General features: G+C 43.0%; 41 protein-coding genes and 2 pseudogenes. 25 read left to right on the forward strand and 18 right to left on the reverse strand.

Features of this window, described 5'->3' with window-relative positions:
• Positions 1 to 214: 214 nt before the first annotated feature.
• From HWQ38_RS37410 to HWQ38_RS37420, 3 genes and pseudogenes are all read right to left on the reverse strand, one after another.
• On the reverse strand, positions 215 to 565 hold the full coding sequence (locus tag HWQ38_RS37410) for a DUF952 domain-containing protein (protein WP_292804746.1): 351 nt from the start codon (positions 563 to 565) through the stop codon (positions 215 to 217).
• Between the two features lie 123 nt (positions 566 to 688).
• Positions 689 to 1255: pseudogene (locus HWQ38_RS37415) on the reverse strand (HAD family hydrolase); the annotation flags it as partial.
• Between the two features lie 87 nt (positions 1256 to 1342).
• Positions 1343 to 2857, reverse strand: a complete 1515-nt coding sequence (locus HWQ38_RS37420) for a thioredoxin-like domain-containing protein (protein ID WP_292804640.1) — start codon at positions 2855 to 2857, stop codon at positions 1343 to 1345.
• A gap of 265 nt (positions 2858 to 3122) precedes the next feature.
• On the opposite strand from HWQ38_RS37420, the gene HWQ38_RS37425 reads away from it, so the two are divergent.
• Both HWQ38_RS37425 and glsA read left to right on the forward strand, forming a co-directional pair.
• Positions 3123 to 3893: an SIMPL domain-containing protein gene (locus tag HWQ38_RS37425; RefSeq protein ID WP_292804643.1), complete on the forward strand. Its 771-nt coding sequence runs from the start codon at positions 3123 to 3125 to the stop codon at positions 3891 to 3893.
• Between the two features lie 41 nt (positions 3894 to 3934).
• The gene (gene glsA, locus HWQ38_RS37430) at positions 3935 to 4849 is read left to right on the forward strand and encodes a glutaminase A (protein WP_292804646.1); all 915 of its coding nucleotides are present in this window, start codon (positions 3935 to 3937) and stop codon (positions 4847 to 4849) included.
• Here glsA and HWQ38_RS37435 read toward each other — a convergent pair.
• Positions 4814 to 6280: a hypothetical protein gene (locus HWQ38_RS37435; protein WP_292804649.1), complete on the reverse strand. Its 1467-nt coding sequence runs from the start codon at positions 6278 to 6280 to the stop codon at positions 4814 to 4816. The two genes, glsA and HWQ38_RS37435, sit on opposite strands and share 36 nt — an antisense overlap.
• 538 nt (positions 6281 to 6818) lie before the next feature.
• Between HWQ38_RS37435 and psaA the strand changes: the two genes are divergently transcribed.
• From psaA to HWQ38_RS37455, 4 genes are all read left to right on the forward strand, one after another.
• On the forward strand, positions 6819 to 9077 hold the full coding sequence (gene psaA, locus HWQ38_RS37440; RefSeq protein ID WP_292804652.1) for a photosystem I core protein PsaA: 2259 nt from the start codon (positions 6819 to 6821) through the stop codon (positions 9075 to 9077).
• A gap of 144 nt (positions 9078 to 9221) precedes the next feature.
• On the forward strand, positions 9222 to 11453 hold the full coding sequence (gene psaB / locus HWQ38_RS37445; protein WP_292804654.1) for a photosystem I core protein PsaB: 2232 nt from the start codon (positions 9222 to 9224) through the stop codon (positions 11451 to 11453).
• A gap of 148 nt (positions 11454 to 11601) precedes the next feature.
• Complete coding sequence (locus tag HWQ38_RS37450) at positions 11602 to 12462, forward strand: DUF262 domain-containing protein (protein WP_292804657.1); 861 nt, start codon at positions 11602 to 11604, stop codon at positions 12460 to 12462.
• A complete protein-coding gene (locus tag HWQ38_RS37455; protein WP_292804660.1) occupies positions 12463 to 13443 on the forward strand; it encodes an HNH endonuclease family protein in 981 nt (326 codons plus the stop codon). It begins immediately after the preceding gene.
• Positions 13444 to 13799: 356 nt separating this feature from the next.
• Here HWQ38_RS37455 and HWQ38_RS37460 read toward each other — a convergent pair whose 3' ends face one another.
• Positions 13800 to 14846, reverse strand: coding sequence for a DUF1611 domain-containing protein (locus tag HWQ38_RS37460; protein ID WP_292804662.1), 1047 nt, complete (start codon positions 14844 to 14846; stop codon positions 13800 to 13802).
• Positions 14830 to 15882, reverse strand: a complete 1053-nt coding sequence (locus tag HWQ38_RS37465) for a dipeptide epimerase (RefSeq protein ID WP_292804664.1) — start codon at positions 15880 to 15882, stop codon at positions 14830 to 14832. Before HWQ38_RS37465 ends, HWQ38_RS37460 begins: the two co-directional genes overlap by 17 nt.
• Before the next feature lie 139 nt (positions 15883 to 16021).
• Between HWQ38_RS37465 and HWQ38_RS37470 the strand changes: the two genes are divergently transcribed.
• From HWQ38_RS37470 to HWQ38_RS37485, 4 genes are all read left to right on the forward strand, one after another.
• Positions 16022 to 16576 (forward strand): NUDIX hydrolase, encoded by a 555-nt coding sequence (locus HWQ38_RS37470; protein WP_292804667.1) that lies wholly within the window; start codon positions 16022 to 16024, stop codon positions 16574 to 16576.
• A gap of 17 nt (positions 16577 to 16593) precedes the next feature.
• Positions 16594 to 17928, forward strand: coding sequence for a toll/interleukin-1 receptor domain-containing protein (locus HWQ38_RS37475; protein ID WP_292804670.1), 1335 nt, complete (start codon positions 16594 to 16596; stop codon positions 17926 to 17928).
• 473 nt (positions 17929 to 18401) lie between these two features.
• A complete protein-coding gene (locus HWQ38_RS37480) occupies positions 18402 to 19280 on the forward strand; it encodes a DUF2382 domain-containing protein (RefSeq protein WP_292804672.1) in 879 nt (292 codons plus the stop codon).
• Between the two features lie 230 nt (positions 19281 to 19510).
• On the forward strand, positions 19511 to 19915 hold the full coding sequence (locus HWQ38_RS37485) for a thiol-disulfide oxidoreductase DCC family protein (RefSeq protein ID WP_292804675.1): 405 nt from the start codon (positions 19511 to 19513) through the stop codon (positions 19913 to 19915).
• Positions 19916 to 19922: 7 nt separating this feature from the next.
• Here HWQ38_RS37485 and HWQ38_RS37490 read toward each other — a convergent pair whose 3' ends face one another.
• Entirely contained in the window at positions 19923 to 20063 is a 141-nt protein-coding gene (locus tag HWQ38_RS37490; protein WP_292804678.1) for a hypothetical protein, read from the reverse strand.
• A 165-nt stretch (positions 20064 to 20228) separates the two neighbouring features.
• Between HWQ38_RS37490 and treZ the strand changes: the two genes are divergently transcribed.
• From treZ to HWQ38_RS37515, 5 genes are all read left to right on the forward strand, one after another.
• Positions 20229 to 22076 carry a malto-oligosyltrehalose trehalohydrolase gene (treZ, locus tag HWQ38_RS37495; RefSeq protein WP_292804749.1) on the forward strand — a complete coding sequence of 616 codons (1848 nt, stop codon included), beginning with the start codon at positions 20229 to 20231 and terminating at the stop codon, positions 22074 to 22076.
• Between the two features lie 208 nt (positions 22077 to 22284).
• Entirely contained in the window at positions 22285 to 25083 is a 2799-nt protein-coding gene (treY, locus tag HWQ38_RS37500; RefSeq protein WP_292804681.1) for a malto-oligosyltrehalose synthase, read from the forward strand.
• 99 nt (positions 25084 to 25182) lie between these two features.
• A complete protein-coding gene (locus HWQ38_RS37505; protein ID WP_292804684.1) occupies positions 25183 to 26700 on the forward strand; it encodes a trehalase family glycosidase in 1518 nt (505 codons plus the stop codon).
• A 115-nt stretch (positions 26701 to 26815) separates the two neighbouring features.
• Complete coding sequence (locus HWQ38_RS37510) at positions 26816 to 27436, forward strand: Uma2 family endonuclease (protein WP_292804687.1); 621 nt, start codon at positions 26816 to 26818, stop codon at positions 27434 to 27436.
• Between the two features lie 43 nt (positions 27437 to 27479).
• Positions 27480 to 28127 (forward strand): DUF938 domain-containing protein, encoded by a 648-nt coding sequence (locus tag HWQ38_RS37515; protein ID WP_292804690.1) that lies wholly within the window; start codon positions 27480 to 27482, stop codon positions 28125 to 28127.
• A gap of 126 nt (positions 28128 to 28253) precedes the next feature.
• Here the strand turns inward: HWQ38_RS37515 and HWQ38_RS37520 are convergent, their stop codons facing one another.
• Positions 28254 to 29138: a ParA family protein gene (locus HWQ38_RS37520; protein ID WP_292804693.1), complete on the reverse strand. Its 885-nt coding sequence runs from the start codon at positions 29136 to 29138 to the stop codon at positions 28254 to 28256.
• Between the two features lie 376 nt (positions 29139 to 29514).
• Between HWQ38_RS37520 and speY the strand changes: the two genes are divergently transcribed.
• Positions 29515 to 30690, forward strand: a complete 1176-nt coding sequence (gene speY / locus HWQ38_RS37525) for a deoxyhypusine synthase (RefSeq protein WP_292804696.1) — start codon at positions 29515 to 29517, stop codon at positions 30688 to 30690.
• 188 nt (positions 30691 to 30878) lie between these two features.
• Here the strand turns inward: speY and HWQ38_RS37530 are convergent, their stop codons facing one another.
• The 5 genes and pseudogenes from HWQ38_RS37530 to HWQ38_RS37550 form a co-directional block, all read right to left on the reverse strand.
• Entirely contained in the window at positions 30879 to 31316 is a 438-nt protein-coding gene (locus HWQ38_RS37530; RefSeq protein WP_292804699.1) for a hypothetical protein, read from the reverse strand.
• A 180-nt stretch (positions 31317 to 31496) separates the two neighbouring features.
• Positions 31497 to 31634 (reverse strand): annotated as a pseudogene (locus HWQ38_RS37535) (serine/threonine protein kinase); the annotation flags it as partial.
• A 118-nt stretch (positions 31635 to 31752) separates the two neighbouring features.
• Complete coding sequence (locus HWQ38_RS37540) at positions 31753 to 32883, reverse strand: CO2 hydration protein (RefSeq protein WP_292804703.1); 1131 nt, start codon at positions 32881 to 32883, stop codon at positions 31753 to 31755.
• 107 nt (positions 32884 to 32990) lie between these two features.
• On the reverse strand, positions 32991 to 34496 hold the full coding sequence (locus tag HWQ38_RS37545) for an NADH-quinone oxidoreductase subunit M (protein WP_292804706.1): 1506 nt from the start codon (positions 34494 to 34496) through the stop codon (positions 32991 to 32993).
• Between the two features lie 226 nt (positions 34497 to 34722).
• The gene (locus tag HWQ38_RS37550) at positions 34723 to 36579 is read right to left on the reverse strand and encodes an NAD(P)H-quinone oxidoreductase subunit F (protein ID WP_292804709.1); all 1857 of its coding nucleotides are present in this window, start codon (positions 36577 to 36579) and stop codon (positions 34723 to 34725) included.
• Between the two features lie 652 nt (positions 36580 to 37231).
• On the opposite strand from HWQ38_RS37550, the gene HWQ38_RS37555 reads away from it, so the two are divergent.
• The 8 genes from HWQ38_RS37555 (at position 37232) to HWQ38_RS37590 (ending at position 45263) form a co-directional block, all read left to right on the forward strand.
• Positions 37232 to 37540 (forward strand): carbon dioxide-concentrating mechanism protein CcmK, encoded by a 309-nt coding sequence (locus HWQ38_RS37555; protein WP_190891121.1) that lies wholly within the window; start codon positions 37232 to 37234, stop codon positions 37538 to 37540.
• Positions 37541 to 37631: 91 nt separating this feature from the next.
• The gene (locus tag HWQ38_RS37560) at positions 37632 to 37976 is read left to right on the forward strand and encodes a carbon dioxide-concentrating mechanism protein CcmK (protein ID WP_196515968.1); all 345 of its coding nucleotides are present in this window, start codon (positions 37632 to 37634) and stop codon (positions 37974 to 37976) included.
• A gap of 6 nt (positions 37977 to 37982) precedes the next feature.
• Complete coding sequence (locus HWQ38_RS37565; RefSeq protein WP_292772714.1) at positions 37983 to 38285, forward strand: EutN/CcmL family microcompartment protein; 303 nt, start codon at positions 37983 to 37985, stop codon at positions 38283 to 38285.
• Between the two features lie 90 nt (positions 38286 to 38375).
• Complete coding sequence (locus tag HWQ38_RS37570) at positions 38376 to 40376, forward strand: ribulose bisphosphate carboxylase small subunit (RefSeq protein ID WP_292804715.1); 2001 nt, start codon at positions 38376 to 38378, stop codon at positions 40374 to 40376.
• Between the two features lie 180 nt (positions 40377 to 40556).
• Positions 40557 to 41339: a transferase gene (locus tag HWQ38_RS37575; protein WP_292804718.1), complete on the forward strand. Its 783-nt coding sequence runs from the start codon at positions 40557 to 40559 to the stop codon at positions 41337 to 41339.
• 48 nt (positions 41340 to 41387) lie between these two features.
• Entirely contained in the window at positions 41388 to 42176 is a 789-nt protein-coding gene (locus tag HWQ38_RS37580) for a BMC domain-containing protein (protein WP_292804721.1), read from the forward strand.
• Positions 42177 to 42413: 237 nt separating this feature from the next.
• Positions 42414 to 43382: a LysR family transcriptional regulator gene (locus HWQ38_RS37585; protein ID WP_292804724.1), complete on the forward strand. Its 969-nt coding sequence runs from the start codon at positions 42414 to 42416 to the stop codon at positions 43380 to 43382.
• 252 nt (positions 43383 to 43634) lie between these two features.
• A complete protein-coding gene (locus HWQ38_RS37590; protein WP_292804727.1) occupies positions 43635 to 45263 on the forward strand; it encodes a mucoidy inhibitor MuiA family protein in 1629 nt (542 codons plus the stop codon).
• 371 nt (positions 45264 to 45634) lie between these two features.
• On the opposite strand, the gene HWQ38_RS37595 is transcribed toward HWQ38_RS37590, so the two are convergent.
• The 3 genes from HWQ38_RS37595 to HWQ38_RS37605 form a co-directional block, all read right to left on the reverse strand.
• Positions 45635 to 45835 (reverse strand): hypothetical protein, encoded by a 201-nt coding sequence (locus HWQ38_RS37595; protein ID WP_292804730.1) that lies wholly within the window; start codon positions 45833 to 45835, stop codon positions 45635 to 45637.
• Positions 45836 to 45917: 82 nt separating this feature from the next.
• A complete protein-coding gene (locus HWQ38_RS37600) occupies positions 45918 to 46472 on the reverse strand; it encodes a phosphate-starvation-inducible PsiE family protein (protein ID WP_292804733.1) in 555 nt (184 codons plus the stop codon).
• Positions 46473 to 46555: 83 nt separating this feature from the next.
• Positions 46556 to 47479: a tetratricopeptide repeat protein gene (locus HWQ38_RS37605; protein WP_292804736.1), complete on the reverse strand. Its 924-nt coding sequence runs from the start codon at positions 47477 to 47479 to the stop codon at positions 46556 to 46558.
• 315 nt (positions 47480 to 47794) lie between these two features.
• Between HWQ38_RS37605 and HWQ38_RS37610 the strand changes: the two genes are divergently transcribed.
• Positions 47795 to 49828, forward strand: a complete 2034-nt coding sequence (locus HWQ38_RS37610) for an elongation factor G (protein ID WP_292804738.1) — start codon at positions 47795 to 47797, stop codon at positions 49826 to 49828.
• Between the two features lie 84 nt (positions 49829 to 49912).
• On the opposite strand, the gene HWQ38_RS37615 is transcribed toward HWQ38_RS37610, so the two are convergent.
• Both HWQ38_RS37615 and HWQ38_RS37620 read right to left on the reverse strand, forming a co-directional pair.
• Positions 49913 to 50116: a type II toxin-antitoxin system HicA family toxin gene (locus tag HWQ38_RS37615; protein WP_292804740.1), complete on the reverse strand. Its 204-nt coding sequence runs from the start codon at positions 50114 to 50116 to the stop codon at positions 49913 to 49915.
• A complete protein-coding gene (locus tag HWQ38_RS37620) occupies positions 50113 to 50313 on the reverse strand; it encodes a type II toxin-antitoxin system HicB family antitoxin (protein ID WP_292804743.1) in 201 nt (66 codons plus the stop codon). The genes HWQ38_RS37615 and HWQ38_RS37620 overlap by 4 nt, the downstream gene beginning before the upstream one ends.
• Between the last annotated feature and the right edge of the window lie 364 nt (positions 50314 to 50677).

Here is a 50677-nt window from a genome sequence, read left to right on the forward strand (position 1 = left end):
GTTTCTTTCATTTATTGCGGGAGCGTTAATCGCGCCCGTTGGGCGCTCACATCTTCCAGTATTATTCTTTGCCCTGGTGGAACTCGAATTTGTCTGAGTTGAAGAGTAACCATAGAATGTTAGTTGTTAAATAATTTCAATTTTTACTCAAATTTGAGATGAGCGATCGCATTAATTCTCTCCTCCTCTGTGTCCTCTGCGCCTCTGCGGTTAGTCATTCTAAATTTATAACTTCTTGCGGCAACTCAAAAAACCCATCTTCCCCAGCTTCAAAATCAATCACCTGATACACAGCATCAATATTTAACTCACCATAAATATGAGGAAATAATTCACCTATTTCAGCAGGTTCATAGCGAATTTCAGCTTGGATTTGAGCAGAATCAATAAAAAGTATTACCAATTCTTTTTGATTATCAAAAAATGTATTTGCAACTTTGAGTATTTGCGCTGATTTTGAACAATGTATAAAACCTTCAATGTCTAAGGAATCAGCGCGATATGTTCCGATATTTTTTGCTTGTTCCCATTGTTGACGTTTAGCAATGTGGAGAATGGTGTTCATAGAAAATCTAGGAATTTCTGCGGATTGTAATATTTTCAGGAAATCTTTTAAATTTGTAAAATCTTTAATTACTTTTGTTGCGCCTACATTTGTTAATTTATTATCACCTATTCCAATAAAAGCAATACTCAACCGATGGGCTGCTTTTACATCCCAAACACCATCACCGACAAAAACAACTTTTTGAAATTTTTCAACTTGATAAAGATTCTCCGCTTTAATAATAGCTGTCTTAAGAATATCTTCTCGTGAAAGTGCATCATTAGCTGAAGCCAACAGAATGCTTTCCATTTGGAACTTAGCTTTTTGAAGTTTTAGTTTAGCAGATTCACGCCAACCACCAGTTGCGATCGCAACACACCAATCAGAATCTAGGTGTAATTTAGCTAATACATTTGCAGAACCAGGAATTTCGCTGAATAAATCTTGGTTGTTAATAAATGCTTCCTGGAGTAAACTAACAAAACGTGCTTTGATTCTGACTAACTCTTCATCTGAAGGAAGACGTTCTAATTTTTCTTTGAAAATTTGCTGAGTAATTCCAGAATCTGTAGTGTATGAGTATTCAGACCAATTTGTATTTATACCAAAAATGCCAAACTCCAATGCAAAAGCGCGTACAAAACAATCTTCATCAATTTTATAGGTATTTGTTAGTGTACCATCAATATCAAAAATTACTAACTGCATACAAGCGATCGCTCTACAATATTATTCTTTAAAATATCACGTCCAGATGCAGAGTTTTTCTTTGCACCTCCGCATGAGATTATCATTTTATAAATTCGGCGGAATACAAACATCTGGCGCACACAACCCAATAAACTCTAGCGTTGTCACCTCAAAAGTATCCAAATCTACGCGGCGGATGGCGTGGTTATTAGTGTCAGCAATATATAAATATGAACTTATAGCACTAAGTCCCGAAGGTTCAAAAAAGCGGCTATTCTTACCTTGACCATTTTGTAAACCAGCAGAACCATCTCCCAGAACTGTTTGACAATTCCCACTGGAACTAACTAATTTAATTTTATGGTTATAGGTATCTGCTACCCACAGAAAATTCTCGGCGTATTCTACTCCCAAACAATGTTGTAAACGCACATCTTCACCTTGTCCATCTACATCACCAAAACCAAATAAACCCCCACTACCGCAAACAGTTCGCACTTGGTACGGTTCGACAATTCCCACACCACGAATTGAACTAACTTCACTGTCAGCAATATATAATTCTTGCCCATTATTAGTAATACCACTAGGTTGAGCAAAGGCAGATTCAATAAGTGAACCATCAATACACGCTTCTGCACCAGTACCAGCATAAGTTTTGATGATGCCAGTTTCTAAGTCCATTTGCCAAATTTGATGCGGTCCAGCCATTCCAATAAACAGGGTATTTCCCACTTTCACTAAATCCCAAGGGGAATTCAGCGCGGTTTCTAAACCAGCACCGCCATGAGGACGGATATTGCGACTTTGTTCACCAGTTCCCGCGATCGCTTCTACTACTTGGCGCTTCAAATCAACTCGCCGCAGGGTATGATTGTCTGTATCAGCAACATAAAGAATCTGATTTTCGGCATCATAAGCCATTCCCTGCGGTGCAAAAAATTGCGCTTCGTTAAAAGCACCATCGGTTAAGCCGGATTTTCCAGTACCAATTAAATGTAGAATTTCTCCGTCGAAGCTACTCATAACTAGGCGGTGATGTCCAGAATCAGCAATGAATAAACCCGTTGGAGTAGCTAAAACTTTACCAGGAAAAGCTAGGCGTGAAATTAATGGTTGGCGCTGTTTTTCTAAAGTCAAGCTGATTTCTTGAAAATTAATTGTGCCTTTCTCTCGGTGTTGCTGAATTAACTTTTGAATCAACTCGTCTAAAGTGTCACGGTTTCCTTCACCAGAAATCTGGCCAATCACGTAACCTTCTGGATCAATAATTATTAACGTCGGCCAAGCACGCACAGCATACTCTTCCCAAATCCGAAAACCGCTATCAACTACAACTGGATGTTCAATGTCGTAGCGCAAGATAGCTTGGCGAATATTTTCTGTTTCCTTTTCGTTGTCAAATTTGGCAGAATGTACGCCGATAATGGTAAGACTATCTTTATATTTTTGTTCTAAATATTTCAGGTTTGGCAGAATATGCAGACAATTGATACAGCAGTATGTCCAAAAGTCTAAAATTACGACTCTACCTTTGAATTGTTTGAGAGACAAGGGTTTATCGGTATTGAACCAAGAGTAATTTTGCGGTAATTCTGGTGCTCTAACACGGGGAATCATAGATAATTCGTAATTCGTAATGACGCTCGTTCGTCTTTGGCGTCTCCCCTTGGGAGAAGACTCGCTAACGCTACGCTAACGTAATTTGTAATTAAGACGCACAAAAGAAGCTTTGATATGGGCGGTTTTCTATCGCTTATCTTCAAGGCTGATTGATTTAAATGATCCAATAAGGGGATTTTTTCAGTTTCCAAAACTGTAACGTTAGCAGTTATCAATTGCCTAAGTATCATATTGGAAATGCCCAAAAATTTTTGCTCCAGTTATGTCTTACTATTATTTGGCAAGTTTGAAAGTTAATTTTGGTAAAACCTTACCACAGATGCTATCTGCTTTATGTTTGTTGAGTTTGGTAGGTTGTCAAGCGGCTCAAAGCAGAGTTGAGCCAAATACATCATTTCAATCTCAAACACTTGTGGTTTCTGGGCGAGGGATGGTGGATATTCCCAAAACAAATGCGCGAGTCAGTTTAGGCGTTCAGGTGCAGGGTGAAACTTCTGGATTTGTCCAACAGGAACTTGCTAAACGATCGCAAGCAGTTGTTAACTTGTTAAAAGCGCGTCAAGATGTCAGTAAATTAGAAACCACCAGTATCAGTCTAAATCCCCGCTACAGCCAAAAAGATGGTAACCAAATAATTGGCTATTATGCAACTAATCTTGTCCGCTTCCAAATTTCCCCAGAAAAAATTGGTACGTTGTTGGATGAAGCGATTAAAACAGGAGCTACACGAATTGATGGTGTAACATTCGTAGCATCTGATGAGGCGATCGCTGCTGCACAAAAACAGGCGATCGATGCAGCCTCAAAAGATGCTCGCTCTCAAGTCGATGCAGGTCTTAGTGCTTTGCAACTCAAGCAACAGCAAATTGTTAGCATTCAAATTAACGGCGCTCGTCCACCTATACCAGAAATGACTGACTTAATACAGAGAGCGGCTCCAATGAATTTAGCCAACACGGCTGTTGTTGCTGGAGAACAAAGAATAGAAGCTTTTGTAACGTTGCAAGTTCGCTATCAATCCGCTCAACAGTAACCGCTTTATTAAACTAGAAATGGTTTTAGCGGATACTACTTTTGAAAAGACTTGATAGATTAATTACCACAGAGTTATCAGCTTGGGTGCAACAAGCGAAAGCCCAAGCTGAACACGGAAAAGTTATCGATCGCATTCCCCAATTAGCTTTAGCTTATCCTGGTTGGTTTGCAGTTCACATCTGCTGTAAATCTGGTAAAACCATCAGTTTTGGGGATACAGCTTGTGTTTTCTCGCTAATGAGCGTGATTAAGCCATTTTCTCTACTTTATCTGCTAGAACATCTAGGCACAGAAACAGTTTTTGGATGGGTTGGGGTGGAACCATCGGATGCACCCTTCAATTCTTTAGAACAATTAGTTAGCGATCGCGGACGCCCCCGCAACCCGATGATTAATAGTGGCGCAATTACCCTGTCTGATAAATTACCAGGCAAGGACGCTAATCAACGCACTTTTTTATTTTGTCAATGGCTCAACCAATTAGCAGGTTGCCAATTAAGGTTAGATCAGGTAATGCTGGCTTCAGTGCGATTAACACGCTCAACAGCTAATCAAGCGATCGCTAATTATCTCGCCCAAGCCGGTCATCTGAAAAATATTGAAACAGCCCTTGACACCTACGAGCAAATATGCTGTCTATCTGGGCAAGTTGAAGATTTAGCCTTGTTAGGAAAACTCCTAGCTTGTGAAAATGGCTTTTTGTTAGCACAAAATCGCCAGATTGTCAACGCTGTGATGTTAACTTGTGGACTCTATGAAGCTTCTGCCCAGTTTGCAGTTAGAGTTGGTCTACCGATGAAATCAGGGATTGGTGGTGGACTTGTAGCAATAGTACCAAGTGAGGGAGCGATCGCTTGTTACAGTCCTGGGTTGGATAATATCGGAAATCCTGTAGGAGCGATCGCATTTGTTGAGACTTTAGCGCAAGAGTTGCAGTTGAGCGTCTTTAGTTAATTCTGGTTTTTCGCGATCGGGATCTGTTGTTTTCGGTAACGGCGTTGATTCAGGAGTTGGCGTAATTATTTCTGATTCTGGAGACTGAATAATCTCTGGCAGCGTCGGTGGCAAACTCGGAGATGGTGCAACTGGTGTCTGAGGAGTGGGGACTTTACCCGCCCGACGGTTAAAAAATCCACCTAATCTAGGTTTTGTTGACTGAGGTATAACTTTTTCAGGTAACGGCGTTGATTCAGGAGTTGGGGTCACTGTTGGCTGTGGTTCTGCTATCGGAGACTGAATAATCTCTGGCAGTGTCGGTGGCAAAGTGGGAGATGGTACAGCCGTTGGAACTTCCAATTTTGGTTTTTCTGGCTGTGTTTGGGATTCTTTTGGAATTTCAGTTTCAGGAATCGGCTCTTTTTCTACCTTCGGTTGGATTTCGGGTGTTTTTTCAACAGACGGCGTGGGTGTAGGTGTGAATTTATAATTCTGATCTACAACGGGGCGCACCTCATCTGCTGTAAGTTCTCCTCTGAGAATTCTCGACAAAGTATCTTTACCCTTTGGCTGGTAGTCAATCAGTCTGACTGTGGTATTAAAGGCATTTTTGAAAGGATTTCCTTGATTATCGAGAAATTCCAGCTTTACCCAGTTTTGTCCGGGACGGAAGCCTTTGAGATAAACTGCTTGCCAGCGATCGAAAATAAAGCTTTCACCATTAATTGTAGAGCGGATGCGCCAATCACTGAATTTGTCGTCGGTATTTTCCTTGCCGACGAGGTGCAGGGGCGCGTTAGTTAGGTAAAAGTCCAGTAAGATTGGTTCTGCTCCGTAGCTGCCTTGAGGATGGCTATAAGTTAGCAGGGGTAATTTGGGATCTGGGTTGTTGTCGTCGGTTTTGGTGAAGACGTGAAATGTTGTCTGGGCATAAGCGCCTTCATTTTTGAAGCTTTCATCCCAAGGACGGGAGGCAAAGACGCGCAGGGTATGAGTACCTGGAGACAAGTCTGGCAAAACCAAGGGCTGATTCAGGTCGTAAACAGGTATATAAGGTTGATTATCCAGAATTACCTGGAGATGGGGACCCAGTTGTAATTGTGGGTCTTTAAATATTGGTAGATCCTTAACCTGAAAACTGGCTGTGACTTTGTTGCCTGGGAAAACTTCATCAGGTTGTGGAGTAACAATTGTCACTTGTGGCTGATAAGCTTCCAAAATTGTCCGCAGTTCTTGGATTACAGATGGTGGGGAGATTTCCGAAAATTGCTTTGAAATTTGAGAAATCTTGGGAGAGTTTTCGCTATGGCCAGTAGATACTTCCTGGCTATCGGCTTTCTCGCCACAACTAGTCAAGCTTAATACGAGCATTAATATCATTACCCACTTGAGAATCGGAAACCTCTCAGGGAGAAGCTTCTCTAACACCCTTTTCTGCCACGAGTTCATGTGTTGCACCCAGTAATCGTCTTCGACAATTGACTAGATTATTTTGGCTCAAACTGTCCATAGGGAACCATAGCCCAAAAGGTGAAATCTGCCTCACGTCCCATAAGTTTTTCTGTCTATTTCAGGAAATTTTAAAATAAGTCATACTTATTACAACTTTTTACTTATAACAATTGAAATATGACACAAATATTCACGGGTAATACCAGTAAAAGCTAGAACATCGCTTACATACAGCCAAATCATAAGTTTTAAGAATTGTTATCCTTTGTAAATAAAATGGAAAATCTATTGACTTTTGGACAAATAGTTTTAAGTTAAAAGCCAGATTAGGCAGCAATTCCAGCCAAATTTGAGCAAGTTTGAATTATTGTTAAAATATCTCCAACAATGTACAAGTGAAGACTCTATAATTCAACGAGAAACAACTATCCACATCGGGTCTTGATCGCGGCTTCAGCAAAATTCTGGAGTATGCGGTAATGGTTCATTTTGTGGTATTAATGATTCCTCATTCCTGATCAAGAGAGGAGGTCGAATGACAATAAGTCCTCCGGAGCGAGAGGAAAAAAAGGCAAGAGTAATCGTCGATAACGACCCCGTACCTACCTCATTTGAGAGATGGGCACAACCTGGGCATTATGACAAAACCTTAGCCAGAGGTCCCAAAACCACCGCATGGATTTGGAACCTGCACGCACTCGCCCATGATTTTGATACACATACAAGCGATTTAGAAGATATCTCCCGGAAGATATTCTCAGCCCACTTCGGTCACTTAGCTGTAGTGATGATTTGGTTGAGCGGGATGATTTTCCACGGGGCAAAGTTTTCTAACTACGAAGCTTGGTTAAGCGACCCGTTGAACGTTAAGCCTAGTGCCCAGGTCGTTTGGCCTATTGTGGGACAAGACATTTTAAACGGTGATGTTGGTGGTGGATTCCACGGGATTCAAATCACCTCAGGTCTGTTCCAGGTATGGCGTGGCTGGGGGATTACAAACTCCTTCCAGCTTTACGTAACTGCGATCGGTGGCTTGGTATTAGCAGGCTTATTCCTATTTGCCGGCTGGTTCCACTACCACAAACGCGCTCCCAAACTGGAATGGTTCCAGAATGTGGAGTCGATGCTGAATCACCACTTGCAAGTATTGCTAGGTTGTGGTTCCTTGGGATGGGCAGGTCACTTAATCCACGTATCCGCACCGACCAACAAGCTTTTGGATGCAGGCGTTGCTCTCAAAGACATACCCTTGCCCCACGAGTTCATCTTGAACAAAGACTTGTTGACCGAACTGTACCCTGGCTTTGCTGCTGGTTTAGCACCTTTCTTCACCTTGAACTGGGGTCAGTATGCTGACTTCCTGACCTTCAAGGGCGGTCTGAACCCGGTAACAGGCGGCTTGTGGTTGACTGATATTTCCCATCACCATTTAGCGATCGCAGTTCTGTTTATCGTTGCTGGTCATCAGTACCGTACCAACTGGGGTATTGGTCACAGCATTAAAGAGATCCTCGAAAACCATAAAGGTCCTTTCACCGGTGAAGGTCACAAAGGTCTCTACGAAAACCTGACCACATCTTGGCACGCTCAGTTGGCTACTAACCTGGCCTTCTTGGGTTCGCTGACGATCATCATCGCGCATCACATGTACGCGATGCCCCCCTATCCATATTTGGCAACTGACTACGCTACGCAGTTGTGCATCTTCACCCACCACATGTGGATTGGTGCATTCTGTATAGTCGGTGGTGCGGCTCACGCTGCCATATTCATGATCCGGGATTACGATCCGGTTGTAAACCAAAACAACTTACTTGATCGCGTACTTCGTCACCGCGATGCGATTATTTCTCACCTGAATTGGGTGTGTATTTTCCTTGGCTTCCATAGCTTTGGACTATATATACACAACGACACAATGCGTGCATTGGGCCGTCCCCAAGACATGTTCTCTGATACGGCAATTCAGTTGCAGCCAGTGTTTGCCCAGTGGGTACAAAACATCCATACCTTAGCTCCTGGTGGCACTGCTCCCAATGCCCTAGAACCCGTTAGTTATGCTTTCGGCGGTGGGATTTTGGCAGTAGGCGGTAAAGTAGCGATGATGCCCATTGCTTTGGGTACGGCGGATTTCTTAATCCACCATATTCACGCATTCCAAATACACGTTACTGTCCTAATTCTGCTCAAAGGTGTGCTATACGCCCGTAGCTCTCGTCTGATTCCAGACAAGGCAAACCTGGGCTTCCGCTTCCCCTGCGACGGTCCTGGTCGTGGCGGTACCTGTCAAGTGTCTGGTTGGGATCATGTGTTCCTCGGACTTTTCTGGATGTACAACACAATATCGATCGCAATTTTCCACTTCAGCTGGAAGATGCAATCAGATGTTTGGGGAACAGTAGATTCCGCCGGAAATGTGACTCACATCACTGGTGGTAACTTTGCCCAAAGCGCCATCACCATCAACGGTTGGTTGCGAGACTTCTTGTGGGCACAAGCTACACAAGTCATCAATTCCTATGGCAGTGCGCTATCTGCCTATGGTCTACTCTTCTTAGGCGCTCACTTTGTCTGGGCATTCAGCTTGATGTTCCTGTTCAGTGGTCGCGGCTACTGGCAAGAACTGATTGAGTCCATTGTTTGGGCACATAACAAACTGAAAGTAGCACCAGCAATTCAGCCTCGCGCTCTGAGCATTATTCAGGGTCGGGCTGTAGGGGTAGCTCACTACCTCTTGGGAGGAATTGCCACAACTTGGGCGTTCTTCCATGCACATATCCTTTCAGTAGGGTAGAAATCAGCTTCCTAAAAGTTAGGAGTTAGGAGTTAGGAGTTAGGGGTTAAGAATAAAAATTTAAAACTCATAACTTTCAACTTATAACTCCTAACTATCCCAGCTGGTACTTGATGGCTAAAGGTCAGAGGATTTGTTTAACCTATGGCGACAAAATTTCCCAAATTTAGCCAGGATCTCGCACAGGACCCGACGACTCGTCGGATATGGTATGCGATCGCTACAGGCAACGATTTTGAAACCCATGATGGCATGACGGAAGAAAATCTTTACCAAAAGATTTTCGCAACTCACTTCGGTCACTTGGCAATCATCTTCCTGTGGGCATCCAGCCTCCTGTTCCACGTAGCCTGGCAAGGTAACTTTGAACAGTGGATTAAAGATCCCCTTCATATCCGTCCCATCGCCCATGCGATTTGGGACCCCCACTTCGGTAAACCAGCGATCGAAGCTTTTACCCAAGCTGGCGCTAGCAATCCGGTAAACATTACCTACTCTGGTCTCTACCATTGGTGGTATACCATCGGAATGCGGACGAACGGTGAACTGTACAACGGTTCAGTGTTCTTGCTGTTATTCGCAGCTGTATTCTTGTTTGCTGGCTGGCTGCACTTGCAACCCAAGTACCGTCCAAGCTTGGCATGGTTTAAGAGCGCTGAACATCGCCTAAACCACCACCTAGCAGGTTTGTTTGGTGTTAGTTCTTTAGCTTGGGCAGGTCACTTAATTCACGTTGCTATCCCCGAAGCTCGCGGACAGCACGTAGGTTGGGATAACTTCCTAAGTACCCCACCCCACCCAGCCGGTTTGACACCATTCTTTACAGGCAACTGGGCTGTTTACGCTCAAAACCCAGACACTCCTGGACATATCTTCAGCACATCCGAAGGTGCAGGAACTGCAATTCTGACTTTCTTGGGTGGCTTCCATCCTCAGACAGAAGCTTTGTGGCTGACTGACATAGCTCATCACCACCTAGCGATCGCAGTTATCTTCATCATTGCTGGTCACCAATACCGGACTAACTTCGGAATTGGTCACAGCATCAAAGACATGCTGAACTCCAAAGCTGGGTTAGTTCCCGGTACTAAGAGTGAAGGTCAGTTTAACCTGCCTCACCAAGGGTTGTACGACACCTACAACAACTCCCTGCACTTCCAGTTGGGTATTCACCTAGCTGCTCTGGGAACCATCACCTCTCTGGTAGCGCAGCACATGTACGCCATGCCTTCCTACGCATTTATTGCGAAGGACTACACAACTCAGGCAGCGTTGTACACGCATCACCAGTATATTGCTGGATTCCTGATACTTGGTGCTTTTGCTCACGGAGCAATATTCTGGGTACGTGATTACGACCCAGAACAAAATAAGGGCAACGTGCTTGAGCGCGTACTTCAGCACAAAGAAGCGATTATTTCCCACCTTAGCTGGGTATCCCTTTTCTTGGGCTTCCACACCCTGAGTTTATATGTCCACAACGACGTAGTGGTTGCTTTCGGCACTCCTGAAAAGCAAATCCTAATTGAGCCAGTGTTTGCTCAATTCGTCCAAGCTGCTAACGGTAAAGTACTGTACGGTTTAGACACCTTGCTATCTAACCCAGATAGTATTGCTTACACAGCATGGCCCAACTACGCTAACGTTTGGTTGCCAGGCTGGTTAGATGCCATCAATGCTGGTACTAACTCCCTGTTCTTGACAATTGGCCCTGGTGACTTCTTGGTACACCATGCGATCGCTTTAGGTCTGCACACCACCACCTTGATCTTGGTCAAAGGTGCTTTGGATGCCCGTGGTTCTAAGCTGATGCCCGATAAAAAGGACTTCGGCTATGCCTTCCCTTGCGATGGTCCCGGTCGTGGCGGTACTTGCGACATCTCAGCATGGGATTCCTTCTACCTCGCTACATTCTGGATGCTCAATACCCTTGGTTGGGTTACTTTCTACTGGCATTGGAAGCATCTAGGTATTTGGCAAGGCAACGTAGCTCAGTTCAATGAGAACTCTACATATCTCATGGGCTGGTTCCGCGATTACCTCTGGGCTAACTCTGCTCAGTTGATTAACGGTTACAACCCCTACGGTGTGAATAACCTGTCTGTCTGGGCTTGGATGTTCTTGTTTGGACACCTAGTTTGGGCTACTGGTTTCATGTTCTTAATCTCCTGGAGAGGTTACTGGCAAGAGTTGATTGAAACCCTTGTTTGGGCACACGAACGCACTCCTCTAGCTAACCTAGTTCGCTGGAAAGATAAGCCCGTGGCTCTGTCCATTGTTCAAGGTCGTGTAGTTGGTCTAGCTCACTTCACTGTTGGCTACATCGTGACTTACGCCGCCTTCTTGATTGCTTCTACTGCTGGTAAGTTCGGTTAACTCGGCTGCTAGTTTTGTAGATAAGTAATAAAAATCCCCTGCCGCAAGGTGGGGGATTTTTATTACTAAGTCTCATAAATGACTACACACAACATTTGGTCTAGTTCGTTACATTAATAAAAGAAGATACGAGCTTTGTATAAACATTATGACTATGCAGCCTGAAAGTACATCATTAGGAGATTTGTTTTGCCGTCGAATTCCTTTTAAAGTACCAAAATATCAAAGAGCTTTTGATTGGGAGCAAGAAGAAATTGATGATTTTATTAAAGATTTACTGGTGCTATATAATGCAAGAAAAATTAATCCTAGTCAGCCAAGAAAACATTTCTTTGGTGGCTTAGTAAGCATAAAACAGCATATACCCAACAGTTATACAGGAAATCTTTATGATTTGGTTGATGGCCAGCAAAGGCTAGCAACTTTCACAATGACAATTGCTTCCCTTGTTAAGGCATTCGAGTCACTTGCTAATGAAGCTAAAGTTGAAAAAGATACAGAAATCTCGCAAGCAGCTCAATCTTATGCGAGTACAACAAGAGATGAATATTTAGAATACAAAGAAGTAATAAATAACCAATTACAGCCGCGTCTTCGCCTTACTCTCTCAAAAGCCGATAATGTCTTTTTTGAAGACTTGATAAATGGTCGCAGTCCTAAAGGCTCACGAGATTCTCATAAAAAATTGCAATTTGCATGGGATTCTATTAGAACAAATCTTATTGCTAAAATCCTGAATGATATTAGTAAATCTAGCGTCTCTGATAAACTTAATTCTCTTCTACAATTACGAAAATCTGTTATAGAGGACTGTTATGTAATTTATATCGTTAGTGAGGATAGAAGTGAAGCTTACAGGTTATTTGCCGTACTAAATGATAGAGGCAGAGAGTTGAGTGATGGAAATAAGCTTCGTTCAGATACTCTTGAATTACTAGAAAAACACGAGAGAGAACAAATACTTGCAGAAGATAACTGGGACACAATACTTAGCTATCCAGCAACATAAGTGGAGCAATTCTTTAGAAATTACTATGCATCTCATCAGGGTAAGGGTGCAGCCAAGAGAAATTTAGCAGATACATTTCGAGATGATATATTTAAGTTTCCACCCGGAATTCTTTTAGAGATTGCTGAAACTGAAGAAGCTAAAAAACTATCTGATACTATTTGTGATATAAAAAATGAGCAACAAGTTTTTATAGAAATATCAGAACGGCGGTGGCCTTATCGAGATGCGACTGCCTCTGATTGGCAACAGGAAAGACTACAACGGTTAATAAAAGTATTAAGGCATACACTTTGTATACCACTTTTACTTAGTGGATACCATTGTCTTTCGGAAAGGGAATTTATAGAAATTATAGACATTCTAGAACGCTTTGCTTTTCGCTACATTACTATTGTAGGAGGGCACGCTGAAAAAATATCTACAATATATTATGACCATGCAAAGTTGATTAGACAAGCACCGCAAGAATATAAAATTCCTACCTTAAGAAATGAATTAAAAGCAGTACAGGAAAAGTATGCTCCTGATGAAACTTTTGAATCTCTATTAATACAAAAATTAAGTTATCAAGATAATTCTTCCAAAAAGATAATTATTAGACACTTTTTAACTACATTAGAGGATCATTTTGAATGGTACTCTAATGGTGCTAATGGTAAAGCAAAACCAAATGAAATAAGTATTTTTGATCTAAGCAAAGTTACCATAGAGCATATATATCCGCACAATGCTAGCAGTGCTTCGGTAATGGAAGACCTTGAATTGTTGAAGAATGACATTGGGAATCTATCTTTTTGGCCGGGACGTAACAATAATAGTGCAGGTAATAAGTCATTTGCTGAGAAGAAAAGTCTTTACGAACAGTCAAATGTAACACTCAATCGAGAACTAGCAAAATTTCCGGACTGGGATGAGCAAAACTTCCAACAAAGAAGAAATAAATTACTAAAGATGGCGAAAAAGATTTTTACTGTTTAAATATGAGTCAGCTAGCATACATCAGCTATTTAAGTTTTTAGGACATTGCCCAGAATGATAAAGCCTTAACTTTCTTGAATAACAAGGAAATCTTCTATACACGCTTCGAGGCGGAGAACCTATCATAGCGTTTCCAAACTTTAAAACTTGCATAATGTAAAGCTTGTTATGAAGCTAGTGAAAACCGCGATCGCCTAAAATTAATCTTTAGTTGTCAGCAGTCAAAATATGGAAGAACTGCAAATCTCAGAAATAGAAGCTACCTTTACAGCGCTTGTTAAGCAATGGCGTCAGACAATTTTGGATTTTGGATTTTAGATTTTAGATTGACCCCATGCCGGTAGGCAAAGAGGCTACTAATTATTCATCACTGCATCCAATAGCACATTGGCATCAAAGCGCACGACATCGGTGCAAGGTAGCCCAGTTTCTGCTATTATTTGAGCGATCGCATCCTCAGCCGCAGATTCATCTAGATGGGCTGTGTTAAGTGCTATACCTACTACAGAAACACTTGCAAAGGCACCACCAGCACTAGCGACAGTTTCATAAAGCCGGATTACCTCTGGTAAAGGTGGAATTAGTACATGAGGATGATTACGTATATGAACTTGTCCCGCCCGATGTACCAACACCAGTTGGCTTGGTTGCGAACCACGAATTAGGGGTAAAGTTGCTGTTGAACCAGGGTGTAGCAGTGAACCTTGTCCTTCAATGTGCAAGATGTCGTAGTTTTTACCATAGCGCATGACTATTTGTTCCACAGCACCGGCGGCAAAGTCTACTCGCACAGCATCTAAAGCCACGCCGTCCCCTTCTAACATCACCCCAGTTTGACCGGTGGCGAGGAATTTAGAACGCCAGCCCCGTAATTTTGATGCCCAATGTAACTCTAGGCTAGTTGACATTTTACCGATCGCCATATCGGTTCCTACTGTCAACACCCGCCGACAGGGAAGGGTGCGTGCTATTCCACTAGCAATACTTATATTAGCTGGCTCTTTCCGTACATCCCAAATCAATTGTCCTGGTTTGAGTAGTGCATTTAACTCCGGGATGTTTGCCATTGGTGTATGTAAACCATTCACCAGCGACATCCCAGCTTCTAGAGCGTCTTTGATTTCATGCCAGTAATCATCTGGTATGACACCACCTGCTGGGGCAATGCCAATTACCAAAACTTCCGGCTTGTATTCCAAGGCTGCGGCTACCGATGCCACAATTGGCACATCACGCTTGATGCCTGTTAATTCTGGTAGGGATTTGCCAGCAGACTCGCGATCGATTACGGCTACGATTGGGGCTTCACTATAACGTAAAATTGCTAGCCCGGTTTTGCCGTGAGACCCGCTAATCTGCTCATGAAGTAAGATAGCTACTCGTTGATTAAGTGGTAGACGCACTCTGTTGTACTCCCAAACCTGGTAAATCGTTTGGCAAAACTCTCCCTTGTTTTAGCAATGCACCCGTAAAGGGATCATCAATTAAGTTAAGGTGACTGTCTAAATCTAAATAATCAGCTAGTGGTGCTAGCTGTAATGCTGCTGTATTAGCTAGCGAACTGTCAGAATAGCAACCGAACATTACTTGTAACTGATATGCTCGTGCTGTATGTACCATTCGCATTGCCTCCGTTAGTCCCCCAGATTTCATTAGTTTGATATTAATACCATCCACATAATTTGCCAAATGGGGAATATCGGAACTTGTGAAACAACTTTCATCGACAAAGATCGGCATGGGAGAGGCTTCTTTGAGTTTTGCTAAACTTGGTTCCTGCCCCCGTGGCAATGGCTGTTCTACATACTTTATACCTAAATCAGCCAGCCAATTGCACATAGCGATCGCATCTGATAAACTCCAACCCCCATTGGCATCAACAAATAATTCTGGTAATGGTGCTTCTTCTCGCACTGCTAATAGCATTTTTTTATCTGCATCTATGCCATCGGGACTACCTAACTTCACCTTGAAAAGGCAGACATCGGTAAATTGTAACCAGTCTCGCGCTCTTGCCCTGGCAGCTTCAGGCGAATTAATCCCAATTGTGACAGAAGTCGGGACTATTTGATTGCGATCGAGTCCCCAAATTTGCCACAAGGGTAATCCGACGCGCTTACCGAGCCAGTCGTGCATTGCTATATCCAAGGCAGCTCTTGCAGCAGAAGGAATCTGGTTTTGTGTTAAAACTTGCTCAATTTGTTGTCGTTGTAAGGGGCTGAATCTTTGCAACAGTGGCACCACTTGCTCTAAAGCATCTTTGATTTTATCAGTTGATTGCCGATGATTACCCACACCGAATGGCGATGCTTCCCCCCAGCCTTCGATGCCATCGTATGACATCCGCACCCATACATTCGTTGTCTGTGCCGTTGTACCGCGACTAATGGTCAACGGAAATCTCTTGTTGACTGTAAATAAGTTTACATTTATTTGCATATTTATTCCGCATATTATGTTATGACAAAAGTCAGTGTAAGTTCAAAATTTAGATTATCGGACGTATCCGTTATACTTTTTTACATTCACTGCTTGATTCCTAAACTTTTTATCCAAAATTTTATTTGTTACTTAATTTATGACCAAGTTAAAAAAATGGAAAACTTTAAAATCAAAAATGGTCTTAGATCATTACTGGTGTAAGATCAGGCAAGATGAAATAGAACTGCCCAATGGTCAAATTATCGATGATTATTTTGTCAGCATTAAGCCTGACGTTGCAATGGTTTTACCTATAACTAGTAGTAGAGAAGTTATTTTTGTCCGGCAATATAGACACGCTGTAGGTGAATTTTTCTTAGAACTGCCAGCAGGTAATTTTGATCCCATAAAAGAGAGTGCAGAAGTAGCAGCAATTAGAGAACTGACCGAAGAAACTGGTTATATTCCCCAAGAATTTAGAAAAATCGGAACTCTATACGATAAGCCGAGTAAAGATACCAATCAAATACATTTATTTTTAGCAGAGAATGTGAGCAAAGTTGGAGAGCAACAACTAGATATTACAGAAGAGATTGAAGTTGTATTAATTCCCCTAAAATCAGTTTTAGAGAAAATTATTCAGAGAGAAATTTCTGTTGCGGGAACTGTAGCAGCTCTCTTGTTAGGTTTAAATTTTATAACTTATCAATAATTTAAGGGCTAATTCTTATGTTTGTCTTTACAGTAACTTCTGATACTTTCCTCAAAGCTCATCCAAGTGAGTTAGAGGAACTAGCTGAATATGAAAAACTTCTCATTCAAGTCAAAAGTGTCTTGGAGGTTATTTCTTATGCTGAGGAGGAAGAATATTACAGAATTACCTTGAAAAACTCTATTAAGGGCAAAGATATATGGTTTGTCCGTAAGAAGTATATTAAGATATCTGTCTTACAAGATTTATCTGAATATACAGCTCAACCACCACCGTCGACTCAAGGCTCTCGAAGCTTTCCAGAGAAGGAGCTAGACTCTATAATAAACTCAGAAAATATTCGTGAAGGTCTTGAATCCAGTCTAAACGTAGGAGTAGGTAGTGTATTTAGGCCAAGTCTTCCAGAGTTTAAGTCGCTTTGGGATAGGATCGAGGTTGAAGAAGAAGAAGTTATTAAGCGGTTTAAAACGCAGCTACAAGAAACCCCAACTATTCAAGAACGATCTTCACAACCTGCTGATATAACGAAAGATTTGGTAGATTGCAGTGTGTTCAGTCCTTCTTCTGTAACTCCAGACGATATGTTCCTCGTCCAAGTCTTTGTTCATCTTCCTGAACAAGTTGAATTGGCCAAACACTATGCTCAACAATTTGATCCTGATGCTAAACAGTTAGGAGCGAAAAGTTTAGGAGTACCTATTCAACGGGGAAGTGAACTCACTTTTAACCTGTCCATTCCAAAACTAGAAGTGGACGATCCGATTCAACAGTTGAGTTGGAATGGTAGAGCAGATTCTATTCAATTTGGAGTAACGGTTCCTGCTGATATCACTCAGAAAACAGTCATTGGAACTGTTACTGTTAGCCAAAACACGATTCCCCTCGGTCATCTAAAATTCAAGCTATCGATTATTCCTTCTGCGTCTTCTACATCCAAAAACCCTCAGCTAGTAGGAGAAGTTGCTCGACATTATACAAAAGCATTCGTCTCTTACTCTTCTAAAGATCGCACAGAAGTTCTTAAAAGGGTGCAGGGACTTGTCGTAAGTGGCATTACAATTTTTCAAGATATCCTTAATTTAGAACCTGGCGATCGCTGGGAGCAAGAACTTTATCGCCACATTGATCAGTGCGATCTGTTTCTACTATTTTGGTCTACTGCTGCGAAAGAATCGCCGTGGGTGCTTAAAGAAGTATTGTATGCCCTTGAGCGACAAGGATCTGACGGATTGCGTTCCCCCGAAATTATTCCTGTAATCATTGAAGGCCCACCGCTTGTTCCTCCACCTTCTGAATTGCAGAATCTGCATTTTAATGACAAACTTCTTTACTTAATGGCGATATCTAAATAGCAGACAGCGATCGCCACAATATCGGAAATTAAGTAGCTGAAGTAGCGATCGCCACGGTTTTCTAAGCTAGAATACCAAAGCTAAAATAGTGCATTAGACGTAGGTTGGGTGAAGCGGAGCGCAACCCAACTGATTATCAGGATGTTGGGTTACGCAAAGCCTCCAACGCCACTTGCTACAACGCGGGAAACCCACGCAACGCAGTGGCTCCCCAACCGACAATTTTTTTGCAACATTCTACCCAAGAGCGGCTACTACAAGACTACCGAGATTTTTTCAGAAATCAAATATGATTTCTATATTGGATCACTAATATTATTTTAAGATCATATTTTTTCGTGATTAAGGTATATTTAATTACTACTTTTGATGAAGTATTAAAATGGTTGAATCAATCTTTGGAGAGAGGATTTATACCAACTAAATTTTCTATATTCTAGAGAGCAGATAGTAAAACTTAAGGAAATAGAATAATGCCACTACAAAAAATAAGTGAATTTGATACAGACTACCATAATACTATTGGTAAAGACATCAAAGAATTGGGTATCTATATTCAGGGAACCGATGAGAAGATTGGCACAATAATTGATGCTGTCTTAGACGAACAAGGAGCATTCCGCTATTTAATTGTTGACATAGGCGTTTGGGTTTTTGGCAAGAAAGTATTACTACCAATAGGTAAATCGCGTATTGACTCTACAGCAGATCGTGTATACGTTGTTGGTCTGACAAGAGAGCAAGCGGAAAAATTGCCTGAATATCATGAGCATACAGCACTTGACTACGACTATGAAGAACAGGTGCGCGGCGGATATCGCACACCATCTGTACCTCTCGATGCAACATCTACGGCTGCGGTAGCATCGACAGTTGGGCGTACTAGTCCTAGTCTTGATCGCAACAACTACACCTACGCACAAGAGCCAGATTTATATGATGTCAGCGCTCACGGAGACCAAACCTTCAAACTTTATGAAGAAAGATTAGTTGCTAATAAACAACGTCGCAAAACTGGAGAAGTAGCGATTGGTAAGCATGTCGAAACCGATACTGTAAATGTTGCTGTATCGCTGGAAAAAGAGCGAGTCGTGATTGAGCGAGTTACCCCTAAAGATGCAGGCAAAGTTGTATCTGCTGAAACAGCTAACTTCCGCGAGGGTGAAGTAGCACACCTGGAAATCTATGAAGAAGTTGCAGATGTTCAGAAAGAAGCTTTCTTGCGAGAAGAAGTCAGAGTGCAAAAAGTTGTAGACAAAGAAACTGTTGAGGTTCAAGAAACCATTCGACGCGAAGAGTTAGAGGTTGAGACTGATGGAACTTTAAAAGTAAATAAAACTGACCGAGTTTAACTTGACCGAAGAGGCTAAAGAGCAGGGGAGAATTTATTTTCAAAATGTTTGACGATCCGCAAGCTTGATTTCAAGCTTTGCGCGATCGTCTTTCTTCTTTAGACCGTGATATAGTTGCTGTTTTGAAAGCAAGTGACTGAAGTAGCGATCGCCACGGTTTTCTAAGCTAGAATACCAAAGTTGTATTTAGATACATCTGACAAGTCAATTGCCAAAGAGCCGTTATTTCTATGACTTACTACGTAATCTACGACGGGAATTGTAATCTCTGCGTTAGCCTAGTGCAATTGCTAGAAACCTTAGACCAGGGAAAGTTATTTCGCTATGCACCCATGCAAGATGAGCAGACACTTTTACAGTGGGGAATTACAGCCCAAGATTGCGAACAGGGGGTGATTTTAATTGATGGTAATCAACCTCAAAGACGTTGGCAAGGTAGCAATGCAGTAGAAGAGATTGGGCGGTTATTGCCAGCCGGAAGTATATTTGTAGACGCTTATCGAGCCTTACCGGGGATGAAGTGGGCAGGCGATCGCTTTTACGAACAAATCCGCGATCATCGTTACACCATATTTGGTAAACGTTCTAGTACCTATCAATCCTCGTATTGCGCGGATGGTAGCTGCAAGCCGTAGGCTAGCTTTAAAATCTCGTTTCCAGCCAGAGACGCTGGAAATGCTCCTCATCTGGTTCTGGCGTAAATTTGGAAGGCGGAGCCTTAGAGAGGGCATTCCCAGTCGGAGACTGGGAACGAGGGACACCACTTACAACTAAATTGGTCATTAGACAGAGTTTGTTTGACGCGAAAATCCGCCTCCAGGTGCTAGTAAAAAGTCTGGTAGACCGACCATTATGCTATCTGGCGTGTTTGTAAACATTCTGCAATCAATGACATTTGCGATCGCGCCACAATTCGGCACAACATAAAATCTGATGGGAGGATACTGCGTGAGAATTGGTGCTAACTACTTGGGTAACGGAGAGTGTGAATTTACAGTTTGGTCTCCGCTATTAGATAGCGTTACGGTACAAATTTTGACCCCAGAGCAGCAGCTAATTCCGCTCAAGCCTACGTCTGAGGGATACTGGCAGACGAAAGTCAACGATGTGTATCCAGATACGCTTTATCGCTATGTCTTGAATGGTCAAGATACCTTTGCTGATCCGGCGTCGCAGTATCAACCGGAAGGCGTGCATGGGCCATCTCAAATTATCGATCACCAGTTTGAATGGACTGATCAAGCATGGGCTGGCATTCCTGTGGAGTCGATGATTTTTTACGAACTCCACGTTGGCACATTCACACCGGAAGGAACTTTCACGGCGATCATTTCCCGCTTACCGGAACTAAGGGAACTGGGAATTAACGCCATTGAAATCATGCCCATCTCGCAGTTTCCCGGAGACACGCATATTGAGGCAACTCTTGCATATCGCAACTGGGGTTATGACGGCGTTTATCCCTTTGCTGTCCAAAATTCCTACGGTAGCCCAGCCGAACTTAAGCAACTGGTAAATGCTTGCCATCAACATAATATCGCCGTAGTCCTGGATGTGGTGTATAACCACTTTGGGCCAGAAGGCAACTATATGAGTCAGTTCGCGCCCTACTTTACTAAAACCTATAAAACGCCGTGGGGCGAAGCGCTGAATTTTGACGACGCCCATAGTCAGGGTGTGCGAAATTATTTTATCCAAAATGCGCTCTATTGGTTGGGCGAGTTCCACATTGATGCATTGCGGCTGGATGCGATTCAGGCAATTTACGACTTGGGAGCCAAGCATTTTTTGTGGGAACTCTCGGAAGCCGTTCATCATTTTTCACAACAAGGGCAAAAATGGAAACGCCATTTAATTGCTGAAAGTGACTTGAATAATCCCCAAATAATTCGCCCGGCGCAATTGGGTGGATATGGAATTGATGCTCAATGGAGTGATGATTTTCATCATGCATTGCACACATTGTTGACAGGCGATCGCCAAGGATATTATCACGATTTTGGGCAGTTGGCTGATTTGGCGAAAGCTTATAATGATACTTTTATCTACGATTGGAAGTACTCACCCGATCGCAAGCGTTTTCATGGGGTATCTTGCCGCGATCGCCCTTTATCACAGTTTACAGTCTGCATTCAGAATCACGATCAAATCGGCAATCAAATGAAAGGGGAACGCCTCAGCCAGAGGATTTCTTTTGAGGGATTAAAGTTAGCCGCCGGCGCTGTGTTGCTCTCGCCCTACTTACCCCTGTTATTCATGGGAGAAGAATACGGCGAAACTGCACCCTTCATTTACTTTGTCAGTCACTCCGATCCCGATTTAATTCAAGCAGTTCGAGCCGGACGCAAACAAGAGTTTGAAGCGTTTCACTATGCAGATGATCCCCCAGATCCCGAATCGGCAGAAACTTTTCTGCGTTCTAAACTTAATTGGGAATTACGCAATAATGGTAAGCACAAAGTTCTCTGGGATTGGTATCGCCAGTTAATTAATTTACGTAAAACGCATCCAGCACTTCTCAACCAAGACCGCAATTTTATCCAAGCGACTAGCGATGAAGACAAGGAGTTAGTAATCGTGCGTCGTTGGTGCGAATCAAGTGAACTAATATTTGTGATGAATTTCAATTCCTCTCCAGTCACAGTCAGTCTACCAATTGGGCATAATTCTCACAAACTATTAGACTCAGCAGATACCTCATGGTCTGGGACTGGTTCCCAAGCCCCTGAACATCTGTCTGTGGGGCAACAATTGACAGTAAAAGCTACTAGTATCGTCCTGTATGAACGGGAATGAGCGACTGGTGAGTGGGGAGTAGGCTTGCCGTGATGCGTAGCCGAAAACGGGAGTGGGGGAGTTAAAGTTTTAAGCTCAAAGCTTCAACGTTCATGCTCAGAGGTTCAACTTTCAAGCTCAAAACCTCAAACTCCCTCATCCCCCTCATCCCCCTCATCCTCCTCATCCCCCTCATCCCCCTCATCCTCCTCACTCCCGACTAAAAACTATGCGAATTCCCACCGCAACTTATCGAATTCAGTTTACACCTGAGTTTGGCTTTGACAACGCTAGAGCGATCGCAACTTATCTGGCAGATTTGGGTATTTCCGATTTGTATGCTTCCCCGATTTTCAAAGCGCGAACCGGGAGTACGCACGGCTACGATATAGTAGATGCCACTCAACTAAACCCAGAACTGGGAACTAATGAATCCTTTGATGCATTAGTTGATAAAGTTCAATCCCTTGGTATGGGCTGGTTACAAGATATTGTCCCCAACCATATGTCCTATACCAGCGAAAACCCTTACTTAATGGACGTATTGGAACACGGGCCAGATTCCAGTTATACCGACTACTTCGACCTTTCTTGGAATGCTCCCTTTGGCGATCGCCAAGAGCGAATTCTAGCACCGCTACTAGGAGACTTCTACGGCGTATCCTTGGAAAACGGACACATTCAACTACAATATGAAGAAAACGGTTTAACTGTAAACTATTACAGCTTGAAACTGCCACTGCGGTTAGAGTCTTACACAAAAGTTATCATTCATAATTTGGGTAAACTCACGCGCACACTGGGACGCAATCACCCCGATTTTATTAAACTATTGGGGATTCTCTACATTCTCAAAAATGTGCCTTCAGAAGTGGCGGGAAAACAGCGACAAGACCAAATCGCATTTATTAAAGGATTGGTTTGGGAAATCTACACCACAAATGATGCCATCCGCGAGTTCATTGACGAAAATATCAAAACTTTCAATGGAGAAGCGGGTGATTCCGAAAGCTTTAACCTCCTAGATGATTTACTGAATGACCAGTTTTATCGTCTCGCCTTCTGGAAAGTTGGGGCGGAGGAAATGAACTACCGCCGTTTCTTTACAGTCAATGAACTGATTTCAGTGAAAGTTGAAGAACTGCGGGTTTTTAATAACACCCACAGCTTTATTCAGAAGTTAGTAGAGGAGGGCAAATTTACAGGTTTACGGATTGATCATATTGATGGACTTTATAACCCAATCCAGTATCTCGAAAGGCTGCGAGAAAAAACGGGTGATGTTTATATCACTGTGGAAAAGATTTTAGAACTCACAGAAGACCTGCCGGAGAATTGGGACATTGAAGGAACATCAGGATATGACTTTTTAAACTATGTAAATGGGGTATTTTGTCAAACAGAAAATCAATCACAGTTCGATAAAATCTACCATAAGTTTATCGGTTCCAGAGTAGATTATTCCACCATTGTCAAGGAGAAAAAGCACCTGATTTTGGAAAAGAATTTAGCAGGTGATATTGACAATCTGGCACTTTTGTTAAAGAACGTTTCCAGCAAATATCGCTATGGGAATGATTTTACACTGAATGGATTAAAAAGAGCGATCGCCGAAGTTTTGACACTGTTCCCGATTTACCGTACATATATTACGCCCGATGGAATTGGAGAAAGCGATCGCGCTACCATTCAAGAAGTAATTCGCCAAGCCAAAGAACAAACGCCCCTGTTGCACCATGAACTGACCTTTATTGAAAAGTTAATGCTGCTAGAGTTTGATAATTCTCTGACTCAAACAGAACGCGAGCAGTGGATATATTTTGTCTTGCGAATGCAACAATACACTGGTCCGCTAATGGCCAAAGGCGTAGAAGACACGACATTATATGTTTATAATCGGTTGCTGTCGTTGAATGAAGTTGGAGGAAATCCCGGTCATTTTGGGATATCAGTAACCAAATTTCATGCCTTTAACCAACAGCACCAGATAACTTGGCCTCACACAATGAACACCACAGCCACCCACGACACCAAACGCGGCGAAGATGTCCGTGCGAGGTTGAATGTCCTCTCAGAAATCCCAGAGGAGTGGGAACAGCAGGTAAATACTTGGAGCGCCATGAATCGGGGAAATCGTAGCCATCGCCAGGGGTTTGCTATGCCCGATCGCAACGATGAGTATTTTATCTATCAAACACTGGTAGGGGCGTTTCCTTTTGCCGAAGCAGAACATACATCCTTCGTGGAACGGGTAAAAGACTATATAATTAAAGCAATTCGAGAAGCGAAAGTTCATACAGCATGGTTGCGACCTGATAGCGAGTACGAACAAGCTTGTACTTCCTTTATTGAGAAAGTACTTGATCCTGCCATCTCCGGGGAATTTCTAGAAGTTTTTCGTCCCTTTCAACAGCGAATTGCAGACTATGGGATATTCAATTCCCTTTCCCAAACTCTACTAAAGATTACCGCACCTGGCGTACCCGACTTTTATCAAGGAACAGAACTTTGGGAACTAAGTTTAGTTGATCCAGATAATCGCCGTCCGGTAGATTTTGAACAGAGACGTACTTACCTAAGCGCCATCCGCGAACAGGTAAAAACAGATATTCTCGGACTAATTGAGGAGTTACTCAACCACAAAACAGACGGCAGAATCAAACTATTTTTAACAGCTCAACTACTCCAAGCCAGAGCAAACTACGTCTCATTATTCCAAGACGGCGACTATTTACCGTTAAAAGTTGAGGGAACCTACGCCAATCAGATTATCGCCTTTGCGCGGCGTGAAGGAAATCAAACAGCGATCGCGATCGCACCTCGCTTTTTAACCAGCCTCATCCAGCCTGGACAGAATCCCATAGGCGAGTTAATTTGGCAAGATACACATTTGCAATTACCCCCAGGAACATCCCTCACCTGGAAAAACGTCCTAACTCAGCAACCCTTACAGACTACAGAAACATTATCTATCGCAACCGCCCTCGCCGATTTTCCAGTCGCCCTATTAATTAGTAGTGCCGATTGACATCCTCCCCACCCAGAGGCGCACAGAAAACCGCATAAAACCTCTGCGTTCCTCTGCGGTTTCCTCTGCGTTCCTTTGCGTTCAAAAAAAATTGAAAATATGACCACTCCACCAACATTCACCACAGCACAAATTGACACCGTGCGATCGCACATTAAAAAAACGTGGAAAACCCTAACGCGATCGCACGAACACCTATTACAATCAGCCAAAGATACCAAACTAGACCACGAAACCGAGACTCCTTGGCTCGTCTACATTTCACCCCAAGAAGATTGTCCCAACGTTCAGGCTATTTTAGAGCGATCGCTATCTCCCAAGGATATGCAAAGAATTGAAATTCGCACTTTACCCTCAGAAGTCGAAGCAATTAAAGAGCATGGATTATTATACCTACCAGGGCCTTATGTCGTACCCGGTGGGCGCTTCAACGAAATGTATGGCTGGGACAGCTACTTTATCTTACTGGGACTTTTGCGCGATCAAGAATGGGAGCTAGCGCAAAGCCAAGTAGACCAACTACTATACCAAGTGCAGCATTATGGCACCATCCTGAATTCCAACCGGACTTATATGCTGTCGCGATCGCAGCCGCCAGTCCTCAGCATGATGGTTTTGGCGTTATTCCAGCACACCCAAGATGAAGAGTGGTTGAAGTCAGCCTTACCGCTCCTAGAGCAATTTTACTATTATTGGGTAGTACCGCCCCATCTAAATACGGCAACAGGCTTATCTAGATTCTATGCCTTAGGGGAAGGAGCCGCGCCAGAAGTTTTGTTCTCCGAGCGGGATGAAGAGGGAAAAACCCACTATGATCGCGTCAAGGAATATTACCAAACCTTTGAAGTTGAAGATTATGATGTGAATCTTTACTACGACCGCGAAAATGACGAACTGACCAATCTATTCTACAAGGGCGATCGCACCATGCGCGAGTCCGGTTTTGATATCACCAACCGATTTGGCCCTTTTAGCGCTGATATCCTCCACTACGCTCCTGTGTGCCTCAACAGTTTGCTGTATCAGATGGAACAAGATTTGGGGCAAATTAACCAGATTTTGGGGAAAGAAGAATTGGAGCAACAATGGCGCGATCGTGCAGATATCCGCCGCGATCGCATCGATCAGTATCTCTGGGATGAAGAACAGGGAATATATCTCGACTATAATTTCCAGAGTGGAGAACGCCGTCATTACGAATTTGCTACCACATTTTATCCTCTGTGGCTGGGAATTGCTTCTCCAGCCCAAGCCCAGCGTGTTGCGGAAAATCTCTCTTTATTTGAAGCCCCAGGCGGAATTTTTACCAGTACTCGTGTCACCGGAAACCAGTGGGATGCGCCCTTCGGTTGGGCACCACTGACGTTAATTGCCGTCTTGGGACTTCACCGCTATGGGTATCATCCAGAAGGCGATCGGATTGCGAATAAATTCCTAGCTATGGTAATTAAAGAATTCGGGCGTCACAACACCCTAGTTGAGAAATATGATGTTGAACGCTGTTCTGCCAACGTTTCCGACGAAATCTGCTTTGGATATAGTTCTAACGAAATTGGCTTCGGCTGGACAAATGGAGTTGTTCTGGAACTTTTAGCAGCCCGTGGGACAAAAGTTTAAATAAAAAGGCGTGAGGAAAAAACTCACGCCTTTTTATTTATTACACTTGACTCATAATTCATCCCGATAACGCCTTACCTGACTGGCTCGTACCAAATCATCAGGAATAATCACAATGGTTCAATCAGCCCCAAAAGTTCTCACCGTTGATGAATTTATTAGCTGCTACGGTGAGTGCGATCGCTACGAACTAATTGATGGTGAATTAATTGAAATGGAACCAACCGGACAACACGAGCAAGTCTCGGCATTTATTGGGCGAAAACTGAATGTAGAAATCGATCGTCAGGATCTAAGCTACTTTATACCTCATCGCTGTCTAATCAAACTATTAGGAACACAAACAGCTTTTCGTCCCGATGCGATCGTGTTAGACCAAACTCAATTGATTAATGAACCATTGTGGCAACAGCAACCTGTAATTACATCAGGAAACTCAATCAAACTGATTGCTGAAGTTGTCAGCACGAACTGGCAAAATGATTACGCCCGTAAGGTTGAAGATTATGCCCTCTTAGGAGTGACTGAATATTGGATTGTTGATTATCTCGGCATTGATGGTAGAGAATATATTGGCAAACCCAAACAGCCAACGGTGACAATTTGTACCTTAATAGAGGATGAGTATCAAAAACACTTATTTCAAAACAACGATCAACTTATTTCTTCAATCTTTCCCAACTTGCAACTAACGGCACAACAAATCTTTACGGCTGGGCGATCAGTCATTGAGTGAAATAGTATAAGATGCGGTCAGATTTTATAATCTAGCGATACGGATGACACTAGAAGACGCACGACAATACGCACCAGCAACCCAGCGCAATAGCGAACCAATTATAGAAGTACTTTTACAAGTGTTGCCAAAGAGTGGCACGATATTGGAAATAGCAAGTGGTACTGGCGAACATGCAGTATTTTTTGCCCCCAAGCTCAGTCCTCGTTTGTGGCTGCCAACAGATGCAAATCTCCAATTACGAGCCAGCATTACTGCATGGGCTGAACACATTGGCTGTGATAATCTTTATCCACCGCTTGAGCTTGATGTCAGAGAACCAGTTTGGGCAGTGGAGAATCCTGCATTTGATTGGCTTAATAATCAGCCAATTGTGGCGATCGTCAACATCAATATGATTCACATTTCACCGTGGTCAGCCTGTCTAGGATTAATGGCAGGGGCAGGTCGGATCTTACCACCAGGAGGTATCCTCTATTTATATGGGCCTTTTAAACAAGGTGGAGAACATACAGCAGCGAGTGATGCAGCTTTTGACGAATCTTTACGCGCCCAAAACCCAGAGTGGGGTGTACGTAACTTTGATGATGTTGTCGCAGTCGCTAGCGCCCAAAATCTTACCTTGAAACAGACTTACCAAATGCCAGCAAATAATCTTTCAGTAGTGTTTGAACGTTCTGGTAAGAAATAATTCCTAGAGAACCAGTCCACTAACCCGGACATGATATTAGAAGTTAAGAGTTAGGAATAAAATCCATAACTCCTAACTCCTGTACAGACGCGATTAATCGCGTCTCTCCTAACTCCTAACTCTAAATTAAAGCTTTTGCAACAACTCCTGAGTTAACTGAAAGAACGCTTTTGAACCAGCTGATTGGGGAGCAATTAAAACAGCTGGCATAAAACTATCAACAGCCTTAGCAACATTGACATCAACTGGAATTTGTACCTTACAAATTTTTTCTACACCAAAATCTTCAACAACCCGGTGCATCACTTGTTTATAGTATCTGCCAGTCAGAAGGTTAGCGCTAGACATACTAAATACAATTCCCAGCATTTTTATATCTATCTTGCTTTCATGTCCGTGACTATCCTTTAATCGGGCAATCCGTCTTTCCAGCAGTTGAATACCTACTACAGATAAAGGTTCTGGTTTAGCAGGAAGTATGTAGAAATCGCTGGCGGCTAAAGCGCTACGAGTCAATAGATTATAGCCAGGGGCACAATCAAGAAGGATAAAATCATATTCTTGACGTACTGGTTTTAAGATGTTATTAATCAGGACTCTTTCAAAGCGATTCCAAATCATTTCAAAGTCCTGTTCACCCAAAGCAGTTGCTTGTTTATGCAGCATTTCTGAGACAAAAAATTCATCATATAAGTCAATATCTCCTGGTAATAAATCCAGTCCGGGAAGATTACAAACCGGGGATTGAATGATATCTTGAATTGTCAGTTTTGCTTGTGCCTCTGGATTGATAACTTCGTCTATCAGATACCTAAATGTTTTACTTTGTTTACGACGCTTGGCAAAATCTAAAGGCGACATTAAACTAAGTGTGGCACTAATTTGGGTGTCTAAATCAAGGACAAGCACCCGCTTGCCATGATTTTTAGCTAAACAGGTAGCTAAATTGACGGTGAGGGTGGTTTTACCAACGCCACCTTTCATATTTGCAGTAGCAATTACATATCCCATTGGTTGAGTCCTCTGTTGACGCATTCCCATCTAGGTAGCGTACAACGATCTCGAACTATTAAATCTTCCATTAAATTTAATATTTTCCGAAACTTATTTGTAGGCGTTGAGCTAGGTGACACGATTTAATCTCAGCCGTCGTCCTGTTTTTTGATGAAATGGGCTAGTTACAGTTGTTTTCATTTATTTGAACCACACTACTCCCATTCGGCTACGCTCACGGCAAGCCCACCCCCATTCGGCTACGCTCACGGCAAGCCTACTCCCCGTCTCAGTTCTGGTCTAGTTACTTGAAAACAGCTGTAAATTGCTGTCACTTTGGTTGAAAGCTAGATAACATTAGATTCGGGCGTGTTTACTGTTCAGGAGTGCCAAAATGTCTAAACAGCTGGGTCAAAAAATTGCACCCACACCGATATCAAATGATATCAATGTGGTGGATTTGATTGATCAATACTTCACCGCCTACAACTCAGCGCGGTTGCGGGAAATTTGCCAACTTCTGAGTCGTGATGTGCTAACAGAAGGTGTCACGGTGGGAGTTAGCCTATCCGGTGCGATGACACCAGCAGGATTTGGGGTTTCAGCACTTGCACCCTTAATTCGCAACGGCTTTATTGACTGGATGATTAGCACTGGTGCAAATCTTTACCACGATATGCACTATGGTTTGGGTTTTGAACTCTTTGCTGGTAATCCGTTTTTGGATGATGTGAAACTGCGCGAGGAAGGCACTATTCGCATTTATGACATTATCTTTGGTTACGATGTGCTGCTAGAAACTGATGCGTTTATCCGCAAGATTCTGCAAGGGGAAGCGTTTCAGAAGCGGATGGGAACTGCTGAGTTTCACTATTTATTGGGTAAGTATGTTCGGGAAGTAGAAAAGCAGCTGGGTGTGCAGCATTCCTGCTTGCTGGCGACAGCTTATGAGTGTGGAGTACCGATATATACGTCTTCTCCTGGGGATAGCTCAATTGGGATGAACGTGGCGGCTTTAGCTTTGGAAGGTTCGCAGTTGGTGATAGATCCATCAATTGACGTAAATGAGACGGCTGCGATCGCATATAATGCCCGTGAATCAGGAGGTAAAAGTGCAGCTGTAATTCTCGGTGGCGGTAGTCCCAAAAACTTTTTGCTCCAAACCCAACCGCAACTTCACGAAGTATTAGGACTCGAAGAACGAGGACATGATTTCTTTGTGCAGTTTACCGATGCACGTCCCGATACAGGCGGTTTGTCTGGAGCAACCCCATCGGAAGCCGTCAGTTGGGGTAAGATTGACCCAGAAGAGTTACCTAACACAATTGTTTGTTATACCGATAGCACGATCGCTCTACCACTGGTGACAGCATACGTCTTGAACAAATGCCAATCTCGTCCCCTGAAGCGGATATACGACAGGCGAGAAGCCATTTTCGACAAACTGCAAAAAGACTATCTCGCAGCCAAAACCCGACCATCGGATCAGATTCCAGCAGCAGTGGCTGAAAATGCTTCACAGCAAACAGCGACTTATCCCTGTGGTCGGCTGATTCCGAATGCTCATTAGGGGAGTGGTGTAAACTTAAGTCAAATCGGCGGTTAGAAAGCGCGTATACACAGACCAAACCACCTTCGTGGGTTTCAAACCCTCAATTTTTTCTTAGTCCACGGAGGTGGACTTTGTTTGTGTAGCCGCGAATTCCATTCGCCCTGATTCTAGGGACTTCCAAAGCATAAAATGGAACAATATGGCAGCTATTTACAGTGTTGTTGGAGCAGAGATACAGCTAATTCAAAATTATTAGGTTGAGTTTGGACTGCATAGGCTTCTCTTTCTAAATCTTGTCGTTTGACATCGGTATAGCGTCTAAAAAACGGTCGAGCATAATTGATAGGTTGAATGTCTAAACCTAAAGTTTTTATTTTTCCTTTTCCTGCACATACCTGTGCTGCATGAACAGCTTCATGAATTAAGGTTTGAGTTCCAATATGTAACTCAAAGACTACAGGATTAATCCAGATTTTTTTGTCAGATTCTCTTAATAACCCATAAGCTCCTCGCTTTGGTGGTAGCGCAATTATTACCTGAAATCCTTTTTTTTCTAATTGATTTTTTAAATCTAAAAATCTTGCTTCTCGATTGGGTATTTGAGAAAGCAACAGTAAGGAATTTAATATAAAAATTTTGCTCATTGCCTTTTTTTACAAAAGAGAATTCAGGAGTCAGAAGCCAGAATTAAAACAAGTCGCAAGTCGCAAGTCGCAAGTAAGTTTTGTGTAAGCGTTGCGGTAGCGAGTCTGCGAGCGTCCGGGGATTTAGAACCCGACCCGAAACGTGCTGCCGTCGTTAGGCAGGGGAATTAAACCCCCAAACTCTGTTAAAGTTTTAATGACTTGGCGATCGCCTTTCTTATTTTTGACCAAATAGGTGATGCCAAAGCGTCCTCTTCCCAACTCTCTCTCAATGATGTATTTTCCACTTTGCAAGCGATCGCCTTTTACCCAAGCCACATTTGTATCAGCCGTTAATGCGACTTGCTTTAGATATTGCCATTTAGACAGATCGCGCAGTCTATGACAGTTTATGCTTCGGCGTTGAACCAGAAGCATAATCTTGACCAAAAATCAACTATTTATTCACATCCAGCAACCGTGAAGTTTCTAACCGACTCATCCATTTCTTTAAATAAACTTGATTACCTATTTCCTCACTTGGATCTTTAGTATCCAAAGGATAAGGCATCAGTCCCAAAATCGTTGCTGTCGTCACGCAAAACATCGATTTTTGGAAACTTATACAAATTTGCACCCGCAAATCATCTTCACCCCGAAGACTGCGACGATAAATTTCGTGCAAATATTCTGGAAGATAATGACGCATATCCTGCATCAACAAGGTAGGAGGAATACCCGCGCCGCCGATAGGTAAGGGATCGGCATACAATGCGCCATATTGAAATCGAGTTTGATCTAAGGGAATTTGATATCCTTGAGCGTTGTATGAAACTGTACCGTGGAAAGGAGTTCCCCGGAAGAATACTGCTTCTACATAAGGTATTGCTGTATCTGCTAAGAAGGTCAAACCAACGCTTTTGGGAATGATTTCATAGACTTCATCCCGAATTTTGACGGCGTAGGTAATTGGGTTTGATGCATTTGCTACTAACGCTGTTTTAATATGGTCTACAACTTCGGGAATCGATTTGATTTCGCCTTGATCGTAGCGGTCTGATAAGTTGAGGAACATATCAGCCATTACTCGCCAGAATTGACCTAAACCGGTGTAGTAAGCAGAGACGCGCAAGAGTTCTGTTAAGAAATCTGGAAACAGTTGGTTAATACCGGGAATTAAAAGATTATTTTTAAATTTTGCGGCGATAACGGCTTGCGCTCTTTCTTGAAATTCTTTTGTATCTAAATACGTATCTAGTCCGCCGCCACCGTGCCACATCATAGCTTTCATGCAATATTCGGCATATTCAAAATTAATTCGGTCATGCCACCAGTGACGGAACAATTTCTGAAAAGAAACCTCTCCATTAAAGTATTTAAAAAATGGGAAAAATACTAAAAACTGATGCTCGGCAATATAGTTAAGATTTTCTGAGTAGGCATCTAAAACTACGCCATAGCTTTTAAGAATGCCAACTACTTCCAGCACATTTTCTGGACTATCCGGGAGTAATGCCTCTCCTTTTTGCAGACGTTCAATATACTCAGCTAAGGGATTGTGAGTAGCTTTCTTTTTAATAGTTACCATTGCAATCTCTCCAAAAGGCATTAGTCATTAGTTATGGGCATTGGGCATTGGGCATTGGGCATTGGGCATTGGGCATTGGGCAGGTTATTCTCCTTGTCTCCTTGTCCCTAATCTCCAGGCTTGATTGCTTTATCCAAGGACACTGTTGCTACTACGTTTTGAGTATTTACCATTGCTGTAATTGTCGGTTCAGTCCAGCGCACTAACCAACTAGGTTGAATGCCGAAAATCACAATCAGCACAGCTAAAATTGCAGCTGGGGCGCGATCGCTCCAATACACACGCGGTAAGTTGGTAACTGATGCAGACAAGCGTCCAAAAAAGGCGCGGTTGACGAGAATTAAGAAGTAAACTGCTGTTAAACCTGTGCCAATCATGCATAGCAGCGTTTGCACTGGGAAAACTGGAAAACTACCCCGATAAACTACGAATTCGGAAATAAACCCGATCATTCCCGGTATACCAGCACTGGCCATGACTCCGACAATCATCAAGCTACCGATTACCGGCATACCCCGTTCTGGGTTCAGTAATCCTTCGATGACTTCTAAATCACGGCTTCCGGCTTTTTTATACACAACCCCTACCAGCAAAAACAGCATTGCCGAAATCAAGCCGTGGCTAATCATTTGCATTACAGCACCCAAAACACTTAAAGGTGTCGCCGCCGCCGCCGCTAAAAGCACGTAACCCATGTGGCCAATGGAACTGTACGCCACCATTTTTTTCATATCGGTTTGAGCGATCGCGCAGGATGCACCATACAGTACACTGACTACTGCCCAAGTCGCTAACCAAGGAGCCACATAAGCCCAAGCTTCTGGTAACAAGTTCATCCCAAACCGCAGTAAGCCGTAACTTCCCAACTTCAACAGCACCCCAGCTAACAACACTGAAATTGGTGTGGAAGCTTCAACGTGAGCATCTGGCAACCAAGTATGGAAGGGAACTAAGGGAATTTTAATCCCAAAACCTACCAAAATTCCCGCTAGCAATAAAAGCTGTGTTGCTAGAGGTAAAGTCGTCGCGTTTAAGGTTGCTAGTGCAAAGTTAGAGGAACCACTCAGCCAAACCATGCCGAGGAAACTTGCTAAAATCAAGATTCCCGAAACGGCTGTATAAATGAGAAATTTTGTAGCAGCATAACCCCGTTTTGCTCCACCCCAAATAGCTATCAACAGATATAACGGAATTAGTTCCAATTCGTAAAATAGGAAAAATAGCAGTAAATCTTGTGCCAGAAAGGCTCCAGTTACCCCAGCGCATAATACTAGTATCAAAGAATAATAAAATTTCGGACGCTGTAAGGATTCATCGCTGCTGTAAATGGCAATGCAGGTTAATAGTCCATTTAAAACCAGCAATGGCAAAGATAAACCATCTATTCCCAGGTTATAATTCAAGCCTAAAACATCTATCCAAGGTATAGACTCGGCAAACTGTTGAGTGATTTCCCCTGGATGGAACTGAATTGTTAGTACGATTGTCCACAAGAAAGCGATACTGGCAAAGACCAAAGCCACCCCACGGGCGAATTTCCCACTGATGCCAGAGGGTGAGAAACCAATTAAAGCTGCGCCGATTAACGGCACTAGAATTAAAATACTAAGCATAGATAGAATTCAGGTAAGGGGAGATGAGGGAGATGTAGCTTTAGCTTCCCGCAGGGTGGGGGATGAGGGGGATGAGGGAGAATAATAAATCCTAACTCCTACTCCCTTCCCGCTTTCAGATTACCTATTTGTTCTTCTGTTTGTTCGTTGGCGTCCTTGGCGTCCTTGGCGGTTCCTTAAAAAATTAGGTATTCTGACAGAACTATAGGAGTAACTCCTAACTCAGTTAAAAAGGTAATTTATCTAGTAAACCCGATGACCAGCTGATGAAAAAACCCAGGACGCTGACAACTGCTAGGATGGTCAACATATAGCCCTGAGATTGCCCAGAAATGCTGTACTTTAAAGTTTGTCCGCCGATAATTGTGGCAAACCCAACCAAGTTTACTAAACCGTCAACCAAGTAGCGATCGCTCCAAGCTGAAACTTTAGATAGCAGTGCTACTGCACTCACTACGGTTACACGATAAACTCGGTCAATATAAAAATCATAACCTAACAAGTCTTGCATAAATCTCCAGGTCAAGATTCTCGATCTTGACCAAGCTTTGTGCAGATAAAGTGTAGACCCTACACCTACTCCCACGACGGTAGAAGCAAACAAGGCTAACGCCACATACCAATTAATACTTTCCCAATCGGGTAGTAAGTACCATTGCTGTAACATCAGAGGTAAAAGCAGAGTCAATACTGTGAGAATCACCATTGGTAAGGCCATCTGCCAACCAACTTCTGGGGTGCGACGGGTCTTTTGTTGCGGTTTACCCCAAAATACTAATCTAAATACTCTGGTCAAATTCAATGCTGTCAAGCCATTGACTAATAATAAAACCCCAATCACCCAAGGGCTAATATTCACAAAACCGTCAGCCCATGATAGCATTGCCCAGAAGCTTCCCAATGGTAGCAGTGTTACCATCCCCGCAGCACCGACAACAAAGGCTGTGGTGGTGGCTGGCATTCGTGACCACAAACCGCCCATTTCTGTTAAGTCTTGGCTTTGGGTAGTTAAGATTACTGAACCAGAACTCATGAATAATAATGCTTTGGCGATCGCATGAGTTAACAGCAACATCAAGGCCACACCCCCTTGCTGCAACCCCACCGCCAAAAACACTAAGCCCATGTATGCACTCGTGGAATGAGATAGCGCTCGCTTAATGTCAATTTGTGCTAAGGATACTAATGTTGCCCCAATCGCCGTTACCGTGCCCATGACTACTAAGGCATTCAAGGCAACTGGCGACAGTGCTAACAATGGTTGAAATTTATAGAGTAAATAAGCACCACCCGCTACTACCAGGGAGTTCCGCATTACTGAGGCGGGGTTGGGGCCTTCCATAGCCTCATCTAACCACAGGTGTAGTGGAAATTGAGCACATTTACCAGCAGGCCCCGCAATTAACGCTAACCCCAGCAATGTCGATGTCATTGGGCTTAAATTAGCTGTTTGCGCCCACTCATATAAATCCGAAAAGTTCAAACTGCCTGCTAAGGTGGAAAGCGTCACCACACCCATCAGCAGCAACAAGTCTCCCACCCGTTTAGTCCAAAACGCATCCCGTGCCGCCGTCACTACTAAAGGTTGAGCATACCAGAACCCCACCAGCAAGTAAGTCGAAAGCGTCAGGAGTTCCAAAAGGGCATAGCTGAGAAACAAAGAATCACTGATTGCTAGACTACTTAGCGCCGCTTCAAAAAATCCCAGCAGCGCAAAAAAACGTGCCAACGACCAGTCCTTTTCCATGTAACCTAGAGCGTAAACTTGTGCTAGTAAGCTTAACCCCGTAATTAAAACTGTTGCCCCAATACTGACTGCTGAGAGTTCCAAGCTAAAAGATAAGTCTAAATCCGCAGCTTTGAACCAGTTGACTACTAACTTTTCTGGTTCTCTATCCCAAATATTTTGAAATACAAACAGACTATGGGCAAAAGCTAAAACGCTCATCAACAAGTTGATGTATGCCGCAGGTCTTGGCCCTGTTCGTTGAATTATTCTGAGTCCCCACGGCAAGGTCAAAATTGCGCCCCATAAGCTATAAAAAGGCACAAACCAACTTGTTGAAAATAGAAATTGATTCATTTAAATTTCCCTTGACGACTCAGCCTTGATTTTAAAAAACTTTCAAACAATTTTTAATATAAATTAATTTATCAAAACATCAATATTTTATTATTATTTTTTCAACTAAATTCCTGCAAGTACTTTTACTTAATTTACCCAATTTAACATAAGTAAAATATAACTTTACATAAGTAAAAGCATTTACTGGCTTAACTTAACCTCAGGTTTTAAATTTTTATTTCTAATTTGACCAAAGTAATTTATAGGATATATTTGAAAAAATTATCTATTTTTCACCTAGTCGTTGTAAATCTAACCAGATTTGAGAAAACATAGGGATAGCAAAAGATACAGCCGTTGTTCCTCCCTCGCCAGATGGGGTTAGCCTTAGTTATGATTGTCCTTTTGTAAATGTGATAAAGAAATTATAAAGCATAAGTGGCGGCTCAAGGAATTAGTGAACTTTTATTGCCCGGAAACACTAGATAAATTTTTGTTAAGTTTTTTAAAACTTTCTTATCATAAACTATTATAGTAATTTATATTGCCAGGGACGCCAAGCTTTCCTATGCTTAATTTGGAAGTGTTTTCTTAGCTCTAAGATCAAGCTCTTCCCGTCAAAAATTTCAAACAACAGTACTGATTAGATTCATTTTGTAGGAGTTCTGCGATGCCAATTGCAGTTGGGATGATTGAAACGAAGGGCTTTCCAGCAGTAGTAGAAGCTGCTGATGCGATGGTGAAAGCCGCCCGTGTCACTTTAGTAGGCTATGAAAAAATTGGTAGCGCTCGTGTCACCGTGATCGTTAGGGGAGATGTATCGGAAGTCCAAGCTTCTGTAGCAGCTGGGGTTGAAGCGGCAAAAAGAGTCAATGGTGGTGAAGTGTTATCCACTCACATCATTGCTCGTCCTCACGAAAACCTGGAATACGTCTTGCCGATACGTTACACAGAAGCTGTGGAACAATTCCGTACTTAAAAGCTGTTTAAACAAAGTAATTAACGCTCTTTGCCTGATTCAGCATCACTTTTGTCCAATGCTAAAAACTTTGAAATAGGGATTAAAACTAATGTCAATTGCAGTAGGAATGGTTGAAACGCTAGGCTTTCCAGCAGTCGTAGAAGCTGCTGATGCAATGGTGAAAGCTGCCCGCGTCACTTTAGTAGGCTATGAAAAAATCGGTAGTGGTCGGGTTACAGTGATTGTCCGGGGTGACGTGTCAGAAGTGCAAGCTTCTGTGGCCGCAGGAGTTGAATCTGTAAAGCGAGTCTTCGGCGGACAAGTGTTATCGACTCACATCATTGCTCGTCCTCATGAGAACTTAGAATACGTCCTGCCAATTCGTTATACCGAAGACGTAGAGCAGTTCCGCGAAAATGTCAATGCAATTCGTCCTTTCGGTAGAAGACCGTAATTTGTAATGCAAGTTGCCAAAGTTCGCGGCACAGTAGTTAGCACCCAAAAAGACCCAAGTCTTAGAGGTGTCAAACTACTGTTGTTACAATTAGTGGACGAAGATGGAAACATCCTCCCCCAATACGAAGTAGCAGCAGATACTGTGGGAGCAGGAGTAGATGAGTGGGTACTTGTCAGTCGTGGCAGTGCCGCTCGTCAAATTCTGGGAAATGAGCAGCGTCCATTAGATGCAGCAGTAGTAGCGATCATAGATACTATTCACGTTGAAGATCGCGTCATTTACAGCAAAAAAGATCAATATCGATAGTTATTTAGTCATTAGTCATTAGTCATTAGTCTTAGCTAAAGACAAATGACAACTGACAAATGACTAACTTAATAGAGGAGGAATCTTGCGATGGCAGTCCGTAACACGGCGGCACCCCCAACCCCGTGGTCGAGGAATTTAGCTGAACCCAAAATCCATGAAACTGCCTTTGTACATTCATTTTCCAATGTGATTGGGGATGTAAGGTTAGGTGCAAATGTAATCGTTGCTCCGGGAACTACGATTAGAGCGGATGAAGGCACACCTTTTTATATTGGTGAAAACACCAATATTCAAGATGGTGTTGTGATTCATGGGTTGGAGGAAGGTCGAGTAATTGGCGATGACCAAAATAAATACTCGGTGTGGGTTGGCAAAAATGCCTGCATTACCCACATGGCTTTAATTCACGGCCCAGCTTATGTTGGGGATAATTCCTTCATTGGCTTTCGCTCTACGGTGTTCAATGCCAGGGTGGGTGCAGGTTGCATCGTGATGCTGCACGCTTTGATTCAAGATGTAGAGATTCCCCCAGGTAAATATGTACCTTCGGGAGCGATAATTATTAACCAGCAACAAGCTGACCGTTTGCCAGATGTGCAAGATCAGGATAAGGAATTTGCTCATCATGTGGTTGGAATTAATCAAGCACTGCGAGCAGGTTATCTCTGTGCTGCGGATAGCAAATGTATAGCACCGATTCGGGATGAAATTGCTAAATCTTATACAGGTAGTAGTATTACTGTCTTAGAGTTGGAAAGGAGTAGTGAAGTGTCGAGCAATAGTTTAGGTGCAGAAACAATAGAGCAGTTGCGCTATCTATTGGAGCAAGGGTATAAGATTGGTACGGAACACGTAGACCAAAGAAGGTTCCGCACAGGTTCTTGGACTAGTTGCCAGCCAATTGAACCGCGATCGCTCGGTGAAGCGATCGCAGCATTAGAAAGCTGTGTAACAGAGCATAGCGGCGAGTATGTGCGGCTGTTTGGCATTGACAAAGGTAGACGGCGCGTATTAGAAAACATCATCCAACGTCCAGATGATGATGTTAAACCAGCTACCAGCTTTAAGGCTCCTGCTGCTAGTCGTGGTAATGGGAGTTATAGCAGCAGCAATGGTAATGGTAACGGCTCTAGCAGTGGCAAAGTTAATGGTGAAGCTGTAGAGCAAATCCGCCAACTCTTGGCAAGTGGTTACAAAATTGGCATGGAACACGTAGATGAGCGGCGCTTCCGAACTGGTTCCTGGACTAGTTGCAAGCCAATTGAAGCAACTTCCATAAATCAAGTAATCTCCGGTTTAGAAGAATGTATTGAAAGCCATCAAGGCGAGTATGTGCGTTTAATCGGCATTGATCCCAAAGCCAAACGGCGGGTATTGGAGACGATTATCCAACGTCCAAATGGTCAAGTAGCCTCCTCCGGCAGTCAGAAATCATTTACTAGCAGTGCAGCACCCTATGCTACAGCAACAGCTAGCAGTAGCCGCTTGAGTACTGAAGTAGTAGAACAACTGCGACAATTATTGAGTAGTGGATATAAAATTAGCATTGAACACGTAGATGAACGGCGGTTCCGTACAGGTTCCTGGACTAGTACCGGTCAAATTCAAGCCTCCTCAGAAAGAGAAGCGATCGCAGCCATAGAAGGACACCTTGGCGAATATCCAGGGGAATATGTCCGCTTAATTGGGATTGACTCTAAAGCCAAACGGCGGGTATTGGAAACGATTATTCAACGTCCAAATGGTCAAGTAGCCTCATCTGGCAGTCAGAAATCATTTACTAGTAGTGCCCCCACTGCAACAGCAACAGCAACAGCTACCAGTACCCGCTTGAGTACTGAAGTAGTAGACCAACTCCGGCAATTATTGGCTGGCGGCTCTAAAATTAGCATTGAACACGTAGACCAACGGCGGTTCCGTACAGGTTCTTGGACTAGTACCGGTCAAATTCAAGCCTCCTCAGAAAGAGAAGCGATCGCAGCCGTAGAAAGGCAACTTGGCGAATATCCAGGGGAATATGTGCGCTTAATTGGTGTTGACCCCAAAGCGAAACGTCGGGTATTGGAAACGATTATTCAACGACCTTAAGGAATTAGGAGTAGAGACGCGATTAATCGCGTCTGTACAGGAGTTAGGAGTTAGCAGTTGAAAAAGATTGTTAATTCATAACTCTAAACTTAAAATTTCTAACTTCTGACTTACAACTCTTAACTCCTCACTGTTTAACTACTAACTCTCTGTTTTCCGGCTTCCGAGGTTAAAATTTCCATGTCTGTGCCGCTACTGCACCTCAGCAATAAATTTGATTCTTACATTAGTGGTGAGGTGAGTATTCATCCAAGCGCGGTACTTGCACCTGGGGTAATACTCCAAGCGGCTGTAAACAGTAAAATCATCATTGGGCCAGGGGTCTGTATTGGTATGGGAGCCATTCTCCAAGTCCATGAAGGAACCCTAGAGGTAGAAGCCGGCGCAAACCTGGGAGCCGGTTTTTTGATGGTTGGTAAGGGCAAAATTGGAGCAAATGCTTGCATTGGTTCGGCGACAACAGTTTTCAACTATTCAGTTGAACCTGGACAAGTAATTCCATCGGGTTCGATTTTAGGAGACACCAGTCGCCAAATTGACCAAACAAAGCAACTGGAACCAACTCCAAGTAACCCAGCTTCTACAAATACACCACCGCCGAAGGAAGAGGAAAATGGTTTAGGTGGAGTTAAGGAAAAGGTAATTTCCTCAACTAACTTCTCAGCTTCGGCTTTTGTGGATTTCAAACAAAATAAGTCGATTTCCTTCTTTAAATCTTCCGTGACTCCAGAAAAACAGTCTCCTCCTGTGGAAGAACCGACTAAAGATGCTGACTCCAGCTTGGGGGAAAATGCCCAAGAGTCTACAGAACACGACTCAGACTCCAGTCAGCTAGCCACAGAATCGCCTAACGGTTTCGGGTCTCAGATTTATGGGCAAGGGAGCATAAACAGACTCTTGACTACATTGTTTCCTCATAGACAATCCTTGAACAACCCAAACTCTGACAATCAGTCCGAGTAAGTGTTAATTGTAAGTTGTCAGCTTTTTCCGTATCTTGGAGAATTCATTATGGAAACATATAATCAACGGTCTCTCAATACCAGCCAGGGAGCGCATAGTTACGAAACTTACGAGGATACTGCTTTGGGTTTAGTTTCTACCCGCAGCTTTCCAGCGATCGTTGGTACGGCGGATATGATGCTGAAATCGGCGGGAGTTCACCTAGTTGGGTATGAAAAAATTGGTAGCGGTCATTGTACTGCGATCGTCCGGGGTGGAATTGCTGACGTGCGTCTGGCTGTAGAATCAGGTGTGCAAACGGCTGAACAGTTTGGTCAGTTGATTTCTAGTTTGGTGATTCCCCGACCTTATCCCAACCTAGATATAGTGCTTCCGATCACAACTCGTTTAACTAAATTGATGCAGGAGGGCAATTACAGCCGCCTGAGTAATCAAGCAATTGGTTTGGTAGAAACGCGAGGATTTCCCGCGATGGTAGGAGCATGTGATGCCATGCTGAAAGCTGCTGATGTTCATTTGGCAGCCTATGAAAAAATTGGTGCGGGTTTGTGTACAGCGATTATTCGCGGTTCCGTAGCAAATGTGGCCGTAGCTGTGGAAGCGGGAATGTTTGAGGCAGAACGCATTGGGGAATTGAATGCAGTGATGGTAATTCCCCGACCTCTGGACGAAATGGAGCTAACTTTGCCATTAGCAAATTGCTGGATAGAAGAACGTCAAGCATTAAACTTGCCTGTGAATATTAAAGAACAAGTTGCGGAAATCGAGGTACTAAGATTACCAGACTTAACCAAGCTAAATACAAAAGTTACAGAAGAATTATGGAATGATGAATGATGAATTTGGGAAAATCCTCATTCAGCATTCATCGGGAAATAGAAGGCATCTTACGCTCTTATTGTTCTGATAATAGCTTCTTCAATCCATAAGTAAAATACCTTTATTTGAATAGAAATAATAGAGTTTTGTCTATAATAGAACTCGTAACTTTCTATGAGCATTGCTATATCATTTACCAGTCTTCAGCAATACTAGTTTTATATGTATTAATCGTTATATACAGGAGAATCACCTTTGAACCAAGCGACGCTGCACCAGTTAAAGGTGTTCGAGGCGGCGGCACGGCATAGTAGCTTTACTCGTGCTGCTGAGGAATTGTTTCTCACCCAACCTACCGTTTCTATGCAGATCAAGCAACTCACCAAATCGGTAGGGTTGCCATTATTTGAGCAAGTGGGAAAGCGGTTATATCTAACGGAAGCCGGACGGGAATTATTTGCTACATGTCGGCAGATTTTTGAGAATATAGCCCAGTATGAAATGAAGGTGGCAGATTTAAAAGGGTTAAAACAGGGACAATTACGCTTGGCTGTGATTACAACAGCAAAATACTTTATTCCACGTTTGTTGGGGCCGTTTTGCGAACTTTATCCAGGGATTGATATCTCGCTGCAAGTAACGAATCACGAACAAATTTTAGAAAGGATGAGTCAGAATCTGGACGACTTATATATTATGAGTCAAATTCCAGACAATATAGATGTGACTTGTGAACCATTTTTAGAAAACCCTTTGATAGTCTTTGCACCGACTAATCATCCGTTGTGCAATGAAAAAAATATTCCGATACAACGCCTGTCTAACGAACCTTTTATTATGCGGGAACCAGGTTCAGGAACTCGTCGCGCCGTCCAAAGGCTATTTGAAGAACAAGGGGTGACGGTAAAAGTCAAGCTAGAATTGGGAAGTAACGAAGCAATTAAACAAGCGATCGCAGGTGGTTTAGGAATTTCTGTTTTATCGCGTCATACTTTACTATCAGACTCTTCAGAGTTTAGCATTTTAGATGTACAACACTTCCCCATTCAGCGAAATTGGTACATGGTATACCCATCTGGCAAGCAGCTATCCATCGTCGCTCGTGCCTATTATGAGTATCTACTAGCTGCGGCGAAGAATTTTGTACAGCAAAAAGCTGATACTGCTTCTAGTACGCTTGAACGAAGAGGCAGGGGGCAGGGAGCGGGGGGAGATGACCCCTGACTCCTGCCGTGGAGCGGAGCGGAACATGTTCTTACGTCCTCCACTTCTTACAAGTGGTTCTCGTTCAGATGGGGTCGAATCCTCATCTGAACTATCCCCCTTGCTCCCTGCTCCCTTGCCTCTTTTTCAACCAACTCCCGGTTCAAATAATTCCTAATTACGAATTACGAATTACCTAAAGGGGTTGACGGTTAGACCGGGAAGCATTGACAATTAACCAGCAGAATCATTAGAAATGGGGGAAAACTGGCAGTGGTTAACCCGGAAATACCGTCTTGGCGCAAAACAGTACAAAGCGAGATTGTAGCTGTTAGTGTATATTCTGACAGAGCATTGGTTACACGGCGAGGTGTAGTTGATTTAACAGGAATTGAACAGGAATTAGTAATTACTCCAGTGCCGATGACTCTAGAAACTGAGTCTGTGAGGGTTAGCGGTGCAGGTACGGTAGGGGTGCGCTTGGTGGGAGTTAGTAGCGATCGCATTTACACCACTGAACCTGTAGGGGAACGAGTAGCATATTTAACAAGGCAAATTCAGCAATTAGAAGCAGAAAAACGCCATTTGCAAGCCCAAGTTGATGCTTTAGCATTACAGTCTAGTTTTATCGAAGGCTTACGGGAAAAAACAGAGGAACCATTTTCAGTGAGTTTGTCTCGCAAAAATCTCAGCCTCAGCGAAACTTTAGATTTCCTCAACTTTCTCGGAAGCCAGTATAGTGAGTATGCGATCGCATCTGGGGAGTGCAAAACCCAGCAGCAGGAATTAGACAAACAACTGCAAGCACTCCACACTTCATTGCAAAAAATCCAAACACCCCATCCTAAAGAGAGTTTTAACTTAGTTGTCGCAGTTGAAGTTACGGGTGAAGGCGAATTTGAATTAGAGCTATCATACTTAGTGAATCGCGCTAGTTGGACTCCGCTTTATGACTTGCGCTTTAATACTACCAGCGATATTGTGCATCTGAGCTACCTTGCAGAAATCACCCAAAGCAGTGGCGAAGATTGGATTGGTGCAAATCTCACCCTTTCTACGGCTAAACCGGGATTAGGTACACTTCCACCCAAACTTGAACCTTGGTATATTGATGCGCCACTTCCTCAAAGAGTGCGACGAAGATTTGAAGCCCAGCCACCACTGCTGCCTAGCATACCAGAACCGCCCGCTTCTACTGGCAGAGCAGATTGGGAAGAACAAGACGAAGTTACAGAGGATAGTCTAATCCCAGCAGAAATCGTGACAGCAGAAGTATCCAAAGAAGGAAGTGTAGTTACCTTCAAATTGAATGGTGGCGGTAACATTCCTAGTGATGGCGCACCCCATAAAACTACAATTTTCAATGATGATTATCCTTGTAGCTTCGATTATGTAGCAATGCCGCGCTTGGTAAGCTTTGCTTATTTGCAAGCTAATGTGACAAATAGTCCCAACGGTGCGACTTTGTTACCAGGTAAAGCGAATATTTTCCGCGACAATGTTTTTATTGGGACAACTCAGTTAGATAATATTGCACCAGGGCAAGAGTTTAAACTGAATTTAGGAATTGACGAAGGTTTAAAAATTGAGCGCGATTTAGTTGAGCGTGTGGTAGACAAAAGATTGATTAGCAACCAGCGCCGGATTACTTATACTTATCGGTTGATAATTACTAACTTACTCGACAAAGAAGTAAATCTGAAACTAACTGAACAATTGCCGGTTAGCCGCAACGAGCAAATTAAGGTACGCCTCAGTCGCAGCAACCCACAAATTCAACTTGGTGAAATGGGGATTTTAGAATGGCAGTTAACTCTTCCACCACAGGAGCGAAGAGAGGTATATTACCAGTTTAATGTTGAACATCCGCCGGAATTAACAGTGGTTGGGTTAGATATTTAAAGTCGAATGCGATTTTGCTTGCAAAAAACACCGAAATCAGTAAGTCAAATGCGATTTTGAGTAAGTCGAATGCGATTTTGCTTGCGGAAAACACCGAAATGAGTAAGTCAAATGCGATTTTGTGAAAGCATTTAGGTATTTTGAGAAAGCAATCAGGTATTTTACAGCTATTTTCAGCTAAATAGACTACGCGGTGGAGGCACAGCAATGCTCATTGTGTCAACTTAAGCTAAAATCTGCTGACTGTATGATGGCCTCTCCCCAAAATGGGAGAGGGGAGCAAATTGTCCAGATTTGTCCCATGAATCAGCATTAGAGGTGAAGCGATCGCTTGGCGGCAAAACTGCGAGAATTAAATATAGATCCAGATGCTATGGATCTTCAGGAAAAACCCATTTTGGCGGTTCTGTAATTTTTTTCCGCAGACGTTCTTGTGCCAACTCCAACATTTTCTCTAAGGGAGTCTCTTCAATAAATTTTGCAGCGGCCTCTCTAAACTCGATATTGGGGCATTTATCCCCTAAAACACAACCGTTAACACAGGCTTCGGCACAGTTAATTTTTTGCTCCACAGTAAATTCCTCTCTAGAAGTTATCAGTTAGAAGTTAGAAGTTGTGAATTATAATTTTAACCCCTAACTCCTCACTCGCCATTTATCCAAGCGGTTGATTCTGATCACATTGACGTGAATACTGGAATTCCAACTCATTTTGCCGCTCCCTACCTTCTCTATATACAACCGGACAAACCTTAGTGTTAGCGCTCATACAATCCATGTGTGGCGTCTTTGCACACACCACAAGTAGTCCACCCAGAACAAACAACAATCCACAAATTGCCAGCGTATTAACCCAATAAATTTCTAGCGCACCGTGAACTACTATCTCTCGCAGTAGAGATACAATTGTTACCTCAACTGCCACTCCCACAGAGATACTATGTTCTTGCAAGTAGATCATTAATAGTCGGAATAACTCGACTAAAATCAACACAAATAGTATTTTTGCAGTCACATGTTTATAGTCTAGTGCCTGCGTGAGGGTAATAAATATCTCCCACAATTGGATTAGCATGACGGCGAACAATCCCAAACACAAGACAATCACAATTAAGTCTTGGAAGGCTTCCATGTTGCGAACAATTGAGTGCCGATCAAGCCAGCGATCGCCAAATAAAAATCGACTCTTCAGGCGCTTTTTCATGTACATTTCATTCCAATCGGGACTAGTTCAGACAACACCAGCGAGTCAACCCAATACTTTTATGTTATGCAATATTAAGCTTTTCTGCCTCAGCGAGGTTGGTGATTTAAATTTTGTGCTTGTTGCAACAATTGCTCGGCATTTTTTGCCCACTGGGGATTCCTCTGAGCATTGTATAAATCTCTAGCAAATTGTAATACTTGTACTGCATTTCCATATTGCTGTAACTGGATAAAAACTAAGCCTGCACCATAATAAGCGTTGGGATAGTTCGAGTTAGCTTCGGCTGATTTTCTAAAAGCCTCTAAGGACTCCTGTAATTTGTGTTGAATAAACCAAATTGAACCGAGATTATAGTAAGCTTCTGGATACTTCGGATTAATTTTTACTGCCTTACGAAAGGCATCTTTTGCTTGATCTACTTTACCTTGTTGGAGATAACACATCCCCAGATGATAAGGAGGCTCTGGTGCATTTTTGCTATATTCTATGGCTTTTTTAAAAGATGTGATCGCTCGTTCACAATCTCGTTGCTGTTCTCGTACCAATCCCAAGTTATAATGGGCAAATCCTAGTTTAGGATCAAGTTCTAACGCCCGTTGCAAATAATCGTTAGCTAACTTTAAATTATTACCTTCTAACAACGCACCACCTAAATTAGCAAAAGCTGGAGCAAATTTGGGATCGGCTTGTGTTGCTCGATAAAATGCATCCGCAGAGGGTTGTAATTTTCCCGTTTGTCGGAATGCTAGCCCTAAATTATAGTGCGCTGGTGCCAATGTCGGATCTAATTGGGCTGCTTTTTTAAAGGCGGCGATCGCATCTTGTACTTTTCCGGCTTGAATTGCCTGTAAACCTTGGTTTAACCAGTCTAGGGCAGTTTTAGCATGAGATTGTGCCAACTTTGAGTCGACAGGAGGAGATAGAGAAAGAGAGGGCGAGGAAATAGTCACAACCAACAAAGTCAAACTTACTAACCCTGCTATGCGATATTTAAAGAATAATAATCCCATTGATTTTCTAACTCGGAACACTTTCAGTTAAATTTACTTCATAAAAAGTTTTTACAAAAATTTTTAATTTGCCATGAGAGTTTGTGATACTTAACTTTTCTTAAGCTAAATCTTACGACAGGCTACAATTTATTTAAATTTCGATTAAAGGGAGCATAATAACAAATTAAAGAAGGGGTAACTTTGACCCTTCGGCTTCGCTCAGGGTCAACAGTGAGCGAAGCCGAACTGTTCACTCCAGAGAACCATTTTGTTATCCCTGATATATACAGCAGAATAATGCGGTTATAAAAGACTTACCGCAAGGGAGGTTTTATGAACGAAAAAGTAAAATTGGGTTCGCGGAATATTGCAATTGTCGGGACTTATTTAAGTGGAAAAACCACTTTACTAGAAAGTTTGTTATTTGTCATAGGGGGAATTTCCCGCAAAGGCAATGTTAAGGACAGCAATACAGTGGGAGATAGTGCTGCTGAGTCCCGCGATCGCCAGATGAGTGTAGAAGTAAGCGCCGCTAGCACTGAGTATAACGGCATTCGCTTCACTTTTATTGACTGTCCCGGAAGTGTAGAATTTGCCCAAGAAACGTACAATGCTTTAATCGGAGTCGATGCGGCAATCGTAGTTTGCGAACCCATACGCGAACGAGTCCTCACCCTTGCCCCTGTATTTAAATTCCTAGACGATTGGGAAATTCCCCATCTGGTCTTTGTCAACAAAATGGATCGGGCTAATATTCACGTTTTGGAAACCTTACACGCCCTGAAAGCAGTATCTAGCCGTCCTTTGGTAGCACATCAATATCCGATTATAAACGGGGAACAACTCACCGGCTTTATTGATATGGTCAGCGAACAGGCATATCAATATCATCCAGGCGCACCTGCTGACCCTATTCCTTTCCCGGAAAGTTTAAAAGAAGAAGAACGTACAGCACGGGCCGAAATGCTGGAAGCCCTAGCAAATTTTGACGATCATTTACTCGAAGAACTTTTAGAAGACATCGAACCACCCCAAGAGGAAATCCTCAAAGATTTAAAAATGGAATTAGGGGCAGATTTAGTAGTGCCCGTTTTCTTCGGTGTTGCAGAACAAGATTATGGTGTTAGACCTCTATTAGAAGCCTTGTTACGGGAAGCCCCCGAACCAGAAACCACAGCAGAACGTCGCTTAAAAAACTTAAAAGGTGATACACCTTTAGCGCAGGTATTAAAAACTTACTACACTCCCCAAGGTGGCAAACTCTCTCTGGTGCGTGTTTGGCGGGGCAAATTAACTGATGGTATTGTCCTCAATGGCATTCGCACTGGTGGAATTTACCGCCTGATGGGACAACAACAGCAGTTTGTTAACCAAGTTAGTGCGGGTGAAATTGTTGCATTGAGCCGTTTAGAAGGAATCAAGACAGGCGATACAATCTCTATAGAACAGCAATCGGCAATAAAATTACCCAAAGCTGTACAGTTGGAACCTGTGTATGCTTTGGCCATTACACCAGAAAAGCGCAACGATGAAGTTAAACTCAGCAGTGCCATCACCAAGTTGTTAGAAGAAGACTCCTCACTTGCTTGGGAACAACACGGCGATACTCACGAAGTAATTCTCTGGGGTCAAGGCGAAATTCATTTGCAAGTCACTCTAGACAGACTGCGCCGCAAATATAACTTGCCGATGACAACCCACTTACCACAAGTGCCTTACAAAGAAACCATCCGCAAAACAGTGGCTTCAGTTCATGGGCGCTACAAGCATCAAAGCGGTGGTCATGGACAATTTGGTGATGTTTTTCTGGAAATTAAGCCTTTACCACGCGGTACAGGCTTTAATTTTAATGAAACTATTGTCGGCGGCGTGATTCCCAAACAGTACATTCCTGGGGTGGAAATGGGCGTGCGGGAATTTCTGACACATGGGCCTTTGGGCTTTCCAATAGTGGATTTGGCGGTAACTCTGACTAATGGTTCATACCACAACGTTGATAGTTCCGAACAAGCCTTTAAGCAAGCTGCCCGATTGGCAATGCAAACGGGGATACCCCAAGCGGAACCTACGCTGTTAGAACCAATTCTGCGCGTGGATGTTACCACACCTAGCGAATTTACTTCGAAAGTGCTGCAACTGGTGAGTGGTAGACGGGGGCAAATTTTAGGCTATGAGGGTAAAAATGATTGGCAAGGCTGGGATAATGTCTCTGCATACTTGCCACAAGCAGAGATGCAAAACTTTATTGTAGAGCTGCGATCGCTCACTCTCGGCGTTGGTTCTTTCCATTGGGAATATGACCATCTTCAGGAGGTGCCGGAAAAGCTTGCTGAACGTGTCATTAACAGTAATGGTAATGGCAAATAATTTTAGATTTTGGATTAATCTAAAATAAACACTAGCCCGGAACTTTAAGCTTCGGGCTAATAACTAAAGTCCAATAAATCGTTGTTAGTCTATATCTTCTTCAGTAAGACCTGCATCCTTCAGCAGTCCTTTGAGTGTTCCAATGGGTAAATCCCGATTGCCATGAACAGGAATAGAGAGAATTACACCTTTGTTGGCATAAATATGGTGACTGCCAGTAATTCGTTTCAGGTTCCAGCCATACCGTTCAACAATTTTACATAAGGCTTTACCAGAAACAGATTTCATAGAGATATTTCAATCAACTGTTTATCCGGTTCAAGTTCTTCCTGCTGGCTAGCAACTTCAAGCCAACCCTGAATCGCATCTTTAAGCATTTCTAACAAGTCTTCGTAGCTTTCTCCCCATGTGTGACACCCTGGTAGGGCTGGTACAAAAGCACACCACACATCGTCTTCTTGCCAGATAACAGCTTTGATTTTCATGATAAATCTGTTGCAGTGTCGTGTTTTACATTTTAGCGCAATTACATTTGAGAGTTGCGTAGGCTTTGTGCCGGCGTTGGTTCTTTCCACTGGGAATATGACCATCTCCAGGAAGTGCCGGAAAAGCTTGCTGAACGTGTGATTCAAAGTAATGGTAATGGCAAATAATTTTAGATTTTGGTGAAGCAGCGCGGTCTTGGGGGTTTCCCCCATGAGCGACTGCTGAACCCGTTCGCGCAGCGTCTCCCCTTGGGAGAAGGGATTAATCTAAAATAAACACTAGCCCGGAACTTTACAGCAGTTTTCATCTATTTGAACCACATCTGTCGTAGGGGCACAGCAATGCTCATACGTGTCAACTTAA

Origin of the sequence: Nostoc sp. NMS7 (assembly GCF_017115085.1) — a bacterium.
Lineage (GTDB): Bacteria > Cyanobacteriota > Cyanobacteriia > Cyanobacteriales > Nostocaceae > Nostoc.

Excerpts from the sequence above, each read along its gene's own strand:
- HWQ38_RS37410 (WP_292804746.1), bottom strand. The coding sequence starts at position 565 with ATGAACACCATTCTCCACATTGCTAAACGTCAACAATGGGAACAAGCA.
- HWQ38_RS37420 (WP_292804640.1), bottom strand. The coding sequence starts at position 2,857 with ATGATTCCCCGTGTTAGAGCACCAGAATTACCGCAAAATTACTCTTGG.
- HWQ38_RS37425 (WP_292804643.1), top strand. The coding sequence starts at position 3,123 with ATGTCTTACTATTATTTGGCAAGTTTGAAAGTTAATTTTGGTAAAACC.
- HWQ38_RS37435 (WP_292804649.1), bottom strand. The coding sequence starts at position 6,280 with ATGAACTCGTGGCAGAAAAGGGTGTTAGAGAAGCTTCTCCCTGAGAGG.
- psaA (WP_292804652.1), top strand. The coding sequence starts at position 6,819 with ATGACAATAAGTCCTCCGGAGCGAGAGGAAAAAAAGGCAAGAGTAATC.
- psaB (WP_292804654.1), top strand. The coding sequence starts at position 9,222 with ATGGCGACAAAATTTCCCAAATTTAGCCAGGATCTCGCACAGGACCCG.
- HWQ38_RS37450 (WP_292804657.1), top strand. The coding sequence starts at position 11,602 with ATGACTATGCAGCCTGAAAGTACATCATTAGGAGATTTGTTTTGCCGT.
- HWQ38_RS37465 (WP_292804664.1), bottom strand. The coding sequence starts at position 15,882 with ATGCAAATAAATGTAAACTTATTTACAGTCAACAAGAGATTTCCGTTG.
- HWQ38_RS37470 (WP_292804667.1), top strand. The coding sequence starts at position 16,022 with ATGACCAAGTTAAAAAAATGGAAAACTTTAAAATCAAAAATGGTCTTA.
- HWQ38_RS37475 (WP_292804670.1), top strand. The coding sequence starts at position 16,594 with ATGTTTGTCTTTACAGTAACTTCTGATACTTTCCTCAAAGCTCATCCA.
- HWQ38_RS37480 (WP_292804672.1), top strand. The coding sequence starts at position 18,402 with ATGCCACTACAAAAAATAAGTGAATTTGATACAGACTACCATAATACT.
- HWQ38_RS37485 (WP_292804675.1), top strand. The coding sequence starts at position 19,511 with ATGACTTACTACGTAATCTACGACGGGAATTGTAATCTCTGCGTTAGC.
- HWQ38_RS37490 (WP_292804678.1), bottom strand. The coding sequence starts at position 20,063 with ATGACCAATTTAGTTGTAAGTGGTGTCCCTCGTTCCCAGTCTCCGACT.
- treY (WP_292804681.1), top strand. The coding sequence starts at position 22,285 with ATGCGAATTCCCACCGCAACTTATCGAATTCAGTTTACACCTGAGTTT.
- HWQ38_RS37505 (WP_292804684.1), top strand. The coding sequence starts at position 25,183 with ATGACCACTCCACCAACATTCACCACAGCACAAATTGACACCGTGCGA.
- HWQ38_RS37510 (WP_292804687.1), top strand. The coding sequence starts at position 26,816 with ATGGTTCAATCAGCCCCAAAAGTTCTCACCGTTGATGAATTTATTAGC.
- HWQ38_RS37515 (WP_292804690.1), top strand. The coding sequence starts at position 27,480 with ATGACACTAGAAGACGCACGACAATACGCACCAGCAACCCAGCGCAAT.
- HWQ38_RS37520 (WP_292804693.1), bottom strand. The coding sequence starts at position 29,138 with ATGGGATATGTAATTGCTACTGCAAATATGAAAGGTGGCGTTGGTAAA.
- speY (WP_292804696.1), top strand. The coding sequence starts at position 29,515 with ATGTCTAAACAGCTGGGTCAAAAAATTGCACCCACACCGATATCAAAT.
- HWQ38_RS37530 (WP_292804699.1), bottom strand. The coding sequence starts at position 31,316 with ATGAGCAAAATTTTTATATTAAATTCCTTACTGTTGCTTTCTCAAATA.
- HWQ38_RS37540 (WP_292804703.1), bottom strand. The coding sequence starts at position 32,883 with ATGGTAACTATTAAAAAGAAAGCTACTCACAATCCCTTAGCTGAGTAT.
- HWQ38_RS37545 (WP_292804706.1), bottom strand. The coding sequence starts at position 34,496 with ATGCTTAGTATTTTAATTCTAGTGCCGTTAATCGGCGCAGCTTTAATT.
- HWQ38_RS37550 (WP_292804709.1), bottom strand. The coding sequence starts at position 36,579 with ATGAATCAATTTCTATTTTCAACAAGTTGGTTTGTGCCTTTTTATAGC.
- HWQ38_RS37555 (WP_190891121.1), top strand. The coding sequence starts at position 37,232 with ATGCCAATTGCAGTTGGGATGATTGAAACGAAGGGCTTTCCAGCAGTA.
- HWQ38_RS37560 (WP_196515968.1), top strand. The coding sequence starts at position 37,632 with ATGTCAATTGCAGTAGGAATGGTTGAAACGCTAGGCTTTCCAGCAGTC.
- HWQ38_RS37565 (WP_292772714.1), top strand. The coding sequence starts at position 37,983 with ATGCAAGTTGCCAAAGTTCGCGGCACAGTAGTTAGCACCCAAAAAGAC.
- HWQ38_RS37570 (WP_292804715.1), top strand. The coding sequence starts at position 38,376 with ATGGCAGTCCGTAACACGGCGGCACCCCCAACCCCGTGGTCGAGGAAT.
- HWQ38_RS37575 (WP_292804718.1), top strand. The coding sequence starts at position 40,557 with ATGTCTGTGCCGCTACTGCACCTCAGCAATAAATTTGATTCTTACATT.
- HWQ38_RS37580 (WP_292804721.1), top strand. The coding sequence starts at position 41,388 with ATGGAAACATATAATCAACGGTCTCTCAATACCAGCCAGGGAGCGCAT.
- HWQ38_RS37600 (WP_292804733.1), bottom strand. The coding sequence starts at position 46,472 with ATGTACATGAAAAAGCGCCTGAAGAGTCGATTTTTATTTGGCGATCGC.
- HWQ38_RS37605 (WP_292804736.1), bottom strand. The coding sequence starts at position 47,479 with ATGGGATTATTATTCTTTAAATATCGCATAGCAGGGTTAGTAAGTTTG.
- HWQ38_RS37610 (WP_292804738.1), top strand. The coding sequence starts at position 47,795 with ATGAACGAAAAAGTAAAATTGGGTTCGCGGAATATTGCAATTGTCGGG.
- HWQ38_RS37615 (WP_292804740.1), bottom strand. The coding sequence starts at position 50,116 with ATGAAATCTGTTTCTGGTAAAGCCTTATGTAAAATTGTTGAACGGTAT.
- HWQ38_RS37620 (WP_292804743.1), bottom strand. The coding sequence starts at position 50,313 with ATGAAAATCAAAGCTGTTATCTGGCAAGAAGACGATGTGTGGTGTGCT.